Source organism: Mesobacillus thioparans (assembly GCF_965138835.1).
Taxonomy (GTDB): domain Bacteria; phylum Bacillota; class Bacilli; order Bacillales; family Cytobacillaceae; genus Mesobacillus; species Mesobacillus thioparans.
This window is the reverse complement of sequence record NZ_CBCSFH010000017.1, coordinates 1-56,071: the sequence shown is the minus strand read 5'-3', so window position 1 is coordinate 56,071 and position 56,071 is coordinate 1. Positions and strand designations below refer to the sequence as shown.

62 protein-coding genes and 2 riboswitches (1 of these 64 cut by a window edge) are annotated in these 56,071 nt (G+C 43.8%); of the genes, 17 read left to right on the top strand and 45 right to left on the bottom strand.

Going from position 1 to position 56,071, the window contains the following annotated elements; genetic code table 11:
* Window positions 1-47 carry the 5' end (the start) of an ATP-binding protein gene (locus ACNAZ4_RS20935; protein WP_415817777.1) on the bottom strand. It extends 1,555 nt beyond the left edge of the window, so the window shows 47 of its 1,602 coding nt (coding positions 1-47); it begins with the start codon at window positions 45-47; its stop codon lies off the left edge, out of view.
* A gap of 143 nt (window positions 48-190) precedes the next feature.
* Here ACNAZ4_RS20935 and ACNAZ4_RS20930 point away from each other — a divergent pair, with 143 nt between their 5' ends.
* A complete protein-coding gene (locus tag ACNAZ4_RS20930; protein WP_415817775.1) occupies window positions 191-1,183 on the top strand; it encodes an LLM class flavin-dependent oxidoreductase in 993 nt (330 codons plus the stop codon).
* Between the two features lie 32 nt (window positions 1,184-1,215).
* On the opposite strand, the gene ACNAZ4_RS20925 is transcribed toward ACNAZ4_RS20930, so the two are convergent.
* Complete coding sequence (locus ACNAZ4_RS20925) at window positions 1,216-1,338, bottom strand: hypothetical protein (protein ID WP_415817773.1); 123 nt, start codon at window positions 1,336-1,338, stop codon at window positions 1,216-1,218.
* Between the two features lie 17 nt (window positions 1,339-1,355).
* The gene (locus tag ACNAZ4_RS20920; protein WP_415817772.1) at window positions 1,356-1,484 is read right to left on the bottom strand and encodes a hypothetical protein; all 129 of its coding nucleotides are present in this window, start codon (window positions 1,482-1,484) and stop codon (window positions 1,356-1,358) included.
* A gap of 151 nt (window positions 1,485-1,635) precedes the next feature.
* On the opposite strand from ACNAZ4_RS20920, the gene ACNAZ4_RS20915 reads away from it, so the two are divergent.
* Window positions 1,636-1,959 (top strand): BC1872 family protein, encoded by a 324-nt coding sequence (locus ACNAZ4_RS20915; RefSeq protein WP_415817771.1) that lies wholly within the window; start codon window positions 1,636-1,638, stop codon window positions 1,957-1,959.
* A 44-nt stretch (window positions 1,960-2,003) separates the two neighbouring features.
* Here the strand turns inward: ACNAZ4_RS20915 and cydS are convergent, their stop codons facing one another.
* The 6 genes from cydS to galU form a co-directional block, all read right to left on the bottom strand.
* Window positions 2,004-2,102, bottom strand: a complete 99-nt coding sequence (gene cydS, locus ACNAZ4_RS20910) for a cytochrome bd oxidase small subunit CydS family protein (RefSeq protein WP_415817769.1) — start codon at window positions 2,100-2,102, stop codon at window positions 2,004-2,006.
* Window positions 2,103-2,113: 11 nt separating this feature from the next.
* Window positions 2,114-3,139, bottom strand: coding sequence for a cytochrome d ubiquinol oxidase subunit II (locus ACNAZ4_RS20905; RefSeq protein WP_415817767.1), 1,026 nt, complete (start codon window positions 3,137-3,139; stop codon window positions 2,114-2,116).
* A complete protein-coding gene (locus ACNAZ4_RS20900) occupies window positions 3,136-4,482 on the bottom strand; it encodes a cytochrome ubiquinol oxidase subunit I (protein WP_415817765.1) in 1,347 nt (448 codons plus the stop codon). Before ACNAZ4_RS20900 ends, ACNAZ4_RS20905 begins: the two co-directional genes overlap by 4 nt.
* Before the next feature lie 631 nt (window positions 4,483-5,113).
* Complete coding sequence (locus tag ACNAZ4_RS20895) at window positions 5,114-5,770, bottom strand: phosphatase PAP2 family protein (protein WP_415817763.1); 657 nt, start codon at window positions 5,768-5,770, stop codon at window positions 5,114-5,116.
* An 89-nt stretch (window positions 5,771-5,859) separates the two neighbouring features.
* On the bottom strand, window positions 5,860-7,182 hold the full coding sequence (locus tag ACNAZ4_RS20890) for a UDP-glucose dehydrogenase family protein (RefSeq protein WP_415817761.1): 1,323 nt from the start codon (window positions 7,180-7,182) through the stop codon (window positions 5,860-5,862).
* Between the two features lies 1 nt (window position 7,183).
* Window positions 7,184-8,080, bottom strand: a complete 897-nt coding sequence (galU, locus tag ACNAZ4_RS20885) for a UTP--glucose-1-phosphate uridylyltransferase GalU (RefSeq protein WP_415817759.1) — start codon at window positions 8,078-8,080, stop codon at window positions 7,184-7,186.
* Between the two features lie 347 nt (window positions 8,081-8,427).
* Between galU and ACNAZ4_RS20880 the strand changes: the two genes are divergently transcribed.
* Window positions 8,428-9,255 carry a hypothetical protein gene (locus tag ACNAZ4_RS20880; protein ID WP_415817757.1) on the top strand — a complete coding sequence of 276 codons (828 nt, stop codon included), beginning with the start codon at window positions 8,428-8,430 and terminating at the stop codon, window positions 9,253-9,255.
* Window positions 9,256-9,462: 207 nt separating this feature from the next.
* A complete protein-coding gene (locus ACNAZ4_RS20875; RefSeq protein ID WP_415817755.1) occupies window positions 9,463-9,843 on the top strand; it encodes an SET domain-containing protein in 381 nt (126 codons plus the stop codon).
* 33 nt (window positions 9,844-9,876) lie between these two features.
* Here ACNAZ4_RS20875 and ACNAZ4_RS20870 read toward each other — a convergent pair whose 3' ends face one another.
* From ACNAZ4_RS20870 to kynU, 10 genes are all read right to left on the bottom strand, one after another.
* Window positions 9,877-11,358, bottom strand: a complete 1,482-nt coding sequence (locus ACNAZ4_RS20870) for a PAS domain-containing sensor histidine kinase (protein ID WP_415817753.1) — start codon at window positions 11,356-11,358, stop codon at window positions 9,877-9,879.
* Between the two features lie 118 nt (window positions 11,359-11,476).
* The gene (gene hemY / locus ACNAZ4_RS20865) at window positions 11,477-12,886 is read right to left on the bottom strand and encodes a protoporphyrinogen oxidase (protein ID WP_415817751.1); all 1,410 of its coding nucleotides are present in this window, start codon (window positions 12,884-12,886) and stop codon (window positions 11,477-11,479) included.
* A 269-nt stretch (window positions 12,887-13,155) separates the two neighbouring features.
* Window positions 13,156-13,953, bottom strand: a complete 798-nt coding sequence (locus ACNAZ4_RS20860; protein ID WP_415817749.1) for an ABC transporter permease subunit — start codon at window positions 13,951-13,953, stop codon at window positions 13,156-13,158.
* Window positions 13,954-13,967: 14 nt separating this feature from the next.
* A complete protein-coding gene (locus tag ACNAZ4_RS20855) occupies window positions 13,968-14,765 on the bottom strand; it encodes an ABC transporter permease subunit (protein WP_415817747.1) in 798 nt (265 codons plus the stop codon).
* Window positions 14,766-14,768: 3 nt separating this feature from the next.
* Window positions 14,769-15,653, bottom strand: coding sequence for an ABC transporter ATP-binding protein (locus tag ACNAZ4_RS20850; RefSeq protein WP_415817745.1), 885 nt, complete (start codon window positions 15,651-15,653; stop codon window positions 14,769-14,771).
* 160 nt (window positions 15,654-15,813) lie between these two features.
* Entirely contained in the window at window positions 15,814-16,452 is a 639-nt protein-coding gene (locus ACNAZ4_RS20845) for a TetR/AcrR family transcriptional regulator (protein ID WP_415817743.1), read from the bottom strand.
* Between the two features lie 176 nt (window positions 16,453-16,628).
* Window positions 16,629-17,243: a VanZ family protein gene (locus ACNAZ4_RS20840; RefSeq protein ID WP_415817838.1), complete on the bottom strand. Its 615-nt coding sequence runs from the start codon at window positions 17,241-17,243 to the stop codon at window positions 16,629-16,631.
* Between the two features lie 92 nt (window positions 17,244-17,335).
* Window positions 17,336-17,962, bottom strand: a complete 627-nt coding sequence (gene kynB / locus ACNAZ4_RS20835) for an arylformamidase (protein ID WP_415817741.1) — start codon at window positions 17,960-17,962, stop codon at window positions 17,336-17,338.
* 19 nt (window positions 17,963-17,981) lie between these two features.
* Complete coding sequence (gene kynA / locus ACNAZ4_RS20830) at window positions 17,982-18,815, bottom strand: tryptophan 2,3-dioxygenase (RefSeq protein ID WP_415817739.1); 834 nt, start codon at window positions 18,813-18,815, stop codon at window positions 17,982-17,984.
* Between the two features lie 15 nt (window positions 18,816-18,830).
* On the bottom strand, window positions 18,831-20,117 hold the full coding sequence (gene kynU / locus ACNAZ4_RS20825) for a kynureninase (RefSeq protein WP_415817737.1): 1,287 nt from the start codon (window positions 20,115-20,117) through the stop codon (window positions 18,831-18,833).
* Window positions 20,118-20,362: 245 nt separating this feature from the next.
* On the opposite strand from kynU, the gene ACNAZ4_RS20820 reads away from it, so the two are divergent.
* The 4 genes from ACNAZ4_RS20820 (at window position 20,363) to ACNAZ4_RS20805 (ending at window position 21,955) form a co-directional block, all read left to right on the top strand.
* Window positions 20,363-20,584, top strand: coding sequence for a spore coat protein (locus ACNAZ4_RS20820; protein WP_415817735.1), 222 nt, complete (start codon window positions 20,363-20,365; stop codon window positions 20,582-20,584).
* Between the two features lie 129 nt (window positions 20,585-20,713).
* Window positions 20,714-21,184, top strand: coding sequence for a spore coat protein (locus tag ACNAZ4_RS20815; protein ID WP_415817733.1), 471 nt, complete (start codon window positions 20,714-20,716; stop codon window positions 21,182-21,184).
* 29 nt (window positions 21,185-21,213) lie between these two features.
* Complete coding sequence (locus ACNAZ4_RS20810; RefSeq protein WP_415817731.1) at window positions 21,214-21,651, top strand: spore coat protein; 438 nt, start codon at window positions 21,214-21,216, stop codon at window positions 21,649-21,651.
* A 34-nt stretch (window positions 21,652-21,685) separates the two neighbouring features.
* Window positions 21,686-21,955 (top strand): hypothetical protein, encoded by a 270-nt coding sequence (locus ACNAZ4_RS20805; protein ID WP_415817729.1) that lies wholly within the window; start codon window positions 21,686-21,688, stop codon window positions 21,953-21,955.
* 147 nt (window positions 21,956-22,102) lie between these two features.
* Here the strand turns inward: ACNAZ4_RS20805 and ACNAZ4_RS20800 are convergent, their stop codons facing one another.
* Complete coding sequence (locus tag ACNAZ4_RS20800; protein ID WP_415817727.1) at window positions 22,103-23,098, bottom strand: hypothetical protein; 996 nt, start codon at window positions 23,096-23,098, stop codon at window positions 22,103-22,105.
* 227 nt (window positions 23,099-23,325) lie between these two features.
* Here ACNAZ4_RS20800 and ACNAZ4_RS20795 point away from each other — a divergent pair, with 227 nt between their 5' ends.
* Window positions 23,326-24,450, top strand: coding sequence for a CAP domain-containing protein (locus ACNAZ4_RS20795; protein ID WP_415817725.1), 1,125 nt, complete (start codon window positions 23,326-23,328; stop codon window positions 24,448-24,450).
* Window positions 24,451-24,898: 448 nt separating this feature from the next.
* On the opposite strand, the gene ACNAZ4_RS20790 is transcribed toward ACNAZ4_RS20795, so the two are convergent.
* From ACNAZ4_RS20790 to ACNAZ4_RS20750, 9 genes are all read right to left on the bottom strand, one after another.
* Window positions 24,899-26,140: a S8 family peptidase gene (locus ACNAZ4_RS20790; protein WP_415817723.1), complete on the bottom strand. Its 1,242-nt coding sequence runs from the start codon at window positions 26,138-26,140 to the stop codon at window positions 24,899-24,901.
* 260 nt (window positions 26,141-26,400) lie between these two features.
* A complete protein-coding gene (gene zupT, locus ACNAZ4_RS20785; protein WP_415817721.1) occupies window positions 26,401-27,210 on the bottom strand; it encodes a zinc transporter ZupT in 810 nt (269 codons plus the stop codon).
* Window positions 27,211-27,709: 499 nt separating this feature from the next.
* Complete coding sequence (locus tag ACNAZ4_RS20780) at window positions 27,710-28,588, bottom strand: peptidylprolyl isomerase (RefSeq protein WP_415817719.1); 879 nt, start codon at window positions 28,586-28,588, stop codon at window positions 27,710-27,712.
* 12 nt (window positions 28,589-28,600) lie between these two features.
* Window positions 28,601-30,034: a S1C family serine protease gene (locus ACNAZ4_RS20775; protein ID WP_415817717.1), complete on the bottom strand. Its 1,434-nt coding sequence runs from the start codon at window positions 30,032-30,034 to the stop codon at window positions 28,601-28,603.
* Window positions 30,035-30,200: 166 nt separating this feature from the next.
* Window positions 30,201-30,671 carry a 6,7-dimethyl-8-ribityllumazine synthase gene (gene ribH, locus ACNAZ4_RS20770; RefSeq protein WP_415817715.1) on the bottom strand — a complete coding sequence of 157 codons (471 nt, stop codon included), beginning with the start codon at window positions 30,669-30,671 and terminating at the stop codon, window positions 30,201-30,203.
* 15 nt (window positions 30,672-30,686) lie between these two features.
* Window positions 30,687-31,880, bottom strand: coding sequence for a bifunctional 3,4-dihydroxy-2-butanone-4-phosphate synthase/GTP cyclohydrolase II (locus ACNAZ4_RS20765; RefSeq protein WP_415817713.1), 1,194 nt, complete (start codon window positions 31,878-31,880; stop codon window positions 30,687-30,689).
* Between the two features lie 11 nt (window positions 31,881-31,891).
* On the bottom strand, window positions 31,892-32,548 hold the full coding sequence (gene ribE, locus ACNAZ4_RS20760) for a riboflavin synthase (RefSeq protein ID WP_415817711.1): 657 nt from the start codon (window positions 32,546-32,548) through the stop codon (window positions 31,892-31,894).
* 12 nt (window positions 32,549-32,560) lie between these two features.
* Window positions 32,561-33,643, bottom strand: coding sequence for a bifunctional diaminohydroxyphosphoribosylaminopyrimidine deaminase/5-amino-6-(5-phosphoribosylamino)uracil reductase RibD (gene ribD / locus ACNAZ4_RS20755; protein WP_415817709.1), 1,083 nt, complete (start codon window positions 33,641-33,643; stop codon window positions 32,561-32,563).
* A 131-nt stretch (window positions 33,644-33,774) separates the two neighbouring features.
* Window positions 33,775-33,920, bottom strand: a riboswitch (FMN riboswitch).
* 56 nt (window positions 33,921-33,976) lie between these two features.
* The gene (locus tag ACNAZ4_RS20750; RefSeq protein ID WP_415817836.1) at window positions 33,977-34,312 is read right to left on the bottom strand and encodes a metal-sensitive transcriptional regulator; all 336 of its coding nucleotides are present in this window, start codon (window positions 34,310-34,312) and stop codon (window positions 33,977-33,979) included.
* Window positions 34,313-34,480: 168 nt separating this feature from the next.
* Here ACNAZ4_RS20750 and ACNAZ4_RS20745 point away from each other — a divergent pair, with 168 nt between their 5' ends.
* Genes ACNAZ4_RS20745 through ACNAZ4_RS20735 form a run of 3 tightly spaced genes read left to right on the top strand, consistent with a single transcriptional unit; the run spans window position 34,481 to window position 38,184 of the window.
* Window positions 34,481-35,971 carry a spore germination protein gene (locus ACNAZ4_RS20745; protein WP_415817707.1) on the top strand — a complete coding sequence of 497 codons (1,491 nt, stop codon included), beginning with the start codon at window positions 34,481-34,483 and terminating at the stop codon, window positions 35,969-35,971.
* A complete protein-coding gene (locus ACNAZ4_RS20740; RefSeq protein ID WP_415817705.1) occupies window positions 35,958-37,070 on the top strand; it encodes a GerAB/ArcD/ProY family transporter in 1,113 nt (370 codons plus the stop codon). Before ACNAZ4_RS20745 ends, ACNAZ4_RS20740 begins: the two co-directional genes overlap by 14 nt.
* The gene (locus ACNAZ4_RS20735) at window positions 37,054-38,184 is read left to right on the top strand and encodes a Ger(x)C family spore germination protein (RefSeq protein ID WP_415817703.1); all 1,131 of its coding nucleotides are present in this window, start codon (window positions 37,054-37,056) and stop codon (window positions 38,182-38,184) included. The genes ACNAZ4_RS20740 and ACNAZ4_RS20735 overlap by 17 nt, the downstream gene beginning before the upstream one ends.
* Before the next feature lie 88 nt (window positions 38,185-38,272).
* On the opposite strand, the gene ACNAZ4_RS20730 is transcribed toward ACNAZ4_RS20735, so the two are convergent.
* The gene (locus ACNAZ4_RS20730; protein WP_415817701.1) at window positions 38,273-38,473 is read right to left on the bottom strand and encodes a hypothetical protein; all 201 of its coding nucleotides are present in this window, start codon (window positions 38,471-38,473) and stop codon (window positions 38,273-38,275) included.
* Between the two features lie 113 nt (window positions 38,474-38,586).
* On the opposite strand from ACNAZ4_RS20730, the gene dacB reads away from it, so the two are divergent.
* Window positions 38,587-40,068, top strand: a complete 1,482-nt coding sequence (dacB, locus tag ACNAZ4_RS20725) for a D-alanyl-D-alanine carboxypeptidase/D-alanyl-D-alanine endopeptidase (RefSeq protein ID WP_415817834.1) — start codon at window positions 38,587-38,589, stop codon at window positions 40,066-40,068.
* Between the two features lie 489 nt (window positions 40,069-40,557).
* Here the strand turns inward: dacB and ACNAZ4_RS20720 are convergent, their stop codons facing one another.
* The 7 genes from ACNAZ4_RS20720 to ACNAZ4_RS20690 all read right to left on the bottom strand — a co-directional run bounded on the left by ACNAZ4_RS20720 (window position 40,558) and on the right by ACNAZ4_RS20690 (window position 46,148).
* The gene (locus tag ACNAZ4_RS20720) at window positions 40,558-41,472 is read right to left on the bottom strand and encodes a nuclease-related domain-containing protein (protein WP_415817699.1); all 915 of its coding nucleotides are present in this window, start codon (window positions 41,470-41,472) and stop codon (window positions 40,558-40,560) included.
* Window positions 41,473-41,665: 193 nt separating this feature from the next.
* Window positions 41,666-42,253: a cell wall hydrolase gene (locus ACNAZ4_RS20715; RefSeq protein WP_415817832.1), complete on the bottom strand. Its 588-nt coding sequence runs from the start codon at window positions 42,251-42,253 to the stop codon at window positions 41,666-41,668.
* Between the two features lie 555 nt (window positions 42,254-42,808).
* A complete protein-coding gene (locus ACNAZ4_RS20710) occupies window positions 42,809-43,444 on the bottom strand; it encodes an FMN-dependent NADH-azoreductase (protein WP_415817697.1) in 636 nt (211 codons plus the stop codon).
* Between the two features lie 124 nt (window positions 43,445-43,568).
* The gene (locus ACNAZ4_RS20705; protein ID WP_415817695.1) at window positions 43,569-44,168 is read right to left on the bottom strand and encodes an NADPH-dependent FMN reductase; all 600 of its coding nucleotides are present in this window, start codon (window positions 44,166-44,168) and stop codon (window positions 43,569-43,571) included.
* Between the two features lie 28 nt (window positions 44,169-44,196).
* A complete protein-coding gene (locus ACNAZ4_RS20700) occupies window positions 44,197-45,051 on the bottom strand; it encodes a VOC family protein (RefSeq protein WP_415817693.1) in 855 nt (284 codons plus the stop codon).
* A 13-nt stretch (window positions 45,052-45,064) separates the two neighbouring features.
* Window positions 45,065-45,472: a DoxX family protein gene (locus tag ACNAZ4_RS20695; protein ID WP_415817692.1), complete on the bottom strand. Its 408-nt coding sequence runs from the start codon at window positions 45,470-45,472 to the stop codon at window positions 45,065-45,067.
* 256 nt (window positions 45,473-45,728) lie between these two features.
* Window positions 45,729-46,148 (bottom strand): Dps family protein, encoded by a 420-nt coding sequence (locus ACNAZ4_RS20690; RefSeq protein WP_415817830.1) that lies wholly within the window; start codon window positions 46,146-46,148, stop codon window positions 45,729-45,731.
* Window positions 46,149-46,378: 230 nt separating this feature from the next.
* Between ACNAZ4_RS20690 and ACNAZ4_RS20685 the strand changes: the two genes are divergently transcribed.
* A complete protein-coding gene (locus tag ACNAZ4_RS20685; RefSeq protein WP_415817690.1) occupies window positions 46,379-46,591 on the top strand; it encodes a methionine aminopeptidase in 213 nt (70 codons plus the stop codon).
* A 36-nt stretch (window positions 46,592-46,627) separates the two neighbouring features.
* Here ACNAZ4_RS20685 and ACNAZ4_RS20680 read toward each other — a convergent pair whose 3' ends face one another.
* Both ACNAZ4_RS20680 and ACNAZ4_RS20675 read right to left on the bottom strand, forming a co-directional pair.
* Window positions 46,628-47,023, bottom strand: coding sequence for an HIT family protein (locus ACNAZ4_RS20680; protein ID WP_415817688.1), 396 nt, complete (start codon window positions 47,021-47,023; stop codon window positions 46,628-46,630).
* A gap of 75 nt (window positions 47,024-47,098) precedes the next feature.
* Window positions 47,099-47,551: a DinB family protein gene (locus ACNAZ4_RS20675; protein ID WP_415817686.1), complete on the bottom strand. Its 453-nt coding sequence runs from the start codon at window positions 47,549-47,551 to the stop codon at window positions 47,099-47,101.
* Window positions 47,552-47,800: 249 nt separating this feature from the next.
* Here ACNAZ4_RS20675 and ACNAZ4_RS20670 point away from each other — a divergent pair, with 249 nt between their 5' ends.
* A complete protein-coding gene (locus ACNAZ4_RS20670) occupies window positions 47,801-48,316 on the top strand; it encodes a DoxX family protein (protein WP_415817684.1) in 516 nt (171 codons plus the stop codon).
* Between the two features lie 49 nt (window positions 48,317-48,365).
* Here the strand turns inward: ACNAZ4_RS20670 and ACNAZ4_RS20665 are convergent, their stop codons facing one another.
* Window positions 48,366-48,701, bottom strand: a complete 336-nt coding sequence (locus ACNAZ4_RS20665; protein ID WP_415817682.1) for a phosphoribosyl-ATP pyrophosphohydrolase — start codon at window positions 48,699-48,701, stop codon at window positions 48,366-48,368.
* A gap of 235 nt (window positions 48,702-48,936) precedes the next feature.
* The gene (locus ACNAZ4_RS20660) at window positions 48,937-49,161 is read right to left on the bottom strand and encodes a hypothetical protein (protein WP_415817680.1); all 225 of its coding nucleotides are present in this window, start codon (window positions 49,159-49,161) and stop codon (window positions 48,937-48,939) included.
* Window positions 49,162-49,641: 480 nt separating this feature from the next.
* Window positions 49,642-49,726, bottom strand: a riboswitch (cyclic di-GMP riboswitch).
* 254 nt (window positions 49,727-49,980) lie between these two features.
* On the opposite strand from ACNAZ4_RS20660, the gene ACNAZ4_RS20655 reads away from it, so the two are divergent.
* Window positions 49,981-50,325 carry a hypothetical protein gene (locus tag ACNAZ4_RS20655; RefSeq protein WP_415817678.1) on the top strand — a complete coding sequence of 115 codons (345 nt, stop codon included), beginning with the start codon at window positions 49,981-49,983 and terminating at the stop codon, window positions 50,323-50,325.
* A gap of 40 nt (window positions 50,326-50,365) precedes the next feature.
* Here ACNAZ4_RS20655 and nadE read toward each other — a convergent pair whose 3' ends face one another.
* Window positions 50,366-51,187: an ammonia-dependent NAD(+) synthetase gene (gene nadE / locus ACNAZ4_RS20650; protein ID WP_415817676.1), complete on the bottom strand. Its 822-nt coding sequence runs from the start codon at window positions 51,185-51,187 to the stop codon at window positions 50,366-50,368.
* A gap of 220 nt (window positions 51,188-51,407) precedes the next feature.
* On the opposite strand from nadE, the gene ACNAZ4_RS20645 reads away from it, so the two are divergent.
* Window positions 51,408-52,463 (top strand): lactonase family protein, encoded by a 1,056-nt coding sequence (locus ACNAZ4_RS20645; protein ID WP_415817674.1) that lies wholly within the window; start codon window positions 51,408-51,410, stop codon window positions 52,461-52,463.
* Window positions 52,464-52,507: 44 nt separating this feature from the next.
* Here ACNAZ4_RS20645 and ACNAZ4_RS20640 read toward each other — a convergent pair whose 3' ends face one another.
* The 3 genes from ACNAZ4_RS20640 to ACNAZ4_RS20630 are packed head-to-tail and all read right to left on the bottom strand — an operon-like array spanning window position 52,508 to window position 55,646.
* Window positions 52,508-53,491: a Gfo/Idh/MocA family oxidoreductase gene (locus ACNAZ4_RS20640; protein WP_415817673.1), complete on the bottom strand. Its 984-nt coding sequence runs from the start codon at window positions 53,489-53,491 to the stop codon at window positions 52,508-52,510.
* A gap of 60 nt (window positions 53,492-53,551) precedes the next feature.
* A complete protein-coding gene (locus ACNAZ4_RS20635; protein WP_415817828.1) occupies window positions 53,552-54,958 on the bottom strand; it encodes a HAMP domain-containing sensor histidine kinase in 1,407 nt (468 codons plus the stop codon).
* On the bottom strand, window positions 54,948-55,646 hold the full coding sequence (locus tag ACNAZ4_RS20630; RefSeq protein WP_415817826.1) for a winged helix-turn-helix domain-containing protein: 699 nt from the start codon (window positions 55,644-55,646) through the stop codon (window positions 54,948-54,950). The genes ACNAZ4_RS20635 and ACNAZ4_RS20630 overlap by 11 nt, the downstream gene beginning before the upstream one ends.
* Between the last annotated feature and the right edge of the window lie 425 nt (window positions 55,647-56,071).

The window sequence follows — 56,071 nt, the reverse complement described above, 5'->3', positions numbered from 1 at the left end:
CCAATAATTTTCGTTTGCAGGGACATTGGAAGTTTTTTTGATTTCATGACTCCCCCGGTTTGAATTATTATAAATCTATTAATATTCTAATAATTTTTATCGAGATTGTCATCCCCTCCAGCAAGTTTGTGCCGCCTGCTTGAGGGAATACTGGGTAAGATGAAGCAGCATGCAACTGGAGGGTTAAACAGTGAAATTAAGTGTACTTGACCAATCCGTCATCAGCTCGGGAGATTCGGCAGCCCAGGCTTTTCGTAAAACCGTTGAGCTGGCTCAAATCACAGAAGATCTTGGGTACACAAGGTTCTGGGTTGCGGAGCATCATAACACCAACGGCATTGCCGGGTCCTCTCCTGAAATATTGATATCCCACATTGCTTCGATGACCAAAAGAATCAGAATAGGTTCAGGCGGAGTCCTGCTCCCTCAATACAGCCCTTATAAAGTCGCTGAGAACTTCAAGGTTTTGGAGGCTCTGTTTCCCAACAGGATTGATGCCGGCTTTGGGCGTTCTCCTGGCGGGTCAGCCACCACAAGGCTTGCGCTGACAGATGGACTTCGGAAAAGTTTGAATGAGTTCCCCAGACAAATTAGTGATTTAAAAGGATTTTTGCTGAATGAATTGCCAGGTGATCATCCCTTTCATGGCATTAAAGCATATCCTGACAAAACAGCTTTCCCTGAATTATGGTTATTGGGAATCACCCATCGCGGAGCCAGACTTGCAGCAGAACAGGGAACTGCTTTTACATACGGCCATTTTATAACGCCTGCCAACGGAAAAAGAGCATTGGAACAATATTACCGCGAATTTCAGCCTTCTCCATTCCTGAAAAAGCCTAAAGCTAATGTGTGTATTTTTGTTGTATGCACTGAAAGCCAGGAAAAGGCTGAAGAATTGGCCTTGAGCCAGGATTTATGGCTTTTGCGGGTAGAAAAGGGGATGGATACAAGGATTCCCTCTTTGGAAGAAGCGAAGAATACAAAGCTAACGGCAGCGGACTCAAACAGGATCATGGAAAACCGAAAAAGAATGATTATCGGAACACCGCAAAAAGTTAAGAATGATCTCATGAGACTTAGCGATTATTATGGAACTGAGGAGTTTATGATCATCAATAATCTGCACAGCTTCCAGGATAAAGTTGATACATACACATTGCTTGCGGAAGCCCTGCTCTAAAGTAATACAGGAAGGGGAATCCCCTTCCTTTCTTATTGTTCCTTCAAGTCCTTTTGGGTCATCTCGCTTCGCACATTGACGTCTTTCGAGATATTTCTTTCTTTATTGTTTGGGTATTTATTTTTGCGTTCGCGGTTATCGTTGCGATTTGTCATGATGATTCTCCTCCATATTACTTTTTGTGAATCTTTCCTGAATTGATGTCATTGTCATTGCCCAACTCACCATTCGTACGCCCTTTTTCCTTGGCAATTTTCCCGCCAAGTCTTACATTCTGCTGGCTGATTTCCTTTTCACTCATGTTTTGTCACCCCCACTTTTTAAGATGCTCAAAATCACCAAATAAAACTTCCCATTTTGAATCTTTGTGATTGCATATCGCTTCTGTTATGTAATATACTTTAATTAAAATAATCTGTTATATAACAATATTCCGAAAGAGAGGAAGAAACATGACAAAAACGGATGCCATTGCACGGAGGATTCTGGGTTGGAAGCTGAACAGATGGGACCGCTGGTTTGATTACGAGAAGGGTGTATTCATCAATGACACTGAATTCCAGCCAGAGCAAAATCTTCTGCATGCGATGCTGATTGTTGAAAGACTGGAGAAGCTGGGTTACACCTTTTCATCCAATGGGGTTTCGGAGGCTGCTTTCAATCAATTTAAAGGGACTGGTGAAAACTTGCCTGAAGCGATTACTAATGCTGCTTATGCCATCATTGAAAATGACTCGGTCGTTTCGAGTTCCACACTGTGGCGGAAATTATCATAATAGATGAAATAGAGCTGCCTCCCTTGGATGGCAGCTCTTTTCATTCACTCCACTTTTTCATCCTTCCCTGCCAGCCAGAATGCAGCGGCAATCGAGGCAATGATGACGATGAAGGGAGCGTAGAACATTGTGAATTCAGCCATTTTCCACCCTCCTATACATGGTCATTCCGTTTTCCCTGAACATAATCTTTATTGAACAGGAACAGCCTTAGCAATAAATACAATGACGGCAGCAGCAGCCCGAGCCCTGCTATGAAGGCAATGATGAGAGCGACTGCCATTGCTTCATTTGTGAAGCTGTCATATAGCTTGAGAAAAGGATAGAGCAGATAAGGATAATGCGAAATGCCATAGGCAAAAAATGCAATCAGGAATTGCCCTGTCAACAGCCCGAATGCGACTCCATATGATCTGCGTTTCCCAAGCAAGTAAACACTTCCGGCAAACAGGATGAAAGAAATCGCAAACAGCCACCATAAATCAACGAGCCGGCTGTAATGCTCCGGATTGTGATCCTTCAACTCGACGATGATTCCTGTTGCGCTCACGATTGCCGGCACAGACCAAATCAAAGCATATTTGCGTAGCAGCTCTGTTGCCGGTTGATCCTGAGCCTTATGTGCATACCATGTTAAAAATACAGCTGATATATAGAGCACTGCCGCAAGACTGAGGACAACGATGCTCCATGTCAGCGGACTGGTGAACAGCGCCCAGTAATCCAAATTAATACCCGAAGCAGACTCTGTAACAAAACCGCCTTCTGAAATCGTCAGCACGATCGACAATGAGGCCGGGATGAACAAACCAGATAATCCGTATAAATACGAATATCTTTTGTGCTTCAAACCGCCATAAGTCGTAAAAGCGTAGTAGGATCCCCGAATCGCCAGCAGGACGATGGCAATACTTGCTGGAACAAGCAGGATTGTTCCGTAGTAATAAGCCGTTTTAGGAAAGAAGCCGACCATACCGACAAAGAAAAACACCAGGAACACATTCGTCACTTCCCATACCGGCGACAAATACCGCTGGATGATCCGGGTCAGGATATGCTGCTTCCCCCGAAAAAGGCTGTAGGCATTGAAGAACCCAGCACCGAAATCGATGGAAGCGACGATGACATAGCCAAAAAGAAACAGCCATAATACGGTTATCCCAATAATCTCTAGGGTCATCGCAACTCACCTTCCTTTTCGGCTTCCCTGTCTGCCAGCTCTTGTTCAACAGGATTCTTCCGGAACATCCTTGTTAAAACTACGATGCTTCCAACTGCAAGGATCAAGTATAAACCGGCGAACATCACCAGCATCGTATCGACCTGTCCGCTTGTCGTCGCCGCTTCGTCAACCTTCATGATTCCCCGCAAAATCCACGGCTGCCTTCCAACTTCGGCGAACCACCAGCCAAGCTCGATCGCGAGCACCGATAACGGGCCACCGAGGACAATGAGCCATCGATACCACCTTGTCCGGATAAAACTCCACTTCATCCAGACACCGACAACATACATAAGTGAGAGCACCGTCATCCATATGCCAATCGTAACCATCCCGTCGAATAGATAGTGAATATAAAGCGGCGGGGTTTCTTCCTCAGGAAACTCATTCAAGCCGATCACTTCCGCATTCGGATTACTATGCGCCAAAATGCTAAGCGCATATGGAATCTTAAGAGCGTATTTGACCTCACCATCATCGAGAACACCATACAGCATTAAAGGTGCGCCTTTATGTGTCTCGAAATGCCATTCCGCGGCTGCCAGCTTTTCCGGCTGGTACTCTGCCAGGTACTTCCCGGAAAAGTCACCGATTACGGCGGCGGCAATTGAAAAAATCAAGCCGATTTTCATTGTCAAAAAGACTGCTTTTTTATGATAGATGTGATCCGACCCTTTCAGCAGCCTGTAAGCTCCGATCGAAGCAAGGATAAATGCCGATGTCATATACGCGGTGGCAAGCACATGGGCCACCTTTGTCGGCATCGCCGGATTGAACATCGCCAGGATCGGGTTGATATTGACCAGCTGACCATCAACAAGGTCGAAGCCTTGCGGGGCGTTCATGAAGGCATTCACGATAGTGATGAATACAGCTGAAAAAGACGCTCCAATCGCAACAGGGATGAGCAGCAGCAGGTGTTTCTTCTGATTCTCAAATCTGTCCCAGGTATATAGATAAATGCCAAGGAAAATCGCTTCAAAGAAAAACGCAAAGGTTTCCATAAAAAGCGGCAGGGCAATGACATTTCCCGCAAGCTCCATAAAGTTCGGCCACAGCAACGAAAGCTGCAACCCAATCGCAGTCCCGGTCACAACGCCTACCGCCACCGTAATCACAAAGCCGCGCGTCCACCTTCTGGCCAGCAAAATATAATGTTCATCCTGCTTTTTGATTCCCAGCCACTGAGCAATCATGATCATCAACGGAATCCCAACGCCAATGGTGGCATAAATAATGTGGAAAGATAGAGTAAGCTCGGTCAACACTCGGCTGAAAAAAACAGATTCTTCGTTTCCCATCCTTTAATCCCCCCTCTTTTATCCTGCAATCAAACGGCCGATAAAGGACAGTCCCATAATCGCCGCAACAATAAAAGCAACCCACATCAGTACTCGTTCTTGCTTCTTATACATAAGGCCACTCCAATCCCCGAAGTTTGTTCATCAAATCACATATTAACCAAAAAATTATTTCATTTTTATACAAGATAAATGTGAGAGAAATATGATATGTAATCCCCTTTTGGCCATCCTTCATTTTATTCCCATTCTCTGGCCCGTTAAACGGGAGCTGAAGGAAAATGAAAGGGTAAGTTGTTCGTTATCAGTAACGGTATTGAAAGCCCAAGGGATAAAAGATAAAGCTAAAGATATGTATTGGGGAGAATGGGTGAGGCACCTGTTGCTCTTGCTTCTTACCTAATCTTCTGCTCCTCCGCTTTTCGGGCACATGTTCCTCTTACTTGTTACCGAAANCTTCTNNTCCTCCGCATTTCGGGCACATGTTCTTCTTACTTGTTACCGAAATCTTCTCTTTCTTCGCTTTTCGGGCATATGTTCCTCTTACTTGTTACCGAAACCTTCTGCTCCTCCATTTTTGAGTTGGATTTAAAACGCGATATCGATACTGCAGCTAGAATGGTCATTTATCCTATTGTGCCTGGAGACGTTCCGCTGCCCCACGCTTTTCCATATACCTTTGAAAAAACCAGATAACAGCTGTGATCCAGAGTCCGCTGGCTAAGAAGCCGCCTAGGATATCGCTTGGATAATGGACGCCTAAATAAACCCTGCTTATGCCAATAGCGAGGATCATCACACTGCTGGAAATGATCACAGCGATTCTACCCAGCCGTGTTGGCACATGACGCCAGAGAAGAAAGGCAAGGATGCTGTAAAAAGAAAAAGCATTCATGGCATGTCCGCTTGGAAAACTATATCCCCCTATTTCGATCAATCGGTTCAAATCTGGGCGGGCACGATGGAAATACAGTTTCAAAAATCTATTTAAAATGGGGGTGCAAAAAACAACAGAAAGCAATATAAAAATCTCCATCCGGTGTTTTAACACATTAAACAGGAAAAAGAACGCTACAATCGTCAGAATCACGATAAACCTGGTAGAACCGATATAAGTAAAGAACCCCATGATAACAGTCAGCCACTCTGCTTGCAGTCCCTGCACCATATCAATGAATTCCTGATCGAATGCGGCCAAGTGCTCAGCATGGACGAGGTAAGATATAACGATAAATCCGAATAAAGAGCCAAAAAACGCGATAAAAAGCTGCAGGTTAAACTTTATCAATCTTATCCCCCTCCCACTAATTCAACACTTTTACTATTCCCTGATCCCTTATTTTAAAAAAGTCTTTCATACAAAAAGAAGGAATGAAATCACTCCTCCTTTTTAAAAATAACGGCCGGTCTGCCGACTGAACAATATTCTATTGTCCCACATTCCTGAAGAACCTCTTCAGCTAAACAATTCCTGCCGTCAAAAATGATCCGATGTTTCATCACATCCAGCAAAGCCTTGACATCAAGCTTTCTGAATTCTTCCCATTCTGTAACAATGAATAAAGCATCTGCGCCATTTGCAGCTTTTATCGGTGCATCCGCATATGTGATGACATCCCCGATTACCTGCCTTGCGTTTGTAACAGCTACTGGGTCATAGGCAGTGACTTCTGCTCCCAAGGCGGTTAGGGCGCGTGAAATTCTAATTGACGGCGCTTCTCTCATGTCGTCTGTTTCAGGCTTGAATGAAAGGCCAAGCATAGCGATTTTCTTCCCAGTTAAAGTTCCGAACCTGTTAAGCGCCTTCTTTACAAGAAGTTCTTGCTGCTCTTCATTGATGGCGATTGTTTCTACCAATAACGATAACGGCATCCCGTGCTCTTTGGATGTATGCAGCAGTGCTTTTACATCCTTAGGGAAACATGAGCCGCCATATCCTATTCCGGCATTTAAAAAGGCTGATCCGATTCTCTTATCTAAGCCCATTCCTGTTGCCACATCCACCACGTCTGCTCCCACGGCTTCACACAGATTGGCGATTCCATTGATAAAGCTGATTTTCATTGCCAAAAAAGCATTGGAAGCATATTTAATCATTTCCGCGCTTCTGGCATCCGTCAATAAAAACGGGACATTTAATGGACGGTACATCTCCTGTATGATATTTGAAGCTTCAATTTCTTCACAGCCAATGATGATCCTGTCGGCTTTTAGTGTATCCTGGATGGCTGACCCCTGCCTTAAAAACTCCGGATTGGATACCATCCTGAATTTCACTTTATTTTTCAAGTGGGCAAATATTAATTGTTTAATATAATCATTCGTGCCAACTGGTACCGTGCTCTTGATCACGACAATCGAATCACGGACAATATGTTCTGCAAGGTCTTTTGCAGCCTGCTCGATGTATCTCAAGTCGGCCTGCCCGTCGTCACTCTGCGGTGTACCGACAGCGATGATTATAATATCCGCCTCGTTCAATGCATACTTGTGAGATGCAGTAAAAACCAGTCTTCCTGCAGATGAGTTCTTAATCAGAAGTTCTTCAAGACCGGGTTCATAGATTGGGGATTTCCCTTGCTTGAGGGTAGCTATTTTCCTTTCATCCACATCAATACAAATCACATGGTGCCCGATTTCCGCGAGACAAACTCCGGTGGATAGCCCGACATATCCTGTTCCTAGTACAGCTATCCTCATGTCAGCCATCCTCTCTCTTCATGTCCGGCATCTCGTACACATCTTTTAGATATTGAATTACATCTTCCCTGGTATCTTCCCTTTGCAGCGCAAAGTCCAACGTTGCCTTGATGAAACCAATTTTATCTCCGATGTCGTAACGCTTGCCTTCAAAATTGTATGCCAATACGGCCTGCCGGGTATTCAGTTCATTAATGGCATCTGTCAGTTGCAATTCTCCTCCATGGCCGGCAGGAAGCTGTGCCAGCACGTCAAATATCTCCGGCCTCAATACATAGCGCCCCATAATCGCATAATTAGAGGGTGCTTTTTCCTTATCAGGCTTTTCTACCAATTTATCGATAGTAAACAAGTTAGGCACCAGGTTCGCACCTTTTGGTTTGATGATGCCATATTTGCAGACGTCCTGGTCGGGCACACGCTGGATTGCCACTACGGAACTATTGCAGTATTCAAAGACATTGATGATTTGTTTCAAGCAAGGTGTTTCCGACATTACGATGTCATCACCAAGCAATACAGCGAAAGGTTCATTCCCAATAAAGCTTTTCGCGCAGAGGATGGCGTGTCCTAGGCCAAGTGGCTCTTTCTGCCTTACATAATAAATATTAGCCAGACTTGAAATACTCTGGACTTCTTCCAAAATATCAAGCTTGTTCTTTTTTAACAATGCATCCTCCAGTTCATAGGACTTATCAAAATGGTCCTCTATCGATCGCTTTCCTCTGCCGATGATGATAATGATTTCCTCAATCCCGGAGGCAACTGCTTCCTCTACAATATACTGGATGGTCGGTTTATCAACGATCGGCAGCATTTCCTTCGGCTGTGCCTTAGTCGCCGGTAAAAATCTCGTGCCAAGTCCTGCAGCCGGAATGATTGCTTTACGAATCTTCATATGCTGCCTCCCTTTTGAAGTCTATAATTTTTTTATATTCAAAAGGCCAAGCTCCGGACACGTTAAAGGCCTATCAATTTGAAAATAGACTCCTTAACTTTTTTATGAAAGGGTAAATTTTGATGAATTGCTTCATATTCAATTAACTCATTTTTCCTCCTTATTTCTTGATGGATATAAATTAGTTAGCGAATGTAATTGGATCATGAATTAGTAAATATGTGAATACCGAAGCGCAGGAATCTATTGGAGAAGAAAATGTTACAGGATAGGAATTGAACAAGAAGCACTGTCACTTTTTTTCCTGGCGTGCAAAATGTAAAATAGATATGAAAGGAAGTGGGCAAATGGCGAATTCTGTTGCAGGCTCTAAACAATCACAATTAACTCAATATATCCCGCCTAAAGGCATGTACGAAACATTTGAAGATGAAGCTCATTATCTGGAAAAGGTCAAAGAGTGGGGATTGAGCACAAAGAAAGATTTTTGGTACAAAGACAGGTTCCAGCATTGTCTTGTTGCAATAAAAGGTTATGAAGTTTTCGGAGAAACAGCTGAATACAATACTCTTGTCATTGAATTTCCGGATGGCAACCTGACTTGCATCCATCCAGCATATTTGAAGGAAATGCAATCATCAGGCTTCGGCAAAGAAATCATAGAACAAACTGGGGACGTGCCTAAAGCGCCGAAATCAGAAGGTACAATAAATGCTAAAACAACTGTACCAGCTGCTGCCCAAACTGAAAAAACAACACCACCGACTGCTGATAAGGCTGAAAAAACAGCAAAAGCTTCTGCTGACAAACCTGCTAAAGCTAAAAAAGAAAAGGCTCCTAAATTAGTGTTGCCAGAAGAGAAAGTCCAATTTACTGCGAAAGTGAAGCAATTTGCATTGAGCTGGAATCACTTTAATGAGGACAATGATGAAGTCGTTGTTTTCGAAAACGTCCGGATTGAACAGGAGGAACCAATTGAAGTGGGTCTTGCCTGGGGCTCACACAGCAAAACATTGCAAAAGCTTGAACTGGAGCCGGGCCAGGAGCTCGAGTTCAACGGCAAGATTGTCAAGAAGAGCCTTCCCAAAGGCAAGGATGTTGAAGATGAGACTATGCTTCTCGATGTTGCGGTAGCTTACAAAATCAATAATCCTTCTAAGATTGTTAAAAAGTAAGGGGTACGATGGACTGGCCTTGCAGGAGGCAGTCCTTTCTTCATACTTCACTGTAAAGGCATGATGTATGACAGGATTGTCCCAGCTGGAAAAGACAATTGTTGAAACTATTTGGTAAATGCTCCAAATAGTTTGCAATTCTTGTTGATAAGCGTCATGCTTTATAGGACACATTATAAAATAGTCATGAAACGAGCAGGTGATAATATGATTGAAATTAAGACTTCAGAAATAAGCGATGGTGAATTCAATAGAGGCGTTTTCTCTACCATTGATATAAAAAAAGGGGAATTGATCCATAAGGCTCCTGTACTTTCTTATCCAAACGACCAGCATATCCACATCGAGAAAACAGCATTAGCGGACTATGCCTTCGAATATGGAATCAACCATTCAGCAATTTTGTTAGGCTATGGAATGCTATTCAACCACTCCTATGAACCTAACGCAATCTATGAAATCAATTTTGACGAGCATACCTTTGATTTCTACGCCTATCGTGACATTCCCGCCGGAGAAGAGATTGTCATTAACTATAATGGCGAGGTCGACAATAATGACCCCCTTTGGTTCAATGAAGAGAAATAAGAAATGCGGCTTCCCTTTTGGAAGCCGCATCTTTTATTCTGCGGAACTGCCGTCACTTTCTAAACAGTCAAGTTCCACAAAGACGGTCGTGCCCTGGTCTACTTCACTGACAATTTTCATAGACCCATTATGTTCCTGGATGATTTTATTGCTCACTGTAAGTCCCAGGCCGATTCCTTTTTCTTTCGTTGTGTAAAATGGAGTTCCAAGATAGCGCAGACGTTCTGATTCAATTCCTGTTCCCTCATCTGAAATGCTGACAAGTACTTTTCCTTTCTCTTTCTTTTGCATGTCGATCATTAGATTTCCTCCATTGGACATGGATTCTATCGCATTTTTCATAAAGTTTAAAAACACCTGTTTAAGCTGATGCGGATTGCAGGAAAGCATGACCTTCGCATCTGGATAAGATGGTATGATTTGAACATTATGCATCATGGCCTGCGGATGGATGATATTGATCGTGCTGTCCATGATTGCCTTCAAATCTTCATTTACATACTGAATTGCCTGGGGCTTGGCTAGTGACATGAACTCATTGACAATGATATCGATTCTGTCGAGTTCATTCATTATGATTGCAAGGTAATCCTCCTGTTTCTCTTTATCGAGACATGTCTGCAATAATTTCGAAAAACCCTTCAACGCTGTCAACGGGTTGCGGATTTCATGGGCTACCCCTGCGGCCAGCTGTCCGGTGACAGACAACCTGTCCAAATTCCGAATCGTCGCATCATGCTTGACCCGGTCTGTTATGTTCCTGCCAACACTGACAAATGACTCTATCTCATTTTTCTCATTGTATATTGGGGAGAAATTGTATTCTGTGTAGACAGATTCCTGGTCACATACCATAAACTTTTTTCGTAAAAGCTGAGGTTCCCCTGTTTCAAGAATCTCCTTTAACTTTGTATCAAGGATGTCATTTTCTTTGGATGTCAGAAATTCACTCAGGTTTTTGCCAACAATTTTCTCAGGCAGCAAGCCAATCACTTTTCCATGGGAGGGTGAAGCATATAGAATACGTTTGTTTTTATCAATCACCTTGATCATGTCCGTCGTATTTTCGGTGATTAACTCGTAGAGTTCCCGGGTCCGATGAAGTTCGTTCTCCATACTGACTAATTTAGTGATATCACGGTAAATGGCGATGATGGCGATAATTTCACCCTGTTTATTCCGGAAAGGAGAGTAAGAGACGGCAATATCCAGTATCGAACCATCTTTATGAAATCGTTGGGTGATCATATTCGTGAAGGATTGTCCAGCTTTAACCTGGTTTATGATATCTGTTACGAAATCCGGATTAGCAAAGTCGTAAAATGTTTTGCCTAGTAGATCTTCCTCTGTAAACCCAAATATTTCTGTATACATATGGTTAATTCTTACAAAGCGATCCTCCATATCGACAATAGCAAACCCATCGGCCGTGCAATCCAAAAATAAACTGAGCAATTCATTAGGATTATAGACTGTTTCTTCCTCTGCCCTAAATATCGGGAAACTACTACGCATAGAGATCTCTCCAAACTTTTTATCCTTATACTTCTATTTTACAGAAGGTTTTGACTTTTCAAAAGAAATATTTTCAACAAGCGAGCCGCTGTCACATAGACAACGGCTTAAAATCAAATTATTCAAGATAATCGATTACTTTTTTTACAGCTGCCTCTGCCTGATCTATACAGCCAGGTATTCCAACACCCTCGAAAGAACCTCCGGCAAGGCAGATTCCTGGAAGCTCCTGTTCCAGCCTTGCTTTTACTATTGCGATTCTCTCAAGATGGCCAACCGTATATTGAGGCATCGCTTTTCTCCATCTGGTGACAATAGTGAACTCCGGCTTAGCCGTAATATTCATTGTTTTATTCAAATCTCTTAAAACCAGCTCGACGATTTCATCATCTGATAACTCGACGGCCTCCTGGTCATCCGGTTTGCCAACATAGCAGCGAAGCAGCGCCATATCTTTCGGGGATGTTCCAGGCCATTTTTTGTGCGTCCAGGTGCATGCGGTAATCCGGAAATCGCTATTCCTTGAAACGAGGAAGCCTGTTCCGTCAATGTCTTTCTCGATTGCCGATTTCGGAAATGCCATTGCCACATTTGCCACAGAGTTAGCTGGCATGTGCTTGAACGGTTCCATAAAGGCATAATCCGACAGCATTCGCAGTGCATGGAAATGATCTGTGGTGATGACGACACTGTCTGCTGTTTCCACCTCTCCATTTTCGAAATGAACTTTATAAATCTCGCCTGTCTTCTCTACCTTTTTTACAGCCGTCCTCTTCATGACCGTCCCTTTCTCCAGACGGCTTTCCACCCGTTGGACCAATTCCTCCAGCCCAGTTGACAATGAAATGAACATCCCTTTTTTGGACCCCGTCTTCTTGGCTGCTGTTTTCGGAGGCTTAGGCATCGACTTGTTCAATCCGATTACCAGGCTTCGATGCTTCTGTTCGATTTCATAGAAATTTGGGAACAAAGCCATCAGGCTGAGCTCATCAATATCCCCTGCGTAGATCCCGGACAATAATGGGTCTATCAAATTTTCGACCACTTCATCCCCGAGTCGGCGGCGGAAAAAAACCCCTAGCGACTGATCGGTTTTCGGTTCACTTTTTGGTAAAATAAAATCCCCCGCAGCCCGCAATTTCCCAAGAGGTGAAAATAATCCCGACACCGCAAAAGGTGTTACTTTGGTGGGAATACCCATAAAAGACCCCTCTGGCATGGTGTGAAGCTTGCCCCTTGCGTAAATATAGGATTTCCCGGCAGTGTTCGAGATGATTTTGTCCTGGAGACCCACTTCCTCGATCAGTCTCATCGCACTCTTTTTTCGCGCAATGATTGAATCCGGCCCTCTTTCAATGATGAAGCCGTCACGCTTTTCGGTACTGATGACACCGCCAAGACGGCCGCTCGCCTCTATCAATTTCACTTCTATCGGCAGCTGTTTTTCCCTTGCTTCCTTTTGGAGATAATACGCCGCCGCCAGCCCGGTGATCCCGCCGCCTATGATAATGACCTTCTTTTTGTCCATATCGCTCACCTGTTCTTTTTGTATTGATTATCTTATAGTTGTTTCCTGTAAGTATGTGAAGTTTTTAACATAATAAAAGTATAGCACCAGAAATAGAGCGGTTGATGGAAGTTTTTTTACTAAAATGTGAACTTAGAGTCTGTGACATTTTGATATATATCTGCAAATTTCAATTTTATCGACCACTTATTGAATTATTTTGATCACATTCTCAAATAATTCAACCACATTACATTTTCAACATATAAAAAATCCCGGTTCCCCGGGATTTACACATTCATATCTCTTTTTCGATAGAAAACATAGGTCACGATTATGAGCACTAACACCAGCAATGCTGACAGTACCAGGTAGACCGGCTCAAACCCGCCTTCCTCCAGCACAAGCTTCGCATCATAATATTTGAATGGAGTCAGGAACTTCAATCCCTCCAGCTTCTCATTCAAGTCAATTGCAATCGAGAGGATGAAAAGGAACAGCAAGATTCCCGTTGCCAGGGACGTTGCTTTTTTCGCATTTTTAAAAACAGCCGCGATGGCCGTTCCGATGACAAGGAAAATCAACTGAAGAATGAGCATCCCGAGCATCAGTAACACAATCTCCCGGGTGACGTCCTCGCCTGCCGCATATTTCCCGACCATGCCGATAGAGGAAGCAAGGGTGACAAGATTTAAAATCAAAATATTGACCAGCGCAGCGGACAGCTTTGCTGATATCATCCATGTCCTTGAAACCGGCTTGACGAGCAGGAACTCCACCGTTTTGTCTCGCTCTTCCTTGGCGATGATATTGGAGCCAAGCATCGCTGCATGGATGGCTGCCATCACGGCCAGGTACAGAAACAGGACTCCAAAATAACCGAGCGCTGTGGATAAATCTAGCGAACCGGTTCCCATTATTGCCTGAAGCGATTTAGGCATATCGGCCATCAGCGCGTTCATCGATTGCCCGGTTCCCTCGAGGCTTGAATACTTTGCCATCCCCGAAGCGACCATGAAGACAACGCCAATACACCAGATAATTAAAGCTTTCCGGTTTGCTTTCAATTCTCTATTAAAAAGATTCACGTCTTCCCTCCTCCCTAAACGGAATGGACATCCTTTTTCGAATATAAATAATAGCTGGCAACGATAGCAGCAATGATAAAAATGGCTGCCGTTATAAGAAAAGAAGTTTCATAGCCTGTATTCTGCGTAATATATGCCGAATCAAAATAATTGAACGGAGTCAGATAACGCAATGCTTCATCCTCTGTTGTCGAACTGATCATCCCGAGCATGAAAAAGCCGAAAACCGTTCCAAGCGAAACCGAGATCACCGATTTAATTCTCGGGAAAATCGCCGAAACAACGATACCCAGCGCCATGAACATCAGCTGAAGAAACAACAGCGAAATCGCAATCAGGAATAAAGCTATTTTGCTAAAACCGTCCTCTGCGACGATGGATGCCATCACGAAGGTCGCGGCGATGAACACGATATTGGTGATGACGATGGAAACCACTGCAGCCAGCAGTTTTGAAGTGACGACCTGCGCCCGGGTCACCGGCTTTGTCAGCAAAAAGTCCGCCGTCTTTTCGCGCGTTTCCTTTGATAAAATCGAGGTTCCCAGATTCATAGCCTGGATGGCCCCCGCAAGCTTAAGGTACAGGAACGCATAAGAGAAAAATCCTATCAATGTCGCAATACTGTCGACTGACAATCCAATTGCCTTCCTCAACTCAACCGGGAAGCCTTCAAGCAGACTCTTAAACTCTTCTGCATCCTTTGAAAAGGAAGGGAACATCGATAAAAACAATGCCACCAGCGCCACCAGAGACAAGGTCCAGATGACAGTCGATTTTCGGTAGGCCTTCAGTTCATGAAGGAACATATTCATGTTCTATTCCTCCTTTTCATAGTAGTGCATGAAGATCTCTTCAAGGTCAGGCTCCTCAATCCAGAGATTCGCAATCTCGATTTCCGCGATCTTTTTCATGATGGAATTGAGATTCCCCCTGAATAAAAAGCTGATGATATGGCCGTCCTGCTGCAGCTGGTTCACACCTTCTATATTGAAAAGTTCTTTATTGATAGCGGTGCTTGTTTCTATTTTGAATTTCTTATACGTGTTTTCTTTTAGCGTGCTGATTTTCTCAACCGTGACAATCCGCCCGTCCTTGATGATCGCCACCCTGTCACACAGCCTTTGCACCTCACTGAGAATATGGGAGGAAAACAGAATCGTCGCGCCTTTCTTGTTTTCTTTTTCAAGAAGGTCGAAAAACTTCTGCTGCATGAGCGGATCGAGACCGCTTGTCGGTTCATCGAGGATGATCAGCTTCGGTTCGTGAAGCAGTCCCTGGACGATGCCCACCTTCTTTTTATTCCCAAGCGAAAGATCATCGATTTTCTTGGTCAGGTCCAGCTCCATGATGTCAGCAAGCTCCTTGATCCGCTTTGTACAATCCTTTTGGTAAAAGCTTGCCGAGTACTTGAGCAGGTCCATGACCTTCATATTGTCATAGTAAAAAACTTCGGAAGGCAGGTAGCCAATTTCCTTTTTGATTTCCGGAGCACCAGTGATGATATCTTTCCCGAAAATCGTCGCGCTGCCGCTTGTCGGATAGATCAGTGACAGCAGCGTCCTGATCGTCGTCGATTTCCCCGCTCCATTCGGTCCGATGAAACCGAAAATCTCGCCTTCTTCCACATTGAAGCTGACATCTTCAATTCCCCTGGCCTTGCCGTACATTTTCGTCAGATTGTTAATCTCAATCACGTTCATGCCAGACCCTCCCTCAATTTCTCTGTTCAACTAGTCTCCCTGCCGGACTGACTTTTTAATTTTCATAGTCAGTTACAGCGTTTTCTACGCTTGCTTATCTTTATTCACGATTAAGCTGTTTATTTTACGGTTAATCAGCATATAGTTCCGGCACACTGTCCTACTTGGTAATCTCACTTTTATAAAACGCCTTCTTCATCATATTGATATACACTTCGGCTTCTTGGAATGCTTCATCAAAATCATCAAGGCCTTTGTTCAGTCTCTTGGCTTTTTCGAGTTCCTGGCTGCTGAAGCCCTGGAGTGTCCACAAGATGATGTTGATGGTTCTTTGGATATCCGTCCCCTCACGGAATTTTTCAAGGTCGATATTATCGAATAGTTTGCTATAGCTGTGGTGCATCAGTTCTGTGGTGGTGTTATTCAAGTTCTCTTTCACATCTGCAGAGGATTCCATTGAGACAGACATCATAAAGTCAAATATCTCTGGATGCCTGGCCATCAGCCTGCTCTTAAGGATCATCAGGTTCTTCAGCCGCTCAAAGATATCTCGTTCGGTAAAATCCAGTTCCTGAAAGAATTCCTCTGATAAAACTTCTGCAAAGTGGTTGTAAAGGAACAAATACAGTTCTTTTTTATTTTTGAAATAGTGGAACAAGAGTCCTTTTGAAATCCCTGCTGATTTGACGATCTCATTCGTAGAAGCATTTTCGTATCCCTTTTGGGCAAACTCCTTGAGAGCAGCGTTCAGGATTCGTTCCTGCTTTTCAGGATTCAAGCTTAATAATTTTGAAGTCATCGCGCCCTCCTTAAAATTCATTGACCATAGTGGTCAATATCATTGTATTCCTTATTGACCACTCTGGTCAATACTATTCACACCAAATTTTTCGACATTGTTCTTAGAGTAACAGTCCAATAAAAAAATGCGTTAAACCCTGTTAAGGTCAACGCATTCCATAAAGGAGACTGAATTTAGAAATTAAGATTCGTAATGGCTCTGATTTTAAATTTTTCACCGATTTTAATAATAAATACATAAATAAAGTGTCCAATGACGACACCTATTACATTACAAATGACATCATCAATGTCGGTAATTCTTCCCCAGCTGCCGCCAAATGATTCCAACAGCTGAAAAAGCTCAATTGCTACAGACACAGCCAATCCCAGCAGGAAAACTGATTTTAAGTCATTCAAATGCCGGCTGATGATCGGCACTAAAAATCCCAATGGCATTAATAATAGGATATTCCCGCCAACATTCCTGATGATAAGGGAAATCATAAACAGGACATCACCATCATAAGCGGTTCCAATCTGCCTTATATTGTCCATTATCGAAACCAGGGGCAGGAAGTTAATGCTGCGCGAAGAACCTTCATAATCAAAACCAAAACCGATCGGAATTGGAAATAACGTAACAGAAACGACCAAACTCATATAAATAATGAATAATAGAATGAACATTTCCTTATACCAGGATACTCTTACCTGGTTCCTGTATTGTCTCCAGGTAAAAATCGATCGAACAATAATGTAAATTAATACTGCTGAAAATACAAATAAACTTCCATTAATTAAGATCAACATTCTTCAACCCCTATAGCCTTTAATCCCCAAACACCCAATTCACCATGGATGCTTACCGATTTAGATTTAATGTTCCAAACCTGGAAAACTTATTTCATTTTCCGGATCACGGCTCTGACAGGGCTGCCGTCTGCCTGTTGCAGCGGGAGCGGCAAAGCAGCGAGTTCGTAGTCCCCCGGTTCAATCTGATCCAGTACAAGTCCTTCAAGGATATGGACTCCCTGGTTGTTCAATTCATGATGTGCATTGAGTTCCTTGCTATCCAGCGGGTCGACCGATGGCAAGTCCAATCCGAGCAGCCGCACTCCTTTTCCGGCAAGGTATGCAGCCAATACCGGCTCGATATGCGGGATTGATTCCGGGAAAGCCGTTTTATCCTGCCATGCATCGGTTCTGATCAGCAGCCGCTTCACTCCGCTTAGATTAATGCCTTCAAGCTCTTTAAGCCCGATACTGGCTGGCTTATCCACATGGATTACAAGCGCGGGGCCAATATAGAGATTGAATTCCAAATCAATGACCTTTTTACCGTCGCTCTCGAAATGGAAAGGAGCATCGATATGTGTGCCTGTATGGGTGCTCATCGTCACCTGCCCGACATTGACCGAACCGCTTTCTTCCATTCCCCAGCTCACTTTATATTCAAATGGCGTATCGCCAGGCCAGACAGGAATTTTATCGTGTAAAACCTGCGAAATATCAATCCAGTTCCCCATACATTTTCCTTCTTTCTTATTATAACTTCGTCCTCAAGCTCCACAGCTCAGGAAAAAACCGATGGTCGACGACCTTTTTCAAATAGGATACACCGGCGGATCCGCCTGTTCCAATTTTGTGGCCGATGATCCGTTCAACCGTGCTCATATGGTTGAAACGCCAGAGTTGCTGCTTGCTGCCGATATCGACCAGCTTTTCCGCAAGCTCATAAAGATCCCAATATTGTTCGACATTGCGGTAAACCGTCAGCCACGCTTCCTCGACGCTGGCATTTGGTTCGTATGACTGCGACCAGTCACGGTTCAGCGCAGCATCATCGATCGGAAGTCCACGCATCGACAATGCCTGGATGGCGGCATCATAAATCGAGCGTTCTTGCAGTGCGTTCTCCATCGTTTTATATAGTTCAGCATCGTGTTTATATACGGATAGCACAGGTGCCTGCTTCTGCCCTAGAGCGAATTCAATCAGCCGGTTTTGATACGATTGGAATCCGGATGAATGGCCAAGCTTGTCGCGGAATTCCATATATTCTGCAGGAGTCAGCGTCGACAGCACACTCCATGACTGGATCAGCTGCTCCTGGATCCGTGATACTCTCGACAGCATCTTGAAGGATGGCTCCAGGTAATTTTTCCGAATACAGTCAATCGCCGCGTTCAATTCATGTAAAATCAGCTTCATCCACAGCTCACTTGCCTGATGAATAACAATGAACAGCATTTCATCGTGGTGATCAGACAGACGCTGCTGGCTGGACAAGATTTTATCCAATTGCAGATAGCTGCCATAGGACAGCTCTTTTGAAAAATCGGTATGGATTTCGTGTGATGTTTTCTGTTCTTCCTTCATTTTCCGGCTTCCCCCTTAGGCTACGACTCCGCGCTCATTGCTGAACTTCTCGTATGATTTATTATCCATGATACCTTTCAGGATTTGAACTGCATTCCATACATCCGTGTAAGAAGTGTAAAGTGCCACAGGTGCAAGCCGGACAATGTTCGGAGCTCGGAAATCAGGTATGATTCCTTTTTCCTTCAAGGCCTTGCAGATTCTCGCTGCTTCCTCATGCTCCAGACTGACATGCCCGCCCCTCCTGAAATCTTCTTCTGGACTGCCGATTTTAAAACCGGCATCCCCAAGCTCATGCTGGATCAGATCCATTAGATACTGATTGATTCTCAATGATTTTTCACGGATATTCTCGATTCCAGCCTCGGAGAACATTTTCAGTGAACCGAGCAGAGGTGCCAGGCTCAACACATGTGGTGTTCCAATCTGGTAGGCGCCTGCATTTTCAGCAGGTGTCAGGATATGCTCCATATCAAACTGTTTGTCTTTCCTCGAACCGAACCATCCGGCAAGTCCCGGCTTTTCACCAAAATGCCTTGAATTTACATAAAGACCCGCTACAGCTCCGGGACCGCCATTCAAGTGCTTATAATTGCACCAGTAGGCAAAGTCGACTCCCCAATCGGAGAAGGAATGGGGGATTGCGCCAATGGAATGGCAGCCATCGAAACCAATCAGGATGCCCCGTTCGTGAGCCGCTCTCGTCAACCGCTCCATATCAAGAATTTGACCGCTGCGGTATAAAACGGTCGGCAGCACGACAAGGGCAATATCATCCGTCATCGCCTCAATGATATCTTCCTCATACAGGAACCTTCCATCCCTGCTTTTTACCCTGATCAGGTGTGAGTCAGGCTCATAGCCATGGATACGCAGCTGGCTTTGTAATGCATAGATATCAGACGGAAAGTTCAATTCATCGGCAAGGATTTTCGTCCTCTTCCCCTCCGGCTTGTAAAAAGTAGCCACTAGCTGGTGCAGATTTACCGTAGTGGATCCGCTTACAATTACTTCTTCTGGTAAAGCGCCTACAAGCGGTGCTGTCAATTCACCTAGTTTTTCAGACAAATAGAACCAAGAATGCTTGCCATCCATCCAGCCATCGATACCAAGTTCGCGCCAGTCAGCCAAAGATTCAAGCAGTGTCTGCTCAGCCCGCTTCGAAAGAAGACCAAGCGAGTTCCCGTCTAGATAGATTGAATCAGGCTTTAAGTAAAACTCATCCCGAAAACCTGCAAGTATATCTTCGCGATCAAGCTTCTCCGCAAAGTCCGCAGCAGGTTCAAAAGAATAAGGGTTCATTTTCATCTCTCCCATCCCATTTGCAACTAGAGAAATCGTAACAAAGAACAGAAGGAAGCGTCAACAAATGGTCTGATAATTCTAAGAAAATAAAAACGTTGTTTAATGCGCTCCGACGCTTCTCGCTGATCCAAATCCATAAAAAAGGCTCGTATTTTGGATTCCCGCCTAAAAAGCTTAGTGTCTTACCGTGGCAGGTTCGCATAGTCTAATACGACGATACATGTTGTAAAGGAGAGATTGATATGGCTGATCCCAAGAAAACGAACGGAGTCCCTAACAGTATTATTGATTTGCTTGTCAATGATATTTTCAAGAAAAACGGAATCAATACAGAAGAAGTCAAAGGGAAAATATCCAATGACCAAAAGCAAGCAATAAAGGATTTAGTAGAAGATTTAAGTCAGCAGGTAGACTCTTTCTTGAATTCAAGTAACACTAAGAAGAATTCCGGGAACGATAAGTAAGTTTGCTAGGCGCTCTTAAAAAGGGCGTTTTTTTTTTGAATATTTAATAGCTTTCTAGTGAATATACACAATCTATCCCACTGCCTCGCTAATATGATATTCCATACCAAGAAAAAGGAGTGAGATTAAATGGCAAGTAAGAATTATAACGAATATGGCAGACCTCAAGAATACGGGTACCACGGTGATAAAAAAGACCATGGTAAAGATTCAAAGAAGGAACATGGCGCTGTCGTTGAACAGGATGGATTTCAGTTCTCTGGAATCGAGCAGGACTCTGACGAACTAATTTGGATCAAAGATTCCTGCAATATTTGTGTCCAAACAACTGATACTCAAGCAGCTGTTTCACTGCAAGTAGGCTTGCAATTAGCCATTGCGTTAGTAGTAAGCATTACTGTAGGGGACACTGACCGCGGCCGTGCAATGGCACAGGAACTTTTCCAGAAACTCGATTCTGAGCAAACAAACAAGCAAAAAATCATCATCAAGAACTCTAAGGATATCAATGTAACAACTACTGATACTGACTTGGCAGTAAATATCCAGGCATTGCTTCAAGTTCTTGTTGCTGTAGTTGTAAAGCTAGACGTACTGTAATTCAAATAAATTAAGAAGAGGTGAAAAAAATGGGTGAAGATAAAAAGTGGAGAGCATTAGACCACTGTGACAAAGAGGAAAAATGCAATGACGGAGCTACAGTTTTGCAAGAAGGCGACCAATTCATGAAAACGGAACAACAATCCTTCGAATGGATCATCATCAAAGACTCTGAAGGTGTTGATGTCCAAACAACTGATACGCAAGCTGCTGTTTCGTTGCAATTAGGGCTGCAGGCAGCAATTGCAGCGGTAATCAGCATTACTATCGGAGACACTGACCGCGGAAACTCTGTTGTTCAGGATATCAAACAGGTAATGAAGACCAAGCAAAGGAACACACAGAAAACCATCATCGAAAGCTCAAAACATGTCAAGGTAACAACAACTGATACTGACATCGCTGTAAACATTCAGGCTCTTCTTCAAATCCTCATTGCTGTAGTCGTTAAACTGGATGTTCTATAAAAAAATGAGGAAATAACCAGAAGGAGGCTATAGGATGGATAACAAAAATAAAGAAATGGTCGAACAAATGCGCCAAATGAATGAACAGCTCATGGACAACCTGATGAGACAGCGGCAGCAAAAACGAAATTACAAGAAACTTCAGGACAATTTATCAAACAGCCAGAGTGAAATGAGGGAAAGGTTAAAGAAACAGTTTGCTATGGATAATAACCAGCCAAACCCTGCTCTTTCCGACATGCTTGGAAAAGGCAGCCAGCCAAACCCTTCTCTATCCGACATGCTTGGTAAATTGATGAAATAATTAAAAATAAGGCCTGTAGACTTTTATAGTTTACAGGCCTTCATAATAATTAAAATCGGTTAAATTTAAGTTAGAAATCAAGTTCGAAGCGTTTGAATGGATAACCACGATCAAGCACTTTACCTTACTTTCACATTCCTGCACTACTTATGCAAATCGATAATAAATCAGCACAAATGCCGATAAAACAAAAATGAAGTTCAAGAAGATAAACACGAATTGATCCACTTTCGTCTTATGCAGCTTGATTGGCGGATTGTAGAAGGATACGCCTTCGATGATGAAAATAATCAGGACGATATGGATCATGAAATGGCCGATGACTTCTGTGAATCCGAATAGCATGGTTGTCAGGATAAAGATGGTGGTGACAACAAATCCGAGCACCCGGTTCAGGATTCCGACTACGAGCAAATAGCCGACGACGAATTCGACAAAGGCCGCCATGACAATGAAGGCTGCTGGTTCGAATCCGAAAGTTGGCACATGGTGGTTCGCGACGATATCCAGCGACATTGTTGGGTACACCCATTTTTCAACAGCGACCCAGCAAAGGGATAGCCCTGTGCCTAAATACAGAAACGGGAACCCTACCTTTTCCAGCTTTGTTTTGCCAACAAGCAGCACGCCAATGATGGCTACATAAAAGCCGTAATCAAGCATATAGAACACGCCATGATCAACAGTGACCATGATGAATAATATGAGTAAAAGAGCTGCGCCGAACTTTGTTGCGATATGATGCGGAACAAGGAGCAGGCCAACTGCCACCCATGCTAAAATCGTCATCAATGTGCTTTCAATATGGAATTCAGGTGCGAACAGGGTGCCATTTGTGACCTGGATGATCAATGCTGCTGCCGTCCCGTATTTTAATAAATATCTTGAATACTTCCTGAAACCTGACAGGAAATCATCCCACTTTTTGATTAGCGGCCATTGGGCCATTTTTGGGATGACCAAAGTCAATGAAGCGAGAACGACTGCTGCCAGTAAGGCCAGGCCCATGAATAATGGAGACAGGATATTTTCAATGGTTTCTTTCTTTGGTGCAACCTCAGTGAACCATTTTACGTGAGCATTTGTATAAAAAGGTGTTAGAATGAGACCTAACCCAATGATGATTTGCAGTAGTTTTTTCATTAATAAAAACCTCCCGTGGCAATATAAACACTATCGATATAGTAATAATACAGTGTGAGCTAGAGATTTTTTCATCAGAGTTATGAACATTATGTGAAATAATTCACATATAGTTAATTATTGCGGTTTACTTATTAGGGTTCACATTTCCTTTTACCGCTATGCTTTTTAATTTGGTATTAATGGGTATATTGGGGATAAGGGATAAAGGATGGTGACCATCGGCTTTGAGACAATTATTTTTGCTTCTGATTATCGGGGCTTTGGCTTATTTTTCATGGCCATACCTCTCAGAAAATAAAGACATTCAAAACATAAAAACCGAAATAGAGAATCTAAAAGAAAACCCGGAGCTTGCGTCTGTACTGGAGAAGCTCAACAGTGGAATTAACCAGCTGATCTGGCAGGTCAATGAGAAAAAAGAAGAACTGACCCAGGAAGAAAAGCTTTTGCCGAAGGTGGCCAAACCAGAGCTGGAAACACCTTCCGAGAGAACCTTCACCATCCACAATATTGGAATCGGTGATGGAAAGGGTGATGTAGAAAAACAGCTTGGCGCTCCGAAACGGACTTCCGTGAATGAGTACGGTACAGAGTGGCATGCCTATCATGAAAATTTCCAGAACTTCACCATGGTTGCCTACAGCAAAGACGGGACAGTGAATGCACTGTATACCAACCAGGATATGATTGCTGCCAAAAATGGAATCAAATATGGGGCTTCGAAAGAGACCGTCCGCCAGACACTAGGCGAACCACTCGGGGAAATCAGGAAAGGGCTTGTCTATTACCAGTTCCAGAAGGACCAGGACTATGACGTCTACAATATCGATGACAGCTATGTGACGGTCTTTTATGATAAACATAGGAATAATACCGTAACTGCAATCCAGATTATCAGCGAAAAACTCGAGCAGAGTAAAGCGGGATTTTATACAGAAGCGAGTGACTCGTTGAAGGAAGGTTTTGAATACCAGTTGTTCGATCTGACAAATGCATCGAGGGTGGTTCATGGTTTAGGCATCCTGACATGGGACGATCAAGTCAGGGTGACGGCCCGCAAGCACAGTGCCGATATGGCGGAGAACTCTTATTTCAGCCACACGAATCCCAAAGGCCAGTCACCTTTTGACAGGATGGCTGAAGACGATATTGCCTTTTCCGTTGCCGGGGAAAATCTCGCATACGGCCAATTCAGCAGCATCTTCGCACACGAAGGCCTGATGAACTCACTCGGGCACCGGGAGAATATCCTGAAGCCAGACTTCAAGCTGCTGGGCGTCGGCGTCGCATTCGGCCCGAAGCATGAGCCTTATTTTACAGAGAACTTTTATAGTAAGAGGAAGTTTTAGACCGTATCATAGCAAAACCGCTGACTGGAAAAAATCGCGGATAATTTCCAATTCGCTATAAAAATGAAAAAGTCGCTATAAAAATGGAAAAGTCGCTATAAAAACTGCAAACTCGCTATAAAAATGAAAAAGTCGCTATATAATTGAAAAACTCGCTATAATGTTGGTTCATTCATTTGAACAGGCATGATTTTGTTTGATTTCAAATACAATTTTCCAATGCTTGTACATGCTTGAACCATTTTATTGGCGGTTTTCACAACTTTATTGGCGATTTTCAAATTTTATTGGCGAAAATATTTTTTTATTGGCGAAAATCACTTACTTATTGGCGAAAATCTCATTTTATTGGCGAACTGAAAATTCCGAGCTCTTTTTTCCAATTCACCCAAAACAAAAAACCGCTAAATCGGCCCTCACTCCCGATTCGGCGGTTTTTTTCGCAAATTTACTTCACTCGTGGGAATCCAAAGCCTGATGCATAGTCATCGCCTGATGCTGCACCGGATCCGCCGAGGATATCGTTCGATTTTGCACGGTTCTGAAGTTCAGCTCGAAGCTGAGTGTGGCTCATGTTTGGATTTTCAGCCCAGATTTTCGCTGCCAATCCGGATACGTGTGGAGTTGCCATGGATGTTCCGCTGATTGTGTTATATGAACCGTCATACCAGGTTGATTCAATCGCTCTTCCTGGTGCAGAAACTTCCACATCACGTTCCTGGATGACATAATCCCCATCCGTAGCAGGATTTCCGCGGGAAGAGAAGTCTGCGACACGGTATGTACCGTTTTCCTGGACATCTTCAAGTGCTGCGACTGCGACGGCGTTAGTCAATGCGCCTGGGTAGCCGATTGTGTCTGCATTAGGTCCGCTGTTTCCAGCTGCTGCAACAACCAGAACTCCTTTTCCATATGCATAGTTCACAGCATCGGCAATCATCGAGCTCTTGCTGCTTGAGCCAAGTGACATGGAAATGACGACATGCGACTTTGTGCGGACTGCTTCATCTGCAGCATGCTGGATGGCACCGGCGATATCATCGGAGTAACCTGATCCCTGGTCATTCAGCACTTTGTATGCCCAAAGGTCTGCGTCAGGTGCAACTCCGTAAATGCCTTTTCCTGATCCGCCATGTGCGAGTACAGTTCCGGCAACGTGTGTACCATGACCATTTTTATCGGTACAGGATCCATTTACAAGCGGCGTCCTTCGATTGGTAAAATCCTTACATTGTTCATCGCTGCCAGCCAAATCGGTATGGTTGACGTTCACGCCCGTATCGAGCACGGCTACCTTCACGCCATTGCCGCCGGATGTTGCCTGTAGATTGCTATCATTATAGATTGCTTCCATTCCCCATGGTGTGCGGTCAGATGGTGCAGCCTGAGCACCGGATCCTGGCTTCGCTTCCAGCTGGACCTGGGAAACGGTTTCTACTTTTAGATTCTTATTTTTTAATAATGCTTGATATTGCTTGGCATTAACTGTCGTTGTAAAACCTTTTGCCCCAAAATCCCATCGTGTGCCGAATTGATCTTTTGCCTTAGCCTTTTCAGCTGCAGGACCCTGAACCAGTACCCGGTAGGAATCCTGTGTTTCCGGCGCCTGGCCAAAGGCCCCAGCTGCGAACATAGATAGACCCATTGTCATGCTTAGTAGTGCCGCTCCTAACGCTTTCCTTTTGTTCATCCAACCACTCCTCTGCATTGTTATGGTGTTGCTGGTTTTACAAAAACTATTATATTTAAAATATTCTGATAATAACAATAAGCTAAACTGTTCATTTTTAAGTCTTTAGAATCAGTCCATTCTGCATGTTTACATAAAAGTCACATGCATATTAGACTATTTTAAAATTTTCCCAATATCGAAAGAACCAAAAAGAGTGACCTTCTTGGTACAGGTCACTCTTTTTGCTAAAAAACACTAGTTAATTTTTCACTTGTAATTTATATAAATAAAAGCAAGCTCACAGCCATGACCGCCATACCAGCCACCAATCCATAGATAGCAAGGTGCGATTCATCGTATTTTTTCGCAGCGGGCAGCAGTTCATCAAGTGAAATGAAAACCATGATTCCGGCAACTGCGGCGAAAATGACGCCGAACATGATATCGTTCAGGAATGGCATCAGGAACAGGTAAGCGGCCAGTGCACCGATTGGTTCTGACAACCCGGATAAAAATGATAGCTTGAAAGCTTTCTTTTTATCGCCGGTCGCGAAGTAGACTGGTACGGAAACGGCAATTCCCTCCGGAATGTTATGGATGGCAATGGCAATCGCAATGGCAACACCTAATGCAGGATCCTGGATTGCTGAGGTGAAGGTGGCAATTCCTTCTGGAAAATTGTGAATGCCGATCGCCAGCGCTGTGAATGTGCCCATTTTCAATAAAGCCGCATCGTTGGCGGGTTTCGCCGAAGGATTCATATCTTCCACTTTCTTCAGTTCATGAGGATTTCCCTGCTTTGGTATGAACTTGTCAATCAACGCAATCAACACAATTCCGGCGAAAAAACCGCCCACGGTCGCCCAGTTTCCCAATTGCACGCCCATCGCTGAAACAAGTGCATCCTTGGCTTTGACAAAGATTTCAATCATCGACACATAAATCATGACTCCCGCTGAAAATCCCAGTGCCACCGAAAGGAATTTTGTATTCGTCCGCGATGTAAAAAATGCAAGGACACTGCCAATGCCAGTGGCAAGGCCTGCAAATAATGTCAAACCGAAAGCAAATAAAATTTCCTCTGTCATTGATATTCTCCTTTAACAATCAATATTTGCCCTGATTCAGTGCCGTTTTTACTAAGAAAAAACTATGCCACAGCTTGAAATTGTTTCACGAATGAAACCTTCGGGCATTATATGCACCAAATGCTGCTCACATCTTAAAATGTTTCCATAGGTAAACTTTTTGAGTGCAGAATACTGTTGGGTAAAAACAATATATGCACTTACATTAAAATGTTTCCTCAAGTAAACATTTTATCGCAGAGGAAACTCAACCTGCAACTAAATAATACAAGGCTGTTTTCGTAAAGATTGTTGTTAAAATCCTAAAGCCGATTTTAACGTGTAATAACCCATTTGTATGTCGGTACTAAGTTTGCAAGCTCTTTTCTCAGCATAAGTGTTAATTGTGTGAATAATCTAAGGTTATTACATTCAATTTTGTAGAGAATAGGAACAAAGTTTGAGAAAAGAGCCTAATACAAATAAAAACCCCTGCAAAACTGCAGAGGTTCCTTTAACACTATAGATTTTTTTTAATTTTGTAATCTGCCTTTTTCTTTTCAAGCCAGTTTGGATATTCCGTCTGGATTTTTTTGTCGAATAAAGACTCTTTGATCTCATCTTTATGGTCCTTATATACTGCTGCTTTTGCCGCTTTTTTATCGGCAACCTTAATGATATGGTAACCAAAGTCTGTTTTTACCGGGGCACTGACTTCCCCCGCTTTCATTCCGAAGGCTGCTTCCTCGAATTCCTTTGCCATTTCTCCTTTTCCGAAATAGCCGAGGTCTCCGCCTTTAGCTGCATTGCTTGCATCCTTGGAATATTCTTTGGCTAATTCAGCAAAATCTTTGCCACTGTCCAGCTCTTTTTTGACTTTCTTGGCCGTCGCCTCATCTTCGATTAAAATATGGCTGGCTTTTACCTGTTCTTTTTGGTCAAAAGTGTCTTTATTTTCTTCGAAGTATGTTTTCATTTCTTCTTCCGTCACTTTGATGGAAGGTTTAATCATTTTTTCAGCCAGCAGATACGTCTCGATGTCCTCCCTGATTCTGTCGATTGACACTTTGTTCTGCTCAAGTGCCGCTGCAAATGCATCTTCACCGCCATAGGATTCCTGTAGTTTTGTCAGCTCTTCATCTATTTCATTTCCTGTTACTTTTACCTTTTGCTTGTCAGCTTCCATTTCGATCACTTTATTTGTGATCAGCGAATCCAGCGTATCCGCACCATACATCTCGGTCAATTTGCTGTTCAGTTCATCCTTGGTTATTTTTTCACCATTGATGCTCGCTGCCGTTTCTGTTTTTGTAAAAGCTGCCGCAAAAATCAAGATGAGTCCTAATGCAATTGCTGCAAAAATCAGCATCAATTTATTTTTTTTCATAAAAGTAATCATTATTTCCCTCCATTAATATACGTTTGAAGCCAACAGGACAACCTTCAAAGTTTGCTGCTTGCCGTCACGATAAACTTTCAATTGTGCACTGTCACCTTTTTTAAGCTTGGTGTACATGTAACGTCTCAAGTCCGTCGCACTTTTCACCTGTGCATCATTGATGCCGACGATGATATCCTGTTCCTGAAGGCCTGCTTTGGCAGCCGCGGAATTTGGATCGACACTGGTCACCATTGTACCGGAGTCCACATTATCTGGCAGATTTTTAAGATACATTTCAGGGATTTGCTCCAAATCGGCAAGACTTACACCTAAATAAGGACGTTCGACTTTCCCTTTTTCAATCAGTTGGTTGACGATTGGCAGTGCATCCCGGCTGGGAATCGCAAAGCCAAGACCTTCCACGCCATTTTGCGAGATTTTCAGACTATTGATCCCAATCACTTTTCCATCCGTATTGATCAGCGCACCGCCGCTGTTCCCCGGGTTGATTGCAGCGTCCGTCTGGATGACATTCATTTCCCATTCTCCCGCAGAAGTCGGAACTGAGATCGAGCGGTCAACCGCGCTGACGATTCCCTGAGTCACAGTCCGTGATAAATCAAGGCCGAGTGGGTTTCCGATTGCCAGAACCTGGTCGCCAGGTCTTAAGGCTGAGGAATCACCGAAATCAATGACATCCACCGCCTTGTCAGACTGAATTTTGATAACTGCTAAATCAGTTAATGCATCTGCCCCGACAACCTTCGCGTCAACCTTCTCGCCATTGTACAAGGAGACTTCAACCTTGCTTGCACCTTCAATCACATGGTTGTTTGTGACAATGAAGGCTTCCTTGCCCGCTTTTTTAAAAATAACCCCAGAACCAGACCCGGTTGCGACATTGCCCTGGCTGCGGGAAAAAGGATTGCTTTCCTGCTGGATGTTGGTGATGCCGACGATCGATTTAGAGGAAGTCTCGATGATGTCGGCAAGCGATCCTGAACTCTTTGCCGAAGTAGGAGTGGTTACAATATTTGAACTGCTCTCTGCTGCTGTTTCCGCCTTTGGCTGCACCTGCTGGCCACCGCCAATGTCGGTAAAATTCACAGCCGCCAGCGTAATAACCGAACCAACAACACCAGCCATGACAGTGGACAAAATGCTTTTGAATGGATTGGACTTTTTTACCGGTTCTGATACAGGGTATCGCGATTGCTGCTCGTTGGCCGGTTTTGATTCACGGTAACGGGATTCTTGTTCATTGACCGGTTCTGACTCAGAGAATCGCGATTCCTGCTCGTCGATTAGTTCCGATTCAGGGTATCGGGATTCCCCATTGATTGGTTCCGATTCATGGTACCGGGATTCCTGCTCATTGACCGATTCCGATTCATGGTGACGGGCTTCCTGCTCATTGACTGGTTCCGCTCCTTGATTCCGGGATTCCTGCTCGAATTCATTCATGGTTATTTCCTCCTCGCTTCTTATCTTGGTTTCATCTTAACCAGAAATTATGAACAAATTATTAACAAACTGAGGCAAGGATTTTAAAAGTTCGGGAAGAATTTACTTGTTTCAGTCCACACAAAAAAGCTGCAGACATAGTCGCCTGCAGCTTTCATAAAATGGATTACATTTCAATATCTTTCATCAAATTCGCCATTTCGATTGCAGACGCCGCTGCGTCCCAGCCTTTGTTGCCCGCTTTCGTGCCAGCACGTTCGATTGCCTGCTCGATTGTATCGGTTGTCAGGACACCGAATATAACCGGCACTCCTGTGTTCATTGCTGCTGCTGAAACACCCTTTGCCGTTTCATTGGATACATAGTCAAAATGCGGAGTGGAGCCGCGGATGACGGTTCCTAATGTGATGACTGCATCATATTTATTGCTCTTTGCCATCTTTTGCGCCACCAATGGAATTTCGAATGCACCGGGAACCCAGGCAACATCGACATCATTTTCATCGACGCCATGTCTTTTCAATGCGTCCTGTGCACCTCCCAAAAGCTTGCTTGTAATGAATTCATTGAAACGCCCCACAACGATCCCGACTTTAAGTCCTGTTCCTACCAAATTGCCTTCGAATGTTCTGTTCATGTCTGATTCCTCCAGTTAAAATTTAAGTAAATGACCTAATTTGCTATGTTTTGTTTTTAGATAGTTTTCGTTTTCTTCCCTTGCTGGCATCTGGATGGGCACCCGGTCGACCACTTCAAGGCCATAGCCCTTGAGCCCTTTGATTTTCCTTGGATTGTTCGTGAGCAATTTAATTTGCTTGATGCCAAGGTCTTTTAAAATTTGTGCTCCGATCCCGTATTCGCGAAGGTCAGCACCGAAGCCGAGTTTTTCATTGGCCTCCACGGTATCGTAGCCCTCTTCCTGCAGCTTATACGCCCTTAGCTTGTTCATCAGGCCGATGCCCCTGCCTTCCTGGCGCATGTACAAAAGGACTCCGCGTCCTGCCTCGTTGATCTGGGTCAATGCAGCATGCAGCTGAGGTCCGCAGTCACAGCGATACGAACCGAATACATCTCCAGTCAGGCACTCAGAATGCACCCTGACCAGAACCGGCTCATCCGGGTCGATGTCTCCTTTCACAAGGGCAATATGTTCTTTGTCATCCACGACGTTCGAATAGCCAACGGCCTTGAACATCCCGAATTCGGTCGGCAGATTGATTTCAACCTCTCTTTGAACCAGCTTGTCCTTACGGTTGCGGTATTGGATAAGATCCTTGATCGTGATCATTTTCAAATCGAACTGGTCTGCAATCTTGCGAAGCTGCGGCACCCTTGCCATGGTGCCATCTTCATTCATGATTTCGCAAATAACGCCAGCCGGCTTGGCGCCGCACATTTTTGCTAGATCGACCGCCGCCTCCGTATGGCCTGCCCTTCTTAATACACCGCCTTTCTTGGCGACAAGCGGGAAGATGTGCCCCGGACGCTTGAAATCGGCAGCCTTTGACTCCAGATCAAGCATGCTAAGCACCGTTGCTGAGCGCTCAAACGCAGAAATCCCTGTCGTGGAGAACTTATGGTCGATACTAACGGTAAAGGCAGTACCATGCGGATCAGTGTTGCGAGAAACCATCGGCATCAGGTCGAGCCTTTGTGCCAGTTCTGTTTCAATTGGAACACAGATCAAACCCCGGCCATGCGTCGCCATGAAATTGATGACATCAGGTGTGGCCTTCTCAGCCAGCGCGATGAAATCCCCTTCATTCTCCCGGTCTTCATCATCACAAACGATGACTACATTGCCTTGCATGAGTTCATATATGGCCTCTTCAATACGATCGAACATCATCATCATCCTCACATAAACCCGTTATCCTCTAAGAATTGGGCAGTAATATTGCTTCCTCTTTTTGGAGCTGCTTGAACCTGATTACTCAAGAAATGCCCCACATACTTGCCGATCATGTCACATTCAATATTGACGATATCGCCTTTATCCTTGAAGCCAAGCACCGTGTCAGAAAGTGTCAGCGGGATCAGCGACAGAGTCAAGCTGTCTTCCGATATCCCGAAAACAGTCAGGCTTGTACCATCGACTGCGACAGAGCCTTTCATGATGACATATTTCAGCAATTCGGGATCAACTTGGATTTCATAATACACTGCATTTTCAACTTGTTTTTTCCCTTTTATGACCCCGACTCCATCCACATGCCCGGCGACAAGGTGGCCGCCAAAGCGTCCTCCCGCTGACATCGCTCTTTCCAGGTTCACCTTTGAGCCCCTTTTCACGATTTTCAGGCTCGACGCTTTTACCGTCTCCGGCATCACATCTACTGAAAACCTGTTTTCAGAAAAGGACGTGACAGTCAGGCATACTCCGTTAACCGCAATACTGTCACCAAGATGGACATCTGTCAGGACTTTTTTTGCGTCGATTGTCAGCACAAAAGACTCGCCGCTGTGCTGGATATTGGCAACTGTCCCGATTTCCTCAATAATCCCTGTAAACATATAAACCTCCTTTTAGACCGGCTCAGCAATGATCCGGATATCCTGGCCGATTTGCTTCACACCGATGATTTTCAACGGGACTGTTTCATTCAAATGGGCAATGCCATCTCCTCCGTAAGCTGACGGAGCATCTCTGCCGCCGATCAGCTTTGGCGCAATATAGGTAATCACCCGCTGAAAAGCCTTCTCCCTTAAAAAACTGCCATGGACCTCAGCACCGCCTTCAACATACAGAGAAGTGATGCCGCGCTCCCCCAGTTTTTTCAGCATTTCTTTAATTCCGACTTTCTCAGTCTCTAGCTTGATGATTTCGATGCCCTTCTCTTTATACTGTTTTTCCTTTTCAGGCTCGACATCTGAACCTGTCACAATGATCGTTTCAGCAGAATCGTCATTGAAAACACGGGCTTCCAAAGGAGCTCGAAGATGGGAATCGAGAATCACGCGGATGGGGTTTTTCCCGCCAGCTTCAAGCCTGGTCGTCAGGCTCGGGTTATCTTTTATGACAGTGTTGACGCCAACGAGAATGGCATCATGTGTATGGCGGAATTGGTGGACATCCTTCCTGGCTTCCTCCCCTGTGATCCATTTACTCTCACCGGTCACTGTTGCGATTTTGCCATCAAGGCTGGTCGCTGACTTCAAGGTCACATATGGAAGTCCCGTGCTTATGTAATGAAAAAACACCTGATTCAGGGCAATGGCTTCTTCCTCCAATAAGCCAACCTCAACCTCAATGCCTGCCTCACGCATTTTTTTGATTCCCGCTCCGCCAACAAGCGGGTTAGGGTCAACCGAAGCCACAAACACTTTCTTGATGCCCGACTCTATGACAAGGTTCGAACATGGCGGCGTCTTCCCGAAATGGCTGCACGGCTCAAGTGTCACGTAGAGAGTCGCTCCATTCGCTTTCTCCCCTGCCATCCGGATCGCGTGGACTTCTGCATGCGGCTCGCCAGCCTTTAAATGGGCGCCCATGCCCATGATCTCCCCCTCTTTAACAAGCACTGCGCCAACCTGGGGGTTCGGGGAGGTTTGTCCTTCCGCTGCGTTCGCAAGCTTGATGGCAAGGGCCATATAGTCCTGATGCTTCACCTTCATCCCTCCTTTTTGAAAAAATAAAATAAAAAGACCCCGAAACATAAGCGCTTCGGGGTCCTAAAAAAGACAATGTCAAACTAGAGGGTTAGAAAAGGGTATACTACTCCCTTATTCCTAATCCTCATTTTTTCCTTCTCCCATCCAGACTGTAACTGTCGGCCCTGGAGTTTCACCAGATCCACCGTTTAACAAATGTTAACCGGGTCACGGACTAAGAAGCACAGGCTTCATCACCGCCGGTTGGGAATTGCACCCGACCCCGAAGGAATATATTAAGTTAGAGTCATTATACAGAACATTATGTTTAATGAAAAACAAAATGGCTTTTTATTTTTTCATCAGCTTCTCAATCGTCGTCAACAACTCGTCAATAACCTCATTGTCACCTTCCTGAATCCGTTCAACGATGCAGGATTTCATATGGCCTTCAAGCAGCAGCTTGGCCACGCTGTTCAAGGCCGCCTGAGTCGCAGAAATCTGCGTGATCACATCATCACAATACGTATCTCTTTCAATCAGGCCTTTTATGCCGCGTATTTGTCCTTCTATCCGATTCAATCTCGTGACGAGATTTTTTTTTGTTTTTTCAGAGTGGTGGCTTTTTCGCTCTGATGAGCAGCAGCTGTCACCACATTCAGCCGGGTTCACTTCGGGCTCTAAAATATCCAACTAAAAACCCCCTTTTCTTTTAACCTAATTTTATCATACCCCCACACAGTAAATAATCGCAAATTCACGGTCAACTCTTACATATAAAACGGTTTATAAGGAATAACTATTTTTAACGAATATATGATACAAGTTTACTATTACGCTTAAAAAAGTGGTGTGATGATGAAAAAATTTCGGCTTCCTGTTTCAAATAGCCATCGGAAAGAAGTTCATTGCAGTGATTATGAAAATCTAAAGGCAATCTTCCAGCATACCGCGGACTTTAAAGAATCGGAATTTAAAAGAGGAAATTGCATATTGCGATTTTGTTTCCTTGAAACCTTGGTGTCCCCCGACAAATTCAAGGAACTTTTACTGATTCCTTTATTATTGGAAGATTTTCAGATCACCCGAGATGAACTTAAGTCATTGAATGGTGCTCCTGTGGATACTCACAAGGACATGGTCAGCGGCATTCTTAACGGTGGATATATTTTGTTCTTATGCGACCGTGATGAAACATGGTTATTCACATTCCCTAAAGACAACCAAAGGGCCATTCAGGAACCGATTAATGAAGCAGTCGTTCGTGGTTCGCATGATGGATTCGTCGAAAAACTCGAAACCAATATCAGCCAGCTAAGACTTAGAATTAAAAACCCCGAGCTTACGGTTAACTACCATGAGCTAGGAGATAAGACAAAAACCAAAGTAGCTGTAATTTTCATGAAAGGCATTTCTGATGAAAACATTGTTGAGGAAGTTGAAAGAAGGCTTTCCTATATTTCAACAGACATGGTGTTGAGTCCTGGGTATATCGAGGAGTTCATTGAGGACGATCCATTCTCCTTGTTTCCTCAGATCCTCAACACAGAGAGGCCGGACAGGACAGTGGCGAATTTGATGGAAGGGAGAATCATCATCATCGGAGACGGCAGTCCGACAGCTTTGATATTGCCTATCACTTTTTTTGCATTCTACCAGTCTTCGGATGATTATAACAGCCGATGGATTCCGTCTTCATTTGTACGCTTGCTCCGGTATGTCAGCTTCCTTATCGCGATTACCTTGCCGGCTTTTTACATTGCCATCATTGCCTTTCACCTTGAAGTCATCCCTCATGAGTTAATAATCCCATTAAAGGGGTCTGTAGAAGGAATTCCCTATCCTCCACTTCTGGAGGCTTTCTTCATGGAGATAACGATTGAATTGATCAGAGAAGCAGGAATCAGACTTCCAAGACCGATCGGACAAACAATCGGCATCGTCGGAGGTCTGGTCATTGGTGATGCCGTTGTAAGCGCAGGACTGATTTCCAATATTATGATTGTCATCGTCGCTGTCACTGCAATCTCAGCATTTGTCGTCCCTTCCAATGAAATGAGTACGACAGTCCGACTAATCCGGTTCCCTCTTATGGTTGCGGCTTCAATATTAGGATTCGTAGGACTGACTTTTGGATTGATTTTCGTTTTCATCAAACTATGCAAACTTGAATCTTTTGGAGTCCCTTACTTTTCGCCACTGGCTCCGCTCCAGGTCAGGGATCTTAAGGACACTTTTCTTAGATTGCCACTTTGGAAAATGGATAAGCGTCCGCGTAATTCTCTTGCTGTGAACATCAGGAGACAGCAGGACACTAGGGGTTGGAAGAAAAATGAACCTAAATAAAGATGGAATCACCTATCAGCAATTTTTCTTCTTGATCATCCAGACACAGCTGGGTGTAGGTGGCCTTTCACTGCCATATCAAATGCATAAATCTGCGCAGTCAGATGGATGGATTTCGATACTTCTGGCCGGCCTTTTGCTTCAAGGGATCTTATTTTTGTATTTCATGCTTTTTAAAAAATTCAAGTCAAAAAACATCCTTGATATTTCAACGGTTGTGTTAGGCAGGAAGATTGGTAAACTAATTTCTCTTTTCTATATGCTATATTTCATCAGTGTCGGGAGTCTGATTCTTGTGCTCTATGCCAGAGTTATCGATCGCTGGATCCTTCCCTATACTCCAAATTGGGTAATCGGCGGTTTGCTTGTGCTGGCCGGAATCTATTTAAGTGTAGGCGGATTGAAAATCCTCGCCCGGTTTTACACATTGGTTACACCGCTTATCCTTTTGCTCGTGCTGCTTGTTTCCTATACGTTAAAGGATGCGAACATTTATTATATGTTACCAATCGGACAGGCCGGCATCAAAGATATTGTCATTGGCAGTAAAGACGCAATCCTTTCCTTGCTGGGGTTTGAAATCATCCTCCTCACTTTTCCATTGGTATCAGGAACGACACGTCAAAAATTCAAGGCAGTATCTTTTGCTAACCTGTTCAGTACCTTACTCTATTCCTATTTGGTTATCATCTGTTTCATTTACTTCAGCCCGGCTGAAATAAAAATATTGCCAGAACCGCTTTTGTATATCTTAAAATCTTATACGTTCAAACTCATTGAACGAACGGATTTACTATTTCTGTCAATTTGGATATTCCTTGTATTCACTTCTTTCTGCAGTTACCTGTTTCTGGCCGCTGACTCAGCCGCTAAAATTTTTTATAAAAGGGATCGCCGTAAGCTTGTGTATTATTTAGCGTTTATCATTTATGGCCTTTCTTTTTTACCAGAAATAGACATTAAATATTTTGAGGTCATGAGCAGCAATATTCCGAAAGCCAGTTTTATCTTCATCCTTTTCCCTGCTTTTCTACTCACCTTGTCAGTCCTGTTCAGAAAATCCGAGCAAGGAAGTGAGACCAATGATCCGAATTCTTAAAACAGGCACTCTGGCTATTGCCTCCCTTTTGCTGCTAAGTGCCTGCTGGGATCAGCATTTATTGAAGGATGTAAAACTATTCATGGCGGCTAGCTTCGATTTGACTCCTGACGGTAAAATACTCGATGAGCTTTCATCGCCAATCATCAAAAAGAGTCAAGAGGCCGGATCCATTAGTGGAAATACCGTAAGCTCTGGAATCGGCAATACACCCAGAGAAGCGCGGGGAGACATTGACAGAAAAACAGATAAAATCTCTGATGCTTCAAAACTCAGAGTTTTAATTATTGGGAATGAACTGGCTAAAATGGATATCTATTCTGTACTTGATTTATTTTATCGGGATCCAAAGAGCTCTTTAAGCGCAAAAATAATCGTAGCTGAGGGGATGGCCAGCGAATTGCTGCGATTGAACGTCGAGGAAGAGAAAGTCAGTTCTTATCTCTACGATTCATTAGAGAGCCAGGAACTCGCTTCACTCATTCCAGCGGAAAACATTCAATCAATCTGCGCAGAGATGTTTGATCCTGGAGAAGATTTCGTTTTGCCTTTCGTCCGCCCATCAGACGACAGAAAAACGGCAACTGTCGAGGGGGTTGCATTGTTTAACGGAAGGAAATTCACTGGGAGGACCCTTACCGGGGACGAAGCGGTGATTTTCCTATTGCTGGACGGCAATTCAGGAAAGTCACCCAAATTCACAAAAAAAATAGCAGAAAAAGAAAATGAAAATCTCAAGTCGGAAGAATACGTGTCATTCAACGTAAAAAAAGCGAAGGAAACCCTAGAGGTGAAGGTGAAAAACAATAGAGCAAGTGCCCATATCATTTTAAAGTTGAAAATCGAGATTACCGACTATATCAGGAATCACTTTAACAAAGAGCAGGAAATCGAAAAGCTGAATAAAAAACTGTCTGAGCTGCTGACCAAAGATGCAGCAGCAGCAATCAAAACTCTCCAGGAAGCAAACAGTGATGGCTTTGGAATTGGCAGAAGACTAATTGCCCAGCATCCCGACTATTGGAGAAAAGTGGATTGGAAGAAGGAATACCCAAACATTTCTATCACCCCAAAGGTGGAAGTAGAAATAGTCGGACACGGAATCATCGAATGAGTCAGAGAGACAGCCTTTTTAAAATATAAACAAAATACTCCTTTTGAACCTCCAAATCTGACGGAGTTCATTTAGGAGTATTTTTGAGTTAAACCTGTCTATTTTCTTCTCTATTCTGCAAAAGCGACAGCATCTCCCGTGAGATCCCGGCCGCGAAAAGGCAGCCTGCAAGAATTGCCAATGTGCCGTACAGCGGATCTGTCACCTTTGTAAAAATCAGTTGAACATAGAAGTAAAATCCTGCTCCGATGGCTAAAATGAAAAAAGAATTCCAAACGTATCGGTACATATTTTTCCTCCTCAACCTTCTATTAATTTAAACATTATCATAGACTCTACTAATTGTTTATTGGGAAAATTCCTGTCGAAAACAGAAGAGTTATGAAGGGAATGAACGAAAATATGAAACAAAAATCTACATTCATCATCCTGATCATGTTTGTCAGCATTTTAGCCACCATTCCGCTTTTCTATACTGACGAACCTCCTGCACAGGCGGTTTCCACCAGTAATGAATTGGAGGAGGAAATCAATGATTTTATTGAAAATGAACCAATTCTTGACGGGGCATTGGCGGGTGTCAGCATCAGGTCCGCAGCTGATGGAAAGCTGCTGTATGAGCATAATGGAGCGGTTCGAATGCAGCCCGCTTCTGTATTGAAGCTGTTCACTGCCGCTTCATCATTGTCAGTTTTAGGAGAAGAATACCGCTTTGCAACCGAGATTTTGTCAGATGGGAAAATAGCCGGCGGCACCCTATCAGGTGACCTGTATTTAAAAGGCAAAGGAGACCCGACGCTGCTATTGGCTGATTTTGCTGAAATGGCCCAAAAGCTGAAGAACAAAGGAATCAGGAAGATTGAAGGCGATCTTATCACCGATGACAGCTGGTATGACAGTGTTCGCTATTCAGAGGATCTAGCCTGGAATGATGAGCATCAGTATTATGGAGCGCAAATTTCCGCACTGACCGCATCGCCGAATCTGGATTATGATGCCGGCACAGTCATTGTCTCTATTTCGCCTGGTAAAAAAAGCACAGCCGCCAAGATTTCGCTTGAGCCTGATACTGATTTTGTCACAATCGTTAATGAAACGAAAACAGTCGAATCAAAAGGCACGCAGGAAATCCTTATTGAACGTGAGCATGGCACGAATACCATTGTCGTAAAAGGGACAATTCCTGCTGATTCACAACTGGTAAGGAAATGGGTAGCTGTCTGGGATCCAACGAAATATGCCGGAACCCTTTTCAAGAAAGCCCTTGAGGATCAGGGAATCCAGATTGTTGGGAAATTAAAAAATGGCTACGCTCCAGATGCCATGCCAGTACTAATTTTTCATGAATCCTTCCCTCTTGCCGACCTGATGGTGCCCTTCATGAAGCTCAGCAATAACGGCCATGCCGAAGTTCTAGTGAAAGAAATGGGTAAAACTGTCCACGATGAAGGCAGCTGGGAAAAAGGCCTTGAGGTAATGACTGATGAATTGAAGAGTTTCGGGGTTGATACAAAACTAATCATCCTCCGTGACGGTTCAGGCATATCCCACGCGAACCTCATACCGGCAAATGAAATCACAAAACTTCTGTATGTAGTCCAGAGGGAGAAATGGTTTCCTGTATTCAAAGGATCCCTGCCAGTGGCCGGAGCAAAGGACAGGCTGGTTGGCGGAACAATGCGAAACAGATTGAAAGAAGAAGCAAAGTCAATTACCATACAAGCCAAAACAGGCTCACTGACAGGAGTGAGCACCCTAGCAGGATATGTGGAAAAGCCAGGCGGTGAGACACTTATTTTTACAATACTGCTAAATAACCTCCTGGATGACAGAGATGGCAGGAAAGTTGAGGATCAGCTTGTGAGGATCCTTTCGGGACAGTAAATGAATCTTGGGAGGTGCCCTTATGTGGACAGATTCGCCTCCATAAGGGTATCTTTCGCCTTGAATGAGGCCCTTATGTGGATGCCTCCATAAGGGTATCTTTCGCNTTGAATGGTGCCCTTATGTGGANAGATTCGCCTCCATAAGGGTATCTTTCGCCTTGAATGGTGCCCTTATGTGGATGAATTCGCCTCCATAAGGGTANCTTTCGCNTTGAATGATACCCTTNTGTGGANNTTCGCCTNCATAAGGGTATCTTTCCGCTTGAATGGTGNCCTTATGTGGATNNATTCNCCTCNATAAGGGTATCTTTCNNNTTGAATGATACCCTTNTGTGGANANATTCNCCTCCATAAGGGTATCTTTCCGCTTGANTGNTACCCTTATGTGGATAAATCCCCCTCCATAAGGGTACCTTTCNGCTTGAGTGATACCCTTATGTGGANAGATTCGCCTGTATAAGGGTATCTCTCGGCTTAAATGATACCCTTATGTGGATAGCTCCCCCTCCATATGGGTATCTTTCTTTTCCAATGATGACTTATCAACAGTTACATAGCGAGAAGATGGGCCAAAGCCGTCCAATGTATAGTTTTCTGAAAGAATGTTCCTGATGGCTTTCTTTGTTTTAATCGGCTGGCACCACTCATGAACCCTATTGACTGTTAAAGCTTCTTCCGGAAAAAGTAATTGGATGTCTCTGATGTTTCTTAATACTGCTTCATGTATAGTTTCCCGTTTTCCGCAATTAGTGCATATTAGTGCTTTTCGAGTAACGATGGTATTCATGGAATGACATTGAGAACAGGCTATTCCTTTCTTCAATCTGTCAAAACTATATTCAGGCAGCCTCGAATATGGAGAGTCATGGGAATGCAGGGAAAGCAGCCGTTCCGCCAGGTTTGTGTGGGTATTTTTTATTGGAGAGAATTGTTTTTGCAGGTTTATTAGAAGTCTTGGAATCTGGTTCGGAAAGATAATTGGTAAATTACGCGGGGCTTGATAGAGGTAAAAGTTTGGGTTCACGAAGACTAGTGTTGATTCAATATTCATGTTGTAGCCAAGTTCTCGTATCATCCTTCGCAAGAGAGACTCTGCTCTTTTCATTTGTATTAGAGGATTATTGATTTCTACTCCATTGTTGGTATACCACCTATCTCCTTCGATATAATAATCTCCCTCGAAATTCTTCACTTCGAACAGGTGGATGATTTGGGAGAGGAAGAGAGAATCGATTTGGAATTTGGTATTTCCATGTTCCAGGAGCAAATCATTCAAAACCAGGAAGCCTTTTTCTACCTCCTCCATCCATCGGTCAAAGATCACTTCGCCTTCATATCCTTTTTCCAGGTAAAGATAGTTACTATGTTCTTTCGGAGACAGGCTCATTCTGGAACTTAGCATTCTCAAAATCTGCAGTTCTAACGATTCAACACGTGTTTAACTATCAAAGAACATTCCTCCATTCTTTATGTATTGCAATTAAATAGTAGGTTTTATTTAAATATTTAACAAGCTTTTTTATCTTCAAGTTTTAGAAAATCAGCCTAATAGAGAAAAAGCTGTGCAGAATGAGAATCTGCACAGCTTTTTATGGTTACTTCGCAAATCTATGATTTCCGATTGTTACGGTTACTTCTCTTGAAAACACCCATTTGCTGATTGCTGTTTTTGGATTAAAGAAGAATAATGAGCCATTTCCCTGTCCCCTGAATGCAAGGGCTTCTTTAACGGCTTTCTTGGACTCCGCGTCCGCTGCCTTGTTGATGGCACCATTTTTCACAGGTGTGAATGCATAATAGCCGTTTGATTTTTGATAGATGACACCCTTGATTGTATTCGGGAATTCAGAGCTTGCTACTCTATTCAAGACAACAGTCGCTACTGCTACTTTCCCTGCATAAGGCTCGCCTTTCGCCTCAGCGTGGACCAGTCTTGCAAGCAAGTCCTGATCTGCCGCGGATACCGTTGCGGCCGGAATCGTCAACTTTTGTCCTGGATATAGTAGATTGCTAGTCCGGTTATTTGCTTTTTTCAATTGATTCACAGGCACAGCATATTTGCTCGCAATTCCCCATAAAGTATCTCCTGTTTTCACCTGGTACGTTGCCGCTTCTGCAGTCGCCCCCATTGAAAAAACAGATAGGGATACTGCAGCTGTGAGCACTGCCAAAGTCTTTTTCATCTTTTTCATTCTCCATACCTCCCAGTAGAATTGCTCTTTTTCTCTACTAACAAGACTAGCAGTTGTAACATATTGATTCATCGCCCAATAAGTGCCAATAAAGAATTTCCGCCTCAATCTATTGAAAACGCTTGATTCATTTTAAACCTAGAAGTTTATACCAATCTCTCTTCTCTTCCTTCTATAACCAGAACTGTAAGCATCCGGTTCAATTTTTACATAGTGTTACATAATTGTAACTTTGTCAGAGAAGCAGAAAAATTGTCCTTTACTAGTCCTCTATAAAACAATCCCACGCCAATTCTTATTAATAAAAGGCTGTTTTCGTAAAGATTGTTGTGAAAATCCTAAAGCCGATTTTAACTTGATAATAGTCATTTTGTATGTCGGTACTAAGCTTGCAAGCTCTTTTCTCCGCATAAGCGTTAATTGTGTGAATAATCTTAAGCTATTTATTCCTATTTTGTAGGCAATAGCAACAAAGTTTGAGAAAAGAGCCTAATAAAAAGACCAAGCAGGCCATCTCTGACCTGCTTGGTCTTATAATATCTTCTATTAGAATGTATGTGCCAAATCCTTCGCACGGGCGATTCCGTTTTCTTTGATTTCCTGTGCTTTTTCAGGATTTGCGTTGTGACCTTCAAGAACAAGGGATTCAAATGAAGGTACGCCGAAGAAGTTCATGATTGTTTCGATGTAGCGATTTCCCATTTCCATGCTTGCTGCAGGTCCTTCTGAGTAGTATCCGCCGCGAGCCTGGATGTGAAGGGCTTTTTTATCGGTCATTAAACCAACTGGGCCTTCTTGTGTATATTTGAATGTTTTGCCTGCGACTGCAACGGCATCCAGGTATGCTTTCATGACTGGCGGGAATGAGAAGTTCCAAAGCGGTGTCACGAAAACGAATTTGTCTGCTGCTGTGAACTGGTCAACAAGCTCTGCAAGACGGCCGATTTTAGCCTGTTCTTCTGCAGTCAGTGCTGAAAATTCAGTGCCTTTTTGCAGTTTTCCCCAGCCGCCTAAAACGTCAGCATCGATGTGAGGGATGTTTTCTTTGAAAAGATCCAGATGAATGATTTCATCATTCTGGTTTTGCCCTTTGTATGTGTCAATGAAGACTTTGCCTGCTGACAAACTGAATGACTGCTCTTCAGCCAGTGGATGTGCTGTGATATATAAAACTTTTGCCATGATGTAATTCCACCTATTCCTTTATAATCTTAAACTATTTCCAACAATAAATCTCGAAGTAAAAATAGCTTACTTCGAGATATTACCTCGTTTAAAAAAGCAGGTCAATTAATCTGCTCGTTCATTATCTTAACGTCTTTAATGCACCGCTCCATGCCACTACTTCATCCAACATTCCATTGACATTATCAACATGCAGGGCCTGTGGCTTGAATTCCGTTCCGTTTTCAAAGTCAGTAAACAGAGATAATGTTGGATGTGTACGGACATCGGCTATTTTTAATTCTCCGCAAATCCCTCTTAAATGCTCGGCTGCACGTGCGCCGCCTGTTGAACCATAGCTGACGATTCCGGCTGCTTTGTTATTCCATGCTTCGCGTGCAAAATCAAGCGCGTTTTTCAATGCTCCGGTAATACTGTGGTTGTATTCCTGAACGATGAACACGAAACCATCGAGGTTTGAAAGCTTTTCATTCCAGGCAGCAATCCCCGGTTCTGTTCCATCCGTTGTTCCCAAAAATGGCAAATCGAAGTCCGCGATATCAACGATTTCATAATTTGCGTCTCCTCGCTTGTCAGCCAGTTCCTTAACCCATTCGCCAACTTGCGGACTCACCCGGCCCTGTCTTGTGCTTCCTAAAATAATCCCGATATTCCATTTTTCTGCAGTCATGATTTTTTCCTCCTTCGTTTTGTTCCCAAATAGTTTGTTTAATAGACCCATTTTCTCCACCGCCTGTTATCTTTTTCTATCATGCTATTTCTAACATGATTCTGTTCCCCGAAGGGTCAATTGCAACCATTACCCCATTTTCTTCTGTAATTTCAGCACCAATGCTGCTCAGTCGGGCAATCGTTTCTTTTTCCGACTCTTCATCTGGAAGTACCAAACTGAATGATCCAAGTCCCACACTATTTTCCGCAGGTTTGGGAGCGCCAACTCCATTCCATGTATTCAGTCCAATATGGTGATGATATTTCCCTGTTGAAATGAACAGAGCCTGAGGTCCATATCGGGAAACTACATCAAATCCAAGTCCCTTTGAGTAAAACTCTTCCGTCTTGGCTAATTCAGACACGTGCAGATGGATATGGCCCATCACTGTGCCTGCAGGCAGACCATTCCATGTTCCACCTTTGTCTTCCTCAAGCAGACTTTCTGCATCCAATGAATCCGTGGTCATGACAATCTGAGACTCATTCCATGTCCAGTCTGAAGCTGGCCGGTCTATATAGATTTCAATCCCATTTCCATCTGGATCGGCAAGATAGAGTGCCTCACTCACAAGGTGATCTGATGCTCCCTGAAGTGGAAACTTCATCAGTACAAAATGTTTCAATATATTCGCTAGGTCAGCACGACGGGGCAGTAATAGCGCAAAATGATATAGTCCAGTGGTTCTTCTCTGTTTTGGCATTACATCATCGGGCTGTTCGACTGACAGCAGTACATTCTTGCCATCCGCAGTAAACTTCGCTGACCTCTCCGTTTTTTCGAGAACTTTAAAACCAATCACGTCATGATAAAAAGCAACTGAACGGTCGAGATCCTGTACCTTTAAATCCACCCGGCCCACAAAAGTAACCGGAGGCTGATGAAAATTCATTTGATTTCCTCCTTTAAGCTTTTTTTGATTGAAAGATGACATTATCCATAGCGAAAAGTGATTTATTTGTGATTGCCAGATAAATTGAGATGGCCATTAACGCAAGGTCAAGTTCATATCCCGCCATCTGTCCGTTTCCAAGGAATCCTCCGGCGAGCTTCACTTTTATAACCGCTACGGCCAAAACAAGCGCAAACAATATCGAAACAATCCTTGTTCCAACGCCCAGTATCATCGCGATACCGCCTGCCAACTCTATTAAAGCTACAATGTATGCCGAAAAACCTGGCAGACCAAGACTTTCAAAAAAACCTACCGTATTTTCGATTCCACCCTGGAACTTGGCTGCGCCATGGATCATGAATGTTGCTCCTAAAACGATTCTTAAAATTGTTGCTCCAACTTCATTCGACTTTATCATTTGTATCATTCTCCTTTTTCATTTCCTGTAACGAAAACTGTACTGCAGTTACAATTACGTTAGTTACTTACTTTATGTAAGTTATTATATTTTAGTTATTAGTATACGTCAAGTAATCTTTTTTTGTGTAAAGTAATTATTCAATTTAAAGTTTTTGGTCCCATAGCTGGCTGAAGGTCTGAATACTAAAAAGGCCTAAACGAATAGGATAAAAAAAAGACGTATGCCCCGGCATACGTCCCTTTCCTTCCCTCTCTTATCTGCCTAAAAATGAATTCAGCATCCAAACATGTTTTTCCAAACCAGAATGAATGGAGAGAAGCAGATCACTTGTTGTTTCGTCGTTTACTTCCCCAGCGATTTCCATTCCCCGCTTTAATTCATCGATGATGGTTGAATAGTCTTCAACAATGCTTGCGACCATTTCTGAAGGTGACTCGTTTCCTGCAGCTTCTTTTACCGAAGCAAGCTCGAGTGCACCAGTCATCGTTGCTACCGGCTTGTCCCCCATTGCCAGCAATCTTTCGGCGAGTTCATCAATATGTAATGCGGCTTCGTTATACAGCTCTTCGAATTTAGCATGCAGCGTGAAGAATTCTGGTCCTGTTACATACCAGTGATAGTTATGGAGCTTGATGTAAAGCACTGTCCAGTTTGCAATTTGCTGGTTGACCATTTGCGTCAGTTCATTTTTCACCTTGAATTCCTCCTAATTTTCATATTCGGGTTCATTATAGTCCAAGATTATCCAGTAGTGGTTGTTAAGGCTAAAATGTTCATAGTAATGTCAATTTTTCAGAATGGAGATGTGCTCGTACCAGGGGCAAAAATCAAATTTCTCCATAAACTATACATAAAAATAAGTGAATTTCTCCAAACTATGCATAGAACTGGAGGTGTAAAATTTTGGGTTTATTCAATGCACTTAATCAATGGAGAAATGCCAGATATGAAAACCACCTGGCTAATATGAAGGATCAAAACAAATGCCCTGACTGCCATGGCAGGGGTTACTACGCTTTTTCCGCAAATGAATTTGTCTATTACGCGGCACCGTATGAATGTCCTGGCTGCAATGGGAGCGGATTATATACAGATTGGAATGAGAGCACGACTTAAAAATGGCCCTGCAGATGCAGAGGCCATTTTCTTTGCTTAGGTTCTCTTATTCTCTTTTTGTTTGATCCAGTACCTGATTCCCTTCCCGGCCAATGGTTCATCTTTAAAGCGGGGGATGACATGCAAATGAGCATGGAAAATCGATTGTCCACCAGCTCTGCCTGTATTCCAGCCAACACTGTAGCCATCTGGCGAGTACCGCCTGTCAAGCAGTTCCCTTGCGGCCATCAATAATTCCCTTGAATCCTTCCATTCCTGATCTGATAGCTCGAATACATCTTGTTTATGCTGTTTCGGAATGATCAGTCCGCTCCCCTGAAGGATTTGCTGCTCTGATTCCTTTTGGATAAAATAACAGGTTTCATTCTCTAAGACGATCTGCTGCTCTTCATCAGCATGTACATTGCAATATGGACAAGTCTCCTGTTGCATAGGCAGCCTCCATTTCTAATTTAAATCCTCGCTAAAAAGGCAGTGACCATAGCGGACACTGCTGATTCTTCATGGTTACTTCACTAATTTTTTCATCGCATGAATCTGGCCAAGATGGTAGGATTCATGGAACAAGGCCATATTGGCAAGTTCACCAAACGTCTCAAGTCCCAGAAAAGGCTTTTTCAGTTTCTCGTCAAGCATTGAAGCCGGCACCTCTTTGATTCTTCCCAGCTGGGCTTTCAATTGGTCCGTCAATAGTTCCAGTGAAGGAACATCGCCTGACCAGTCAGCTGGACGTGTGCCATTTCCAAATAGCGCTATGTAATTCTCAGGGAGATGACTTGATTTTTTAGGGTAACCCATCATGAATTGTTCTGCCACCGTCAATACATGGCCAATCTGCCAGTGGATATTATTGTTGAAACCATCAGGCTGAAAACTCGCCTGTTCAGGATTCAATCCCTCGATATGCTTTAAAAAATTCCCTCTTGTTAATTCAAATTGCTTAAACAATAGCTCGCTCATTTTTCCATTCCCCTTTCCTGCTAGTCCTCATTTTATATTTATTCTATATATTCCCAATATATGTGGCAAGGAAAGAATATTACAGAAATACCTATAAGGGTATATTATCCAAAAAAGGAAACTGACTGTCAAAATTTGTTCAAAACATTATGGACGATATGTGTCTTCACACTTTATTCACAGATTTCCAAATATTGCTTTGATATTTTATAAGTGTAATCATTATATTTTTGAAGGGAAGCGATTTAGATGTTAGCGAAATGGTTAAGGGAAAACAATATTGCTGCTGGGCTGTTGACTGTGATTCGTGTATGGCTCGGTTACAACTGGATGACTGCAGGATGGGGAAAATTGACAGGAGAAGGATTTGACGCTACTGGATATTTGAAAAATGCTGTTGCCAATCCGGTGAAAGGTCCAGACGGACACATGGTTTATGGATGGTATGTAAACTTCCTTGATAATTTCGCGATTCCTAACGTCGACCTTTTCAACTTCATCGTTCCGCTTGGAGAATTCCTGATCGGTCTTGGTTTGATCCTGGGTTGCCTGACTACTGCTGCCATGTTCTTCGGACTTGTTATGAACTTCAGCTTCTTCCTTGCCGGCACTGTATCTCACAACCCAACAGACATCTTCTTCGGATTCATCCTCCTGTTCGCTGGCTACAATGCTGGTAAATACGGTCTAGACCGCTGGGTGGTACCTTTCATCCGCAAGACTGTTTTAAAAAGAGAACCGGAAGCGGCGCAAAAAACTGCTTAACACGGTATAGATAAAGCCCTCCGCCACTTTTTGGCAGAGGGCTTGTTTTTCATTTCGAACTTCCTTCAACTGATTTGAGCAGGATTTTTTTGCGGAAGCCGCCGCTTCGGGTCTTCTTCAGCTGGCGCATGAACTCAACTTCCGATTCGGTGATTCCCCGATGTTCGGCAATCGCATAGACCACCTCAAGCAAGTCCACTATTTCACTCAGCAGCCTGTCTGTTCCAGCATTCCGAAATTTTTCAACTTCTTCATTGAATTTTTCCATCAGCTTTTCACTATAGTCACTGCCTTGCAGAATTTCATATTCGATTTTCTTGCCTTTATTCTTCATCAATTCCGGAAACAAGTCCCTGACGAGTTTATTGTATTCTTTCTTTTCCATTGCGATTCCCCTTTAGCTGTCTTATAGATAAACATAACCTTAAATCCGTCTGTTCAAACGCCTTTCGTAAAATCCTCCAACTTATCCAGTGAAAGAATGGCTCTTGGATTCTTTTTATGGTATATGCTTCCCCTCGATAGCTCATAACGGAAAAATAGGAAAGGCCTGTGGACAGTACCACAGGCCCTCTATATATCAGCAGTTTTTAAACTACACTTTCATAGATTAGCAGTTTTCAAACTACATAATCTTCAGTTAATTTATTGCAGGCATTCGATAGATTCTCAAGGCATTCTCTTCTTAGCTTCTCGTCGCAGATGAAATCATTCCGAAGCTCTTCTTCAAGCATCGTTTGAATTTGTTGAATTTCTTCCCGGAACCTTTCCCTTTTTTCAACCTCTGTTAAATGAAACTCAATTTCCCGTTCAAAGTATTCTACCGTCCCAAATAAAACAGTCAACGTTTCCTCCACCTTTCATCCATTTTTTTGAAACCCTTTTTGCAAAAAACAAACCTGCCAAAAGGATTATGTTCATTCGTCCTGTCAAGATACTTAAGTATTATTTATCCTTTCTGACAATCGGCAAACGTGAAATTTGGCTCTTTTTGCATTATTGTGCAGAAAAGTCTGACAAATAATATAAAGCGGAAGCGCCTTGGTCAGCCCCGACAAGTGCTGGAGGGCCTGGCAGTGAAGTCGTTCTTTGACTTCATTGGCAGGACCGAAGCGTCTCGGGGAGTTAGGAGCCGCAGCGAGACAAGCGTCTCGAGGGGCTAGGCGCTGGAGCTGGATTAAGACTCCCATAAGTAGTTATCCACACAAAAATACTTTTGTAATTTCCTGAACAGCAAAAAAATCCTCCAAAAAGACGGCGGATTTTGTGTGGCAAACGGCCTGTCAAAGCCATTCACCCATACTCTCTATTCTCATCCGTTCTTTTTTGGCAACCCGACGATCATAGCTGTAAGGCCTTAGACTCGTGGCTTTGCGTCCTCACCTTTCGATAAGTTTGCCTTTTTCAGTTCTAATTAAAATATAAAACTTTAGAACCATTGTTTCAACAAAATTCGCCAATTACTTACAAAGATAAGTCTTATTACCTAGAACTTATGATTGCAGGAGGGATAGGAATTTATATAACAGGATGGAACTTCCACCCTTCGATTTCTATTAGACCTTTGTTTTCACAATGTAATATCACAGCAATCTCTATGTAAACATCAATTGCTAGAATAGAGGGAAGAAGCTTTATTACAGGCGAATGGCAGGAGGATCCTTATGGAACAGCATGTTAAGAAGTCGCTAGATGAATGGAAAGCAGAAATTGAAGAAATACTCAAAGAAATTGATGCGGAGTATGAAGAAGTTAAAAATGAGCTAAAAGTGTATACATATAAATTCAACATCACGAAACAGGTTGTCCAGTCAACTGTGAATCCTGACCTGAACAGGAAAATCCGCGAGCTGTACCATCAGCCATTTGAAGAGCGATTCAATGATTTGAAAGAATATATCAAGGAGTTGGAAGAAAAAAAGCGAGTCTTCCAGATGTTCACCGATAAAATCGACAAAGTGACAGAAAAAGAGGATGCGCCGCATTTCGCTATTGCGCAAACTGAATAAAAAGGAAAGCCTGGCTTTTGATTGCCAGGCTTTTTTGTGCTTATTTTTTCCACCATGAATCATGCATGGAAGCTGGAACATGCCGTTTATGCTCTGAAGCAAGATATCTGCCTTCGATTTTGGCAGCGGCTGCTTCATCGATTTGCTTTCCTTCAAGAAAGTCATCGATTGCTTCATAGCTGACTCCAAGCTCGGTTTCATCCGATTGGAGCGGTTTATTGTCAAGAAGGTCGGCGGTAGGCTCTTTCAGGTACAGCCGGGATTCTGCATTCAAGGCTTTGAGCAATTCCCTGCCCTGCCGTTTGTTCAAACCGGCAAGAGGAAGCAGGTCAGCTCCGCCATCTCCGTATTTAGTGAAAAATCCGGTTACTGCTTCAGCAGCATGGTCTGTGCCGATGACCAGCAAGCCGTCCTGCCCCGCAATTGCATACTGAGTGATCATCCTGATCCTTGCCTTTGCGTTTCCTTTATTAAAGTCCGTCATCTTCTCGCCAATCGCTTCCTCGAACTGGGTATTGAAGGTGTCGACAGCAGGCTGGATATTGAAAGTGATCGTTTGGTCAGGCTGGATGAATTCCAGCGCCTTCTGGGCATCGTCCTCGTCTTTTTGCACCGCATAAGGAAGTCTGACAGCCACGAATTTGGCCTCATTGCCTTCTGACCGCAATTCCTCCGCAGCCATTTGCGCAAGTCTCCCAGCGAGTGTGGAATCCTGGCCGCCGCTGATTCCAAGTACGAAACCCTTCGCCCTGGACGCAAGCAAATATTGCTTCATAAAATCGATTCTCTTCCTGATTTCCTGCTCAGGATCAATTTGCGGCTGCACATTCAAATCTTCAATAATCTGCTTTTGTAAGCTCATGTTAACCCTCCTAGTTCACGTAAAACTATTCAAAAAAGAGCATATCCCTTCTAAAGTTCAAAGTCCAGATTTTCGTCAGAAAACCTAACATCCCAATGCCCAAAATGCTCATGTTTATTTTACCCATTCCCATGGTGGACGTAACATTTTGTCCGCCATGATTTTTTTGCTAGACTATAAAGCATAATATCATTGCGAATTAAATTGGAGGCATTCATTAATGGCAACTCATGAAACGTTCAAAGGCTATTTCGGTACATACACAAAAGGTGACAGCGAGGGTATCTACTCTTTCACCTTAGATACTGTAAATGGGAAAATCCTCGGCTTAGAACCAGCGGCTGCGCTGGAAAACCCTACTTACCTGACAATCAGTGATGATAACCGCTTCCTTTATGCTGTCGCAAAGGAAGGCAGTTCCGGGGGCGTTGCAGGCTTCACGATCCTCGATTCAGGAAAGCTGTCATTCATCGATTCACAGCTTGCACCAGGTGCATCTCCCTGCCATGTGAGCGTGAACCGTGAACATACCCTGCTTTTATCTGCCAATTACCATAAAGGGTCTGCAGATTCTTATCTGCTGAACGCTGAAACCGGCAGTATCGAGAATGTATTATCAAGCGTCCACCATGAGGGTTCAGGACCGGATGAACGCCAGGAAAAAGCGCACACCCATTATGCCGGCTTCACTCCTGATGGGAAATACGCGGCAGTGATCGACCTTGGCATCGACCAGTTGATCACCTATACCGTGGACAATGGACAGCTGATCGAAAAGAGTGTATTGCATATTGCACCAGGCAGCGGCCCAAGACATCTTGTTTTCCATCCTAACAGCACAATCGCCTATTTGATGACGGAATTCAGCTCTGAGGTGCTTGTCTTAAAATACAATAGTGAAGATGGAAGCTTTGAACAGCTTCAGGCGATCACCACCCTGCCTGCAGATTTCACCGAGAACAACCAGGGAAGCGCCATCCATATTTCTTCTGACGGAAAATACATTTACGCAGCCAATCGCGGCCATGACAGTATTGCTGTTTTCAAGGCTGATCCAGAAAGCTTCGAGCTCACCTTTGTTGAACACACTTCGACTGAAGGCAATTGGCCAAGGGATTTCATGCTCGACCCGAGTGAGAAATTCCTGATCGCTGCCAACCAGAACTCCAGCAATGTTTCACTTTATTCCCGTGACACAGAGACAGGCAGATTGACTTTGCTTCAGTCTGATGTGAAAGTCCCAGACCCAGTATGCGTGAAATTTTTAAATTATTAATAGAAAACAGGGCAGGTGCGCTTAGTAGCACCTGCCCTGTTTTTCTATTTGTCACTCGGGAACCTGACACCCATTTGCAATCTGGCTTCATCGAGGATGCCCATCGTAATCCTTGAGTTTTCAATCGAATTATTCCCCGACTCCAGCTTTCCTTGCTGAATCAATGTAATGAATTCCTCTGCTTCATAAAACATATTATCTGCAAGCTGTTCTCTTGATAGATCTTCATGACTGCCGTCACGATATATGATTTCCACTTTTTCAGGCGTGCTGATTTTATCAATCCTGATGTTACCTTTCTCACCTTGTATTTCAGAAGGAAGCGACGAATCAGTGATTTTTGAAAACATGATGACTGCATCCATTTCTTCATACTTCAAAATCAGGCTTCCTTCGCCATCCACTCCAGATTCGAGTAAATAACCATTCGCCTGGATAGACTTCGGCTCTCCAAAGAGGACAACGAGGGGATAAATGCAATAGATGCCGATATCCATCAGTGAACCTGCCGAGAACTCCGGCTTGAAGGCGTTCAGTACGGTACCTTCTTTGTATTTGTCATAGCGGGACGAATACTGGCAATAGCTTGCGAAGTACCTTCTGATCGTGCCAATTTTGCCCAGATTTTCCTGGACTGTCTTGAAGTTCGGCATCAAAGTCGACTTCAGCGCCTCCATCAGCACAACTTTATTTTCCTTTGCCACCCTGACCATATCGTTCAGCTCACGGCTGTTAGACGCAATCGCTTTTTCACAAAGGACATGCTTGCCATTTTCCATCAACGTAATCGCCTGGCTGGCATGCAGCGAATTAGGACTCGCGAGATATACAGCATCAATTGCATCGCTTTTCGCCATCTCTTCCAGGTCCGTAAAAATAGCATCAACCCCGAATTTGCCAGCAAACTCCGCAGCACGGCCCTCTGTCCGTGAGTATACTGCAGCCAGCTTGAAATCCTTGTGGTGGCTTGCTCCTTTTATAAATGATTCTGTAATCCAATTTGTTCCTACTACTCCAAAACGCACCATATTGTTTCACCCTTTCAAATAGCAAAAGCCGGGGACTATGCCCACAGCTTCTTTTTTATCTTATCGAAAAGGGAGCTCAATCACAAACTTAGTCCCTTTTCCATGCTCGCTTTCCACTGATATCTTCCCATTATGCATTTGTACCAGCTGTTTGACGATGGATAATCCGAGACCGAATTCCCCAAACGGATTGCTCGTCCTTGAGATGTCAGCTTTGTAAAAGCGATGCCAGATTTTTTCGATTTCGGCCGGTTCGATGCCGATGCCCGTGTCCTCGATCTCAATCACCGTTTTGCTTCCTTCCATTTTCCCACGGAGCCAAATCGTGCCGTTATCCGTGAACTGGATGCTGTTTTTCGTGATATTGATCAAAATCTGGACGAGCCGATCATAATCAGCATGGACCATTGCCGCTTCCTCTGCTTCGATTTCGATGGTGTTATTCCGTTCCTCTGCCTGGAATCCGAGCTGGTCCTGAATGATTTCAAGCACTTCGATCAATTCGATATCTTCTTTTACCAGCTGAACCTGGTTAGAACGGATTTTATCATAATCAAGGTTCTCATTGACGAGTCTGATCAGCCGCTTCGTTTCCTGGCTGACCAGGTTGATTCCCCGCTCTTTTTCTGCCTCGGGAATCATATCATTCCTGAGCCCCTCGATGATCCCGCTAATCGTCGTGAGCGGCGTCCTTAATTCATGGGAAACATCGGACATGAACTGGCGACGGCGATGTTCCAGGCTTTCGATCTCAGATTTCGATTCATTAAGCCTGTTCACCATCCCGTTAAAATCATTCGCCAATTCTCCGATCTCATCGAAATCCGAAGATGGAACTTTTACCGTATAGTCCCCGGCTGACACGGCAGATGTTGCTTCCTGCAGCTTTTTGATCCGGTTGACATGGATCCGTGACAGCACCCAGCTCAGCAGGAACGATACAGCAAGTGCAATCAGCATCGTATAAAACAAGTACTTGTTGATTTCAGTAATCATTTCCCGTGTCCCACTGACCGGAGAGGTCAGAAGGATGCCGCCAACAAAGTTCCCTCGATCCAGATACGGCAAAACAACCAGGGTCACAGCACGGTCATACCGCTCAAGGTCATAGTTTTTCACAATCGGATTGCCGTTTGTCAGCTGACTCCATTCTTCTTTCGATAATTCAATTGCCGGCCCTCTCCACCTGATGGGATTCAGCAGCTGGATATTTTCATCAAACACACTGAACTGGATGTCGCGGCCAAACAGGACACGCGCATACTGGTTGATCACCTGGTCCGGCCGTTCAGCCCCCCGGTCGAGATCCCGCAGGATATTCTCTCCATAGGAAACCAGCTCCTCTGTCTTGTTTTTATAGACCAGTGTTTCAACATATTGAGTAAAAACAAGGCTGAGGATGAGGAAAGCGACAATGATGATGCTGATATGGCTGAGGAATTGCTGGTAGATATACTTAACCTTCATGCCCATCAACACATTCATCGAATTTATAGCCGACTCCCCAAACCGTGTGGAAGAATGGCTGTTCAGCTGTGCCAAGCTTCTTCCTCAAACGCTTGATATGGACATCGACCGTACGCTCATCTCCGTAAAACTGATAACCCCAGACACGCTCGAGAAGCTGTTCCCTTGTGAACACCTGACGCGGATGCTGGGCAAAAAGCAGTAGCAGGTCAAATTCCTTCGGCGTCAAATTTGTCACTGGCTTTCCATCGAGGCTCACCTCGCGTGTTTCTTTGTTGATTTTCAGGCGGCTCGTCCCAACATCGCTGCTCTCGTCAGGCTTCTGTTTCTGATAACGGCGTGCCACAGCCTTGATCCTCGCCATCAGGGCCAGAGGGCTGAACGGCTTCGTCACATAATCATCCGCCCCCATTTCAAGCCCGAGGACCTGGTCCGACTCACTATCCTTTGCCGTCAGCATGATGATTGGAATATCACTGCCCTCCTGCCTGATCTTCCTGCACAAAGTGACACCATCTATTCCCGGCAGCATCCAGTCGACAATCATTAAATCCCAGTCTCCACTTTTATAAGCCTCATAACCCTCGAGGCCATCATTCACAAACCTGCCTTCGATGCCCTCTTTCGAAAAAAACATCTCAATCATCGCGCAGACACTTTCATTATCCTCAATCACTAATATCTTCACGGCAATCCCCTCTATTACGAAATCTGTTATATCTAAATTATAGCGCAACCGGAACAGAATCAACTGTTTAGGGTATTGTTCCAGATTATTTAATGGATTGGTCATAGTTTGTTCACGATTACAGATAGAGGCTAGTGTAACACGGTCCATTGGTTCCCTTTTTCTCAGATTCTTACATTTTAGCAAAGACGCTCCATTGTGTAGAACTAGTAGCCTGCATAAGAGTATCTTTCCGCTTGAATGATGCCCTTATAGAGGTGGAGTTGCTTGCATAAGGGTATCTTTCCGCTTGAATGGTGCCCTTTAAGAGGCGAAGTTGCTTGCATAAGGGTATCTTTCCTCCTGAATGGTACCCTTATAGAGGCGAAGTTGCTTCTATAAGGGTATCTTTCCGCTTGAATGATGCCCTTATAGAGGTGGAGTTG

Excerpts from the sequence above, each read along its gene's own strand:
- cydS (WP_415817769.1), bottom strand. The coding sequence starts at position 2,102 with ATGGCTGAATTCACAATGTTCTACGCTCCCTTCATCGTCATCATTGCC.
- ACNAZ4_RS20820 (WP_415817735.1), top strand. The coding sequence starts at position 20,363 with ATGGCTGATCCCAAGAAAACGAACGGAGTCCCTAACAGTATTATTGAT.
- ACNAZ4_RS20700 (WP_415817693.1), bottom strand. The coding sequence starts at position 45,051 with ATGAATTTTCATCAGCCTCCGGTTACTTTTGTGGGCCGGGTGGATTTA.
- ACNAZ4_RS20740 (WP_415817705.1), top strand. The coding sequence starts at position 35,958 with ATGAACCTAAATAAAGATGGAATCACCTATCAGCAATTTTTCTTCTTG.
- nadE (WP_415817676.1), bottom strand. The coding sequence starts at position 51,187 with ATGAGCTTACAAAAGCAGATTATTGAAGATTTGAATGTGCAGCCGCAA.
- ACNAZ4_RS20745 (WP_415817707.1), top strand. The coding sequence starts at position 34,481 with ATGATGAAAAAATTTCGGCTTCCTGTTTCAAATAGCCATCGGAAAGAA.
- ACNAZ4_RS20810 (WP_415817731.1), top strand. The coding sequence starts at position 21,214 with ATGGGTGAAGATAAAAAGTGGAGAGCATTAGACCACTGTGACAAAGAG.
- ACNAZ4_RS20775 (WP_415817717.1), bottom strand. The coding sequence starts at position 30,034 with ATGAATGAATTCGAGCAGGAATCCCGGAATCAAGGAGCGGAACCAGTC.
- kynB (WP_415817741.1), bottom strand. The coding sequence starts at position 17,962 with ATGGGGAACTGGATTGATATTTCGCAGGTTTTACACGATAAAATTCCT.
- ACNAZ4_RS20690 (WP_415817830.1), bottom strand. The coding sequence starts at position 46,148 with ATGGTCAACCAGCAAATTGCAAACTGGACAGTGCTTTACATCAAGCTC.
- ACNAZ4_RS20640 (WP_415817673.1), bottom strand. The coding sequence starts at position 53,491 with ATGGTGCGTTTTGGAGTAGTAGGAACAAATTGGATTACAGAATCATTT.
- hemY (WP_415817751.1), bottom strand. The coding sequence starts at position 12,886 with ATGGACAAAAAGAAGGTCATTATCATAGGCGGCGGGATCACCGGGCTG.
- zupT (WP_415817721.1), bottom strand. The coding sequence starts at position 27,210 with ATGACAGAGGAAATTTTATTTGCTTTCGGTTTGACATTATTTGCAGGC.
- ACNAZ4_RS20635 (WP_415817828.1), bottom strand. The coding sequence starts at position 54,958 with ATGAAGGTTAAGTATATCTACCAGCAATTCCTCAGCCATATCAGCATC.
- dacB (WP_415817834.1), top strand. The coding sequence starts at position 38,587 with ATGAAACAAAAATCTACATTCATCATCCTGATCATGTTTGTCAGCATT.
- ACNAZ4_RS20900 (WP_415817765.1), bottom strand. The coding sequence starts at position 4,482 with ATGGGAAACGAAGAATCTGTTTTTTTCAGCCGAGTGTTGACCGAGCTT.
- ACNAZ4_RS20710 (WP_415817697.1), bottom strand. The coding sequence starts at position 43,444 with ATGGCAAAAGTTTTATATATCACAGCACATCCACTGGCTGAAGAGCAG.
- kynA (WP_415817739.1), bottom strand. The coding sequence starts at position 18,815 with ATGAAGGAAGAACAGAAAACATCACACGAAATCCATACCGATTTTTCA.
- ACNAZ4_RS20925 (WP_415817773.1), bottom strand. The coding sequence starts at position 1,338 with ATGACAAATCGCAACGATAACCGCGAACGCAAAAATAAATACCCAAAC.
- ACNAZ4_RS20705 (WP_415817695.1), bottom strand. The coding sequence starts at position 44,168 with ATGGGTCTATTAAACAAACTATTTGGGAACAAAACGAAGGAGGAAAAA.
- ACNAZ4_RS20715 (WP_415817832.1), bottom strand. The coding sequence starts at position 42,253 with ATGAAAAAGACTTTGGCAGTGCTCACAGCTGCAGTATCCCTATCTGTT.
- ACNAZ4_RS20680 (WP_415817688.1), bottom strand. The coding sequence starts at position 47,023 with ATGCAACAGGAGACTTGTCCATATTGCAATGTACATGCTGATGAAGAG.
- ACNAZ4_RS20730 (WP_415817701.1), bottom strand. The coding sequence starts at position 38,473 with ATGTACCGATACGTTTGGAATTCTTTTTTCATTTTAGCCATCGGAGCA.
- ACNAZ4_RS20845 (WP_415817743.1), bottom strand. The coding sequence starts at position 16,452 with ATGACTTCAAAATTATTAAGCTTGAATCCTGAAAAGCAGGAACGAATC.
- ACNAZ4_RS20890 (WP_415817761.1), bottom strand. The coding sequence starts at position 7,182 with ATGAGGATAGCTGTACTAGGAACAGGATATGTCGGGCTATCCACCGGA.
- ACNAZ4_RS20670 (WP_415817684.1), top strand. The coding sequence starts at position 47,801 with ATGTTAGCGAAATGGTTAAGGGAAAACAATATTGCTGCTGGGCTGTTG.
- ACNAZ4_RS20875 (WP_415817755.1), top strand. The coding sequence starts at position 9,463 with ATGATTGAAATTAAGACTTCAGAAATAAGCGATGGTGAATTCAATAGA.
- kynU (WP_415817737.1), bottom strand. The coding sequence starts at position 20,117 with ATGAACCCTTATTCTTTTGAACCTGCTGCGGACTTTGCGGAGAAGCTT.
- ACNAZ4_RS20880 (WP_415817757.1), top strand. The coding sequence starts at position 8,428 with ATGGCGAATTCTGTTGCAGGCTCTAAACAATCACAATTAACTCAATAT.
- ACNAZ4_RS20645 (WP_415817674.1), top strand. The coding sequence starts at position 51,408 with ATGGCAACTCATGAAACGTTCAAAGGCTATTTCGGTACATACACAAAA.
- ACNAZ4_RS20915 (WP_415817771.1), top strand. The coding sequence starts at position 1,636 with ATGACAAAAACGGATGCCATTGCACGGAGGATTCTGGGTTGGAAGCTG.
- ribH (WP_415817715.1), bottom strand. The coding sequence starts at position 30,671 with ATGAACAGAACATTCGAAGGCAATTTGGTAGGAACAGGACTTAAAGTC.
- ACNAZ4_RS20905 (WP_415817767.1), bottom strand. The coding sequence starts at position 3,139 with ATGACCCTAGAGATTATTGGGATAACCGTATTATGGCTGTTTCTTTTT.
- ACNAZ4_RS20735 (WP_415817703.1), top strand. The coding sequence starts at position 37,054 with ATGATCCGAATTCTTAAAACAGGCACTCTGGCTATTGCCTCCCTTTTG.
- ACNAZ4_RS20765 (WP_415817713.1), bottom strand. The coding sequence starts at position 31,880 with ATGTTCGATCGTATTGAAGAGGCCATATATGAACTCATGCAAGGCAAT.
- ACNAZ4_RS20675 (WP_415817686.1), bottom strand. The coding sequence starts at position 47,551 with ATGAGCGAGCTATTGTTTAAGCAATTTGAATTAACAAGAGGGAATTTT.
- ACNAZ4_RS20665 (WP_415817682.1), bottom strand. The coding sequence starts at position 48,701 with ATGGAAAAGAAAGAATACAATAAACTCGTCAGGGACTTGTTTCCGGAA.
- ACNAZ4_RS20780 (WP_415817719.1), bottom strand. The coding sequence starts at position 28,588 with ATGATTACTTTTATGAAAAAAAATAAATTGATGCTGATTTTTGCAGCA.
- ACNAZ4_RS20720 (WP_415817699.1), bottom strand. The coding sequence starts at position 41,472 with ATGCTAAGTTCCAGAATGAGCCTGTCTCCGAAAGAACATAGTAACTAT.
- ACNAZ4_RS20655 (WP_415817678.1), top strand. The coding sequence starts at position 49,981 with ATGGAACAGCATGTTAAGAAGTCGCTAGATGAATGGAAAGCAGAAATT.
- ribE (WP_415817711.1), bottom strand. The coding sequence starts at position 32,548 with ATGTTTACAGGGATTATTGAGGAAATCGGGACAGTTGCCAATATCCAG.
- ACNAZ4_RS20805 (WP_415817729.1), top strand. The coding sequence starts at position 21,686 with ATGGATAACAAAAATAAAGAAATGGTCGAACAAATGCGCCAAATGAAT.
- ACNAZ4_RS20870 (WP_415817753.1), bottom strand. The coding sequence starts at position 11,358 with ATGCGTAGTAGTTTCCCGATATTTAGGGCAGAGGAAGAAACAGTCTAT.
- ACNAZ4_RS20855 (WP_415817747.1), bottom strand. The coding sequence starts at position 14,765 with ATGAATATGTTCCTTCATGAACTGAAGGCCTACCGAAAATCGACTGTC.
- ACNAZ4_RS20920 (WP_415817772.1), bottom strand. The coding sequence starts at position 1,484 with ATGAGTGAAAAGGAAATCAGCCAGCAGAATGTAAGACTTGGCGGGAAA.
- galU (WP_415817759.1), bottom strand. The coding sequence starts at position 8,080 with ATGAAGATTCGTAAAGCAATCATTCCGGCTGCAGGACTTGGCACGAGA.
- ACNAZ4_RS20790 (WP_415817723.1), bottom strand. The coding sequence starts at position 26,140 with ATGAACAAAAGGAAAGCGTTAGGAGCGGCACTACTAAGCATGACAATG.
- ACNAZ4_RS20850 (WP_415817745.1), bottom strand. The coding sequence starts at position 15,653 with ATGAACGTGATTGAGATTAACAATCTGACGAAAATGTACGGCAAGGCC.
- ACNAZ4_RS20800 (WP_415817727.1), bottom strand. The coding sequence starts at position 23,098 with ATGAAAAAACTACTGCAAATCATCATTGGGTTAGGTCTCATTCTAACA.
- ACNAZ4_RS20815 (WP_415817733.1), top strand. The coding sequence starts at position 20,714 with ATGGCAAGTAAGAATTATAACGAATATGGCAGACCTCAAGAATACGGG.
- ACNAZ4_RS20695 (WP_415817692.1), bottom strand. The coding sequence starts at position 45,472 with ATGATAAAGTCGAATGAAGTTGGAGCAACAATTTTAAGAATCGTTTTA.